The following is a 57,671-nucleotide window of genomic DNA, read 5'->3' on the forward strand; positions in this document are numbered from 1 at the left end:
CTCCTCGCCACCTACGGCAGCGAACGCGACGGCGACCGACCCCTCATGCTCGGGTCCCTCAAGTCCAACCTCGGACACGCCCAGGCCGCCGCCGGCGTCGGCGGCGTCATCAAGATGGTCATGGCCCTCCAGCACGGCGAACTGCCCGCCACCCTCAACGTGAGCAAGCCCAGCGAACTCGTCGACTGGGACTCCGGCGGCGTCCAGGTCCTCACCGAGCCGCGCCCATGGCCCGCCACCGAGGACCGCGCCCGGCGCGCCGGTGTCTCCTCCTTCGGCATCAGCGGCACCAACGCCCACGTCATCCTCGCCGAAGCCCCGACAACCGGGCCGGCGGCCGAGGACGCGACCGGGCCCGGGCGTCCCGGGGACGGGCTGCCGTGGATGGTGTCGGCGCGGTCCGCCGACGCGCTCGCCGAAGCCGCGGGCCGACTGGCCGCGTACGTACGCGCACGGCCCGAGCTCCACCCGGCCGACGTCGCGTTCTCCCTGGCCGCCCACCGGTCCGCCTTCGAGTCCCGGGCCGTTGTCTCCGGCGCCGAGGGCAGGGACGGGCTCCTCGCAGGTCTCGACGCGCTCGCCGCCCGCGAGGTCGACGGCGAGAACGGCGTGTCCTCCTCCCGTGCCGTGTTCGTGTTTCCCGGGCAGGGGTCGCAGTGGGCCGGAATGGCCGTCGAGCTCCTCGACGCCTCCCCCGTCTTCGCCCAGACCATCACCGACTGCGAGACAGCCCTCGCGCCCTACGTCGACTGGTCCCTCACCGCCGTCCTACGCGGCGAGGACAACGCCCCCGGCCTCGACCGCGTCGACGTCGTCCAACCCGCCTCCTGGGCCATGATGCTCGCCCTCGCCGCCCTCTGGCGCGCCCACGGCATCAACCCCACCGCCGTCATCGGCCACTCACAAGGCGAGATCGCCGCCGCCGTCGTCGCAGGCGGCCTCACCATCGAGGACGGCGCCCGCATCGTCGCCCTCCGCTCGCAAGCCCTCCGCGCCCTCTCCGGAGGCGGCGGCATGGCCTGGCTCAGCATCCCCGAAACCCAGGCCGAAGACATCCTCACCACCTGGAACGGACAACTCTCCGTCGCCGCCGTCAACGGCCCCTCCTCCACCGTCGTCGCCGGCCGACCCGAAGCACTCCACGAACTCCTCACCCACTGCGAAACCAACGACATCTGGGCCCGCCGCATACCCGTCGACTACGCCTCCCACTCCGCACACGTCGACGACATCCAGCACACCCTCGCCAGCGAACTCAAAGACGTCGCCCCTCGAACGGGCAAGGTCGCCTTCCACTCCACCGTCACCGGCGGCATCCTCGACACCAGCCAGCTCGACAGCGCCTACTGGTTCCGCAACCTCCGCAGCAAAGTCCGCCTTGCCGAAGTAGTGGAACAACTCGCCGCACCCGACACCGTCTTCATCGAAGTCAGCGCCCACCCCGTCCTCACCACCGGCATCACCGAAACCCTCGCCGACACCGGCGCCGCCATCGGCACCCTCCACCGCAACAACGGCAGCCTCGAACGCTTCATCCACTCCGCCGCCGAAGCCTGGACCCACGGCGCCACCATCGACTGGACGACACTCCTCCAGCCCTACCAGCCCCACACCACGGAACTCCCCACCTACCCCTTCCAACGCCAGCACTACTGGCTGGAGCCTGGGCCGGCCGCGACGGACGCCCGGGGACTCGGCCTGAACCCGGCAGGACACCCGCTGCTGGGCGCCGTGGTCGAGCTCGTCGAGGAGGACCGGCTGGTGTACACGGGGCGGCTCGGCCTCGACACCCAGCCGTGGCTCGCCGATCACGCCGTGCACGGCACGGTCCTGCTGCCCGGCACCGCGTTCCTCGAACTGTCGATGGCCGTGGGCGCCCGCATGGGCTGGCGGAGGCTCTCCGAACTCACCCTCCAGGCACCCCTGGTGCTGCCGCCCGACGAGGCCGTGCAGCTCCGGGTGACCGTCGAGCCGCCGAACGCGAACGGGCAGCGGGAGCTGGCCGTGCACTCGCGGTCGCAGGACGCCGAGGCGGGTGTTCCGTGGACGCGGCACGCCGCGGCGCTGCTCGACATCGACGATGCGACGGTGGACTTCGACCTCGCCGAGTGGCCGCCGCCGGGCGCCCACGAGATCGACGTCGAGACCCGCTACGACACGCTCTCCGAAGCGGGCTACGACTACGGTCCCGCCTTCCAGGGCCTGCGCGCCGCCTGGCGCGGCGGCCGTGACGTCTTCGCCGAGGTGAGCCTGCCCGCAGAGCTCGACGCCACCTCCTTCGGTGTCCACCCGGCCGTGCTGGACGCCGCTCTGCACGCGGTGGGTCTGCTGCGTGAGGACGGCGGTACCGTCCTGCCGTTCTCCTGGTCCGGCGTCACCCGTTACACCGAGGGCGCGGACGCCCTGCGGGTGTGGCTCAGCGCCAGGGGCGAGGACGGGGTGAGCCTGCGCGTCTCCGACGGCGCGGGCAAGCCCGTACTGTCCGCGGAGTCCGTCACCATGCGGCCGTTCAGCGCCGACCTGGCGGCGGCGCGGGGCACCGACGCGCTGTTCCGTCTGGAGTGGCAGCCGGTCCAGGCCGCCGCGACCGACGTCGACGTGTGTCCGGTCGCCGATCTGGCCGAGGTGCCGGACCCGGTGCCGCAGCTCGTCGCCGTACGATGTCCGGGCTCGACGCAGGGCTCCGACAGCACAGGGGGCGGCCTCGCCGATCAAGCGCACCGCGCGGCGGGTTGGGCACTGGCCCTGGTCCAGGACTGGCTGGCCGACCCCCGGTTCGCCGGCTCACGGCTCCTTGTCCTGACCGACGGCGCCACCGGCCCCGACGTCACGAACCCCGCCCAGGCTACCGTGTGGGGCCTGGTCAGGACCGCTCAGTCCGAACACCCCGACCGCTTCTCGCTGCTGGACACGGATGCGGACGCGACGCACGACGTCCACACCGTTCCCGGGGCCGTACTCACCGAGCCGCAGCTCGCCCTGCGGGCGGACACGCTCCTCGCCCCCCGGCTCGTCCGGCACACCGCCGTCGCCGACCCGGCCGGGGCCGCCCCGCTCGACCCGGACGGCTCCGTGCTCATCACCGGCGGAACCGGCGTCCTCGGCGCCTCGGTCGCACGACACCTGGTCACCGAGCACGGCGCCCGCCGTCTGCTCCTCGTGAGCCGCCGCGGGCCCGACGCCCCGGGCGCCGAGGAACTCGCTTCCGAACTAGCCGGGTTGGGAGCGGAGGTCACCCTCGCCGCCTGCGACACCGCCGACCGCGACGCGCTCGCACAGCTCCTGACGGGCGTACGGCTCACCGCCGTCGTCCACACCGCGGGCCTCCTCGACGACGGCGTCATCGAGTCGCTGACCCCGGACCGGCTCGCCGCGGTGCTGCGGCCCAAGGTGGACGCCGCCGCACACCTCGACGAACTCACCGCCGACCAGGACCTCGCGGCGTTCGTCCTCTTCTCCTCCGTCGCGGGCGTGCTCGGCAACCCCGGCCAGGCCAACTACGCCGCCGGCAACGTCTTCCTCGACGCACTCGCCACCCGGCGCCGGGCCTCCGGCCTCCCCGCGACCTCGCTCGCCTGGGGCCTTTGGGCCGAACAGACCGGTCTCACAGGGCACTTGGACGACAGCACCCTGTCGACGCGCGGCATCGCCCCGCTCTCCAACGAGCAGGGCCTCGAACTCCTCGACAGGGCGCTCGGCGACGGCACGGCGATGCTCGTGCCGGCCAGGCTCGACCCGGCCGCGCTGCGCTCCGACGCGTTCAACGGGACCCTGTCCCCGGTGCTGCGCTCACTGGTACGGGTCCCGCAGCGGCGCGCCGGCGACTCCGGGCTGCGCCGCAGGCTCGGCCGGCTGTCCGACGAGGAGGGCCGCCGACTGCTGGTCGACCTCGTCAACGCCCAGCTCGCCGCGGTCATCGGCCGCGACTCGGCGGACGGGATCGACCCGGACCAGCCGTTCAAGAGCTTCGGCGTCGACTCGCTGCTCGCCGTACAGCTGCGGAACCGCCTCAACTCCGCGACCGGGCTGCGTCTTCCGGCGACCCTCGTCTTCGACCACCCGACGCCCGCGGCCGTCGTCGACTTCACGCTCGCGCTCGCACGGGAGCGGGCCGAGAGTGCCGCCCCGCAGCCCGTCGCCGCCGTCGCACCGCGTACGGACGACGATCCGATCGTGATCGTCGGCATGGGCTGCCGCTTCCCGGGCGGGGTGCACTCCCCCGAGGCACTGTGGCAGGTCGTCGCCGAGCAGCGTGACGTGATCTCGGACTTCCCCACCGACCGGGGCTGGGACCTCGACGGGCTCTACCACCCGGACCCGGACCACTCCGGTACGTCGTACGTGCGACGCGGCGGGTTCCTCCACGAGGCCGGCGAGTTCGACCCCGCGTTCTTCGGGATCTCACCGCGTGAGGCGCTGGCGATGGACCCGCAGCAGCGGCTGCTCCTCGAAGTGTCGTGGGAGGCCCTGGAGCGGGCGGGAATCGCACCCGGAACGCTGCACGGCAGCGACACCGGTGTGTTCGCCGGCGTGATGTACCACGACTACGGCGGTGGCGGCCGGCTCCCGGAAGAGGCCGAGGGCCACTTCCTGACCGGCACGGCCGGCAGCGTCGCCACCGGCCGGGTGGCCTACACGCTCGGTCTGCAGGGTCAGGCGCTGACGGTGGACACGGCGTGCTCGTCGTCCCTGGTGGCCCTGCACCTGGCCGTACGGGCCCTGCGGTCCGGCGAATGCTCGCTCGCCCTCGCCGGCGGCGCGGCGGTGATGTCCACCCCCAACACGTTCATCGAGTTCTCGCGCCAGCGCGGGCTAGCGGCGGACGGCCGGATCAAGTCGTTCTCGGCGGACGCGGACGGTACGGCGTGGGCCGAGGGCGTGGGTGTCCTCGTCGTGGAGCGACTGTCGGATGCTCGTCGGCTGGGCCACGAGGTCCTTGCCGTCGTCGCCGGTACGGCCGTCAACCAGGACGGCGCGTCCAACGGACTCACCGCACCCAGTGGCCCCGCCCAGGAGCGCGTCATCCGCGCCGCCGTGGCCGACGCAGGGGTCTCCTTCTCCGGAGTCGACGCGGTCGAAGCCCACGGCACCGGCACCGTCCTCGGCGACCCCATCGAGGCACAGGCGCTCCTCGCCACCTACGGCAGCGAACGCGACGGCGGGCAGCCCCTGATGCTGGGCTCGCTGAAGTCCAACCTCGGACACGCCCAGGCCGCCGCCGGTGTCGGCGGCGTCATCAAGATGGTCATGGCGCTCCAGCACGGCGAGGTGCCCGCCTCGCTCAACGTCGGCAAGCCCACCGAACTCGTCGACTGGGAGTCCGGCGGCGTCGAGGTCCTCACCGAGGCCCGTCCGTGGCCCGCGACGGGAGGCAAGGTCCGGCGGGCCGGGGTGTCGTCCTTCGGCATCAGCGGCACCAACGCCCACGTCATCCTGGCCGAGGCTCCGGCGACGGAGCTGGTCGCCGAGGACGCGACCGAGACCGGGCGTCCCGGGGACGGGCTGCCGTGGATGGTGTCGGCGCGGTCCGCCGACGCGCTCGCCGAAGCCGCGGGCCGGCTCGCGGAGTACGTACGCGCACGGCCCGAGCTCCACCCGGCCGATGTGGCGTTCTCCCTGGCCGCGAACCGGTCCGCCTTCGAGTCCCGTGCCATGGTGCCCGGCGCCGAGGGGCGCGACGGACTCCTCGCGGGCCTTGATGCACTCGCCTCCCGCGAGGTGGACGCGGTCACCGCGGCCGTCTCCGGTGCGAAGCCCGGGCGCGCCTCCGGTGCTCCTGTCGTGTTCGTGTTCCCGGGGCAGGGGTCGCAGTGGGCCGGGATGGCCGTCGAGCTCCTCGACGCCTCCCCCGTCTTCGCCCAGACCATCACCGACTGCGAGACAGCCCTCGCACCCTACGTCGACTGGTCCCTCACCGCCGTCCTACGCGGCGAGGACAACGCCCCCGGCCTCGACCGCGTCGACGTCGTCCAACCCGCCTCCTGGGCCATGATGCTCGCCCTCGCCGCCCTCTGGCGCGCCCACGGCATCAACCCCACCGCCGTCATCGGCCACTCACAAGGCGAGATCGCCGCCGCCGTCGTCGCAGGCGGCCTCACCATCGAAGACGGCGCCCGCATCGTCGCCCTGCGCTCGCAAGCCCTCCGCGCCCTCTCCGGAGGCGGCGGCATGGCCTGGCTCAGCATCCCCGAAACCCAGGCCGAAGACATCCTCACCACCTGGAACGGACAACTCTCCGTCGCCGCCGTCAACGGCCCCTCCTCCACCGTCGTCGCCGGCCGACCCGAAGCACTCCACGAACTCCTCACCCGCTGCGAAACCAACGGCATCTGGGCCCGCCGCATACCCGTCGACTACGCCTCCCACTCCGCACACGTCGACGACATACAGCACACCCTTGCCGACCAGCTGGGGGACGTCAGGCCACAGTCCGGACACACCGCCTTCCACTCCACGGTCACGGGCGGGCTCCTCGACACCAGCGCGCTCGACGGCGCTTACTGGTTCCGCAACCTCCGCAGCAAAGTCCGCCTCGCCGAAGTAGTGGAACAACTCGCCGCACCCGACGTCGTCTTCATCGAAGTCAGCGCCCACCCCGTCCTCACCACCGGCATCACCGAAACCCTCGCCGACACCGGCGCCGCCATCGGCACCCTCCACCGCAACAACGGCAGCCTCGAACGCTTCATCCACTCCGCCGCCGAAGCCTGGACCCACGGCGCCACCATCGACTGGACGACACTCCTCCAGCCCTACCAACCCCACACCACGGAACTCCCCACCTACCCCTTCCAACGCCAGCACTACTGGCTCGCACCGGAAGCCCTCTCGGTTGCGCCCGCTGCGCCCCTTCCGGTGGTGCCCGCCGTCGAGTCGGCAAGCCTGCTGGGTGCACGACTGCCGTCGTCACCGCTCGCGCAGGCACAGTTCTCCCCGCCGCTCGACCCGTCGGCTCACCCCTGCCTCGGCGACTTCGTGGTCGGTGGGCGACCGGTGGTCAGCGCCGGTGTGTTCGTGGAGTCGCTGATCGAGGCGGTCACCGAACTCACCGGACCGGGACCGGTGTCCGTCCAGGACCTGGAGCTGCCCGTCGATCTGGCGCTCGCTCCGGCCGGTCCCCTCCCTGTGGCTCAACTCGTGCTGAACGGCGACCGTTTCAGCTACTACGCGCAGGATGCGACCGGTGGCTGGCAGCTGCACGCGCAGGCTCAGGCCCGATCGGGTGCGGCCGCCGCACCGACGGTGGCGCTCGCGGCGGGCGGGTCGGGCCGTGAGCTGACCGGCGACGAGCTGTACCGGCTGCTGTGGCAGCGCGCCCTGTACCTGGGCTCCGCCGCCCGCTGGGTGGAGCGGATCAGGCTCGGCCGCGACGAGGCCACCGCCGAGATCCGGTCCGCGCTGCCCGGCGAGTCCGAGGCGTACGTGATCCATCCCGGGCTCGTCGACGCGATGTTCCAGACCGCGCTGGCCTGCTTCCCCGCGGACGGACCGGCTCTCGTGCCCGCCGGTGTCGAACGCTTCGTCCACTACGACCGGGGCGGCCCCCGGGACGGCCTGCGATGTCACGCCGAACTGTTCGAAGGCGGTGCCCGGGCACGTATCCGGCTCGTCTCGGCGAACGGCCGGCTGGTAGCCGAGGCCGACGGCGTACGGTTCGTCCCCGCCCTGACCCGGTCGGTGGCGGTGGCGGTGGCGGAGCCCGGGGCGCTCCAGGGCGTGGAGGCCCCGGCTGTCGTCACCACGACGGCCCCGGCTGTCGTCACCACGAGGGCCCCGGCCGAAGCGGCCGAGGCGTCACCCGCCGTGGAGCCCGATGCGGCACCCGCCGTGGAGCCCGATGCGGCGCGGGCCTTCGTGATCCGGACCGTGGCACGGGCCCTCGGGACGACGGCGGCCCGGCTCGACGCCCGGCAGCCGCTGCAGGCACTCGGTCTGGACTCGCTGATCGCGATGAAGATCCGGACGTCGCTGAACAAGGAGTTCGACGTCCTGCTGCCGATGGCGGCGTTCCTCGAAGGCCGCGGCACCGAGGACATCGCCGACGACATCCTGGCCGCTCTCGGCTCCGGCACGGAGAGTCACGAGGGTGCGGAGGCGGAGGTACCGCGGCCCGACGGTGAGCCCGTCCTGGCCGAGGACGACTCCGAGCAGTACGAGCCGTTCGGTCTGACCGACCTCCAGCAGGCGTACCTGGTGGGCCGCGGCGACGCCTTCGAACTCGGCAACACCTCCACGTACTTCCAGATCGAGATCGACCTGGAGAACGTGGACCTGGACCGGCTCGGCGCGTCCTTCCGGGCGATGATCGAGCGCCACGACATGCTGCGGGCGGTCTTCACCGCCGAGGGCGAGCAGCGCATCCAGCGTGACGTCCCGGCGTATGTGATCCGGGAGACCGACGCCTCCGCCCTGGACCCGGCCGAGCGCGAGGCCGAACTGGTCGCCGTGCACGAGGAGATGCGGCACCAGGTCTTCGACACCACACGCTGGCCGCTGTTCGACGTGCGGGTGACCCGGGTCGACGAGCGGGTGATCCGGCTGCACGCCGGCTTCGACGCCCTGATCATCGACGGTTTCAGCACGTCGATCCTCTTCAAGGAGTGGGCGGCGCACTACCGCGGCGAGACGCTGCCCGAACTGCGGCTGCGCTACCGGGACTACGTCAGGGAGGCCCGCGCCCTGGAGGCCGGACCCGAGTACGACCGGGCGCTCGCCTACTGGCGTGACCGGCTCGACACCCTGCCGCCCGCGCCGCAACTGCCGCTGGCGGTCAGCCCGTCGAGCCTGGACCGGCCGGTGTTCAACCACCATGGCGCGACGCTGGCCAAGGAGGACTGGGACCGGTTCAAGCAGCACGCGGCGGCGGCCGGGGTCAGTCCGTCGGCGGCCCTGTGCACCGCGTACGCGCAGGTCATCGCGGAGTGGAGTGCCACTCCCGACTTCTCCCTGAACCTGCTCTACTTCAACCGGCTGCCGCTGCACCCGCAGGTCGGCGACGTCATCGGTCAGTTCTCCACGACCCTGTTGCTGGAGATCCGCGACGTGGCGACCGACTCGTTCGCCACTCGCGCCTCCGCGGTCCAGAGCCGGCTGTGGAGCGACATGGAGCACAGCCAGGTCAGCGGTGTGCAGGTGCTCCGGGAGCTGAACCGGGCGCGCGGCGCCTCGGTACGGGCCGCCGCGCCGGTCGTCTTCACCAGCCTGGTGAACATGGCCGGTCAGCAGGACGGCGAGCACGGCGGCGTCGTGCGGTACCTCGCCGGGATCGGTGAGAACGGCCGCCAGGTGAGCAGCTCGGTCCGCACCCCGCAGGTGTGGCTGGACCACCAGGCGGTCGAGGAGGCCGGTGAGCTCCTCCTGAACTGGGACGTGATCGAGGAGCTGTTCCCGGCGGGCTGCGTCGACGCGATGTTCGCCGCCTACCAGCGGACGCTGCGGGATCTGTCCCGTGACGCGGCGGCCTGGCAGCGGCCCAGGCCCGCCCTCGCACCCGTCGCCGACCTGGACGTACGGGCCGAGGCCAACGCCACCGACGGGCCGGTGCCCGACGGGCTGCTGCACGACGCCGTGCTCGCCCGGGCGGCGGAGACGCCCGACGCGCCCGCGGTCATCACGGGGTCGCTGACCCTGACGTACGCGGATCTCGAACGCAGGTCCCACCAGGTGGGTCACCGGCTGCGCACGCTGGGGGCCGGCCCCGGCGACCTGGTCGGCATCGTCATGGACAAGGGCTGGGAGCAGGTCGTCGCGGCCCTCGGCATCCTGCGGGCGGGTGCGGCGTACGTGCCGATCGACGCCCGGGTGCCCGCCGAGCGGCTGCGTGTGCTGCTCGACAGCGCCGGGATCAGCCGGGTGGTCACCCAGCCGTGGGTGGACGGGGCAGCCGACTGGCCGCAGGACGTGGCCAGGACCGTGGTGCGGGCCGACGAAGGGGCCGGCGGGCAGGGCGACGGCGCGGGCCGGAAGCCGGGCGACGAGCTCGAACCCCTCGGGCCGTCTGGTGCCACGCCCACCGACCTCGCCTATGTGATCTTCACGTCGGGCTCCACCGGGCTGCCCAAGGGCGTGATGATCGAGCACGGCGCGGCCCTGAACACCATCGTCGACGTCAACGAGCGGTATCGCGTCACCGCGGCGGACCGGGCCCTCGGCCTGTCCGCGATGCACTTCGACCTGTCGGTCTACGACGTCTTCGGACTGCTTTCGGCGGGCGGCGCCCTGGTGCTGCCCGAGCCGTCGGCGCACCGCGAGCCCGCCCGCTGGGCGGAGCTCGTCACCGAGCACGGGGTGACGATCTGGAACAGCGTGCCCGCGCTGATGGAGATGTTCACCGAGCACGCCCTCGCGAACCGGCTCACCGGGCTGCCGCTGCGGCTGGTCATGATGAGCGGGGACTGGATCCCGGTGACCCTGCCGGGCCGGATCCGGCTGCTCCTCGAGGACGCCGAGCTGTGGAGCATGGGCGGCGCCACCGAGGCGTCGATCTGGTCGATCCTCCACCCCATCGGGGAGGTCAACGAGGACTGCGTGAGCATCCCCTACGGCAAGGCGATGCGTAACCAGCGCTTCCACGTGCTCGACGGCGCGATGCGACCGTGCCCCGTGTGGGTGCCCGGCGACCTCTACATCGCCGGGGTCGGTCTGGCCCGCGGGTACCTGAACGACGAGGCCAAGACCAGCGCCGCCTTCCTGCGTCACCCGGTCACCGGTGAGCGGCTCTACCGCACCGGCGACCTGGGACGCTTCCTGCCGGACGGCACCATCGAGTTCCTCGGCCGCCAGGACTCGCAGGTCAAGATCCAGGGCTACCGCATCGAACTGGGCGAGGTGGAGGCCGCTCTCACCCAGTGCGAGGGCGTACGGGCCGCCGCGGTCGTCGCGGCGGGCGAGCAGCACGGGCCCAAGCGGCTGATCGCGTACGTCGTCCTCGACGACGGGCGCGACGACACCGAGCAGCGGATCACCGAGTCGCTGCGGAAGGTGGTGCCGCAGCACCTGGTGCCGCAGCGCATCCTCGTCCTGGACGAGCTGCCGCTCAGCGACAACGGCAAGGTCAACCGGGCGGCGCTGCCCGCTCCCGACGAGGTGGCCGTGGAAGGCGCCGGTTTCGTCGCCCCCCGTGACGAGGTGGAACGCCGACTCGCGGAGATCTGGGCGGAGTTCTTCGGTGTCACCGAGATCGGGGTGACCGCGAGCTTCTTCGACCTCGGCGGGGACTCGCTGCTCGCGGTGCGGCTGATGGCCAGGATCGCCCGCGGTCTGGGTCGCAGCCTGCCGCTGTCCAGCCTCTTCGCCCGGCCGACGATCGAGCTGCTGGCCCAGGCGGTACGGGAGGCCGGCAGCGTCGAGGACGGCCGCCGGGCGCTCGTGCCGGTCCGCACCACGGGCTGGCGGACTCCGCTGGTGTTCGTCCACCCGGTCGGCGGTGACGTGCTCTGCTACGCGGAACTCGCCGAACTCCTCGGCCACGACCAGCCGTTCTACGCGCTGCAGTTGCCGGACACGGAACTGCCGAGCGTCGAGGACATGGCCGCGCACTACGTCTCGGCGCTCCGCGAGGCGCTGCCCGAGGGCCCGTACCGGGTCGGCGGCTGGTCGATGGGCGGTGTGATCGCCCTGGAGATGGCGGCCCAGCTCACCGCGGCGGGGGCCGAGGTCGAGCTGCTGGCCGTGGTCGACCTGATGGAGCGGCCCGGTCCGGCCGAGGGCGCGCCGGTCTCCGACGAGGTGCTGCTGTCCTGGTTCGCCCGGGATCTGGCGGGCCTCGCCGGGGTGGAGTGGGACCTGCCGGCCGAGGCGTTCGACGGCCGTCCGCCGGTGGAGGTGCTGCACGCCGAGGCGCGTGCGGCGGGGGTGTTGTCCGAGGACATCGACCTCGACACGCTGAGTTCCATCGTCGGCCGCTTCCAGAGCAACTACCGTGCCCTGCTGCGGTACGCGCCCAGCGCCTTCGCCGGCCGCGTGCTGTCGCTGCGGGCGGCGGACGGCGGCGCGTCCGTCGACACGGCGTCCCGTTGGATGGAGTACTTCCCCGGCGACGCCGCCCTCGTCGACGTACCCGGCGACCACTACACGGTGATGCGCGGCGAGCGGCTGAGGGTCCTGGCGGACGAGCTGCGCCGGGCTCTCGACGCCAACTGAACCGACCCGGCCGGGCCGCCCCTCCGGCGGCCCGGCCGATCCATCCCGGACCGGCCCCTCGGGTTCCCGGGGTCCAGGTCCAAGAAGTGAGGACGATCGGTATGGGAATTGATCAGGCCGACCCGGTACGGCGGCAGGCCGGTGAGCGGACGAGCACGCTGCCGGCCACCGTGCCGGTCGCCGTCGTCGGAGCGGGCCAGTCCGGGCTCGCCGTCGGGTACCACCTCCGGCAGGCCGGCGTGGAGTGCGTGCTGCTCGACGCGGGCGGCGAGGTCGGCGAGACGTGGGAGCGGCGCTGGGACTCGCTGACGCTGTTCACGTCCGCGCAGTTCTCCGGGCTGCCGGGCCTGCCCTTTCCCGGCGACGGCAGGCACTACCCCGGCAAGGACGAGGTGGTGGCGTATCTGCGGGAGTACGCCGAGCGGTTCGACCTGCCGGTGCTGCCGGACCACCGGGTGCTGTCGGTACGCAGGGACGGCGACGGCTACCTGCTGAGGACGACGCACGGCGAGTGCCGGGCCGGGCAGGTCGTGATCGCGACGGGGGCGTTCGGCATACCCCGCCTTCCGGAGTTCGCCGCCGCTCTGAGTCCGGACGTGCCCACCCTGCACACCACCGAGTACCGGAGTCCCGCGCAGGTGGCGCCGGGGACCGTGGTGGTCGTCGGCGACGGCAACTCCGGCCGGCAGATCGCCGCCGAGCTGGCCGCGACCCACGACGTGGTGCTGAGCTGCAGCGAGGCCGTGTCACCGCCCCTGCCGCAGACGGTCGTCGGCCGGGACATGTTCTGGTGGATGAGCGTCCTCGGGGTGATGCGCCTGCCCGTGAGCATGCAGGCGCCCGACCCGGTCGTCGGCGACCGGGTGCCCGAGCTCGTCGCGGCGGGCGTGATCCGGACCGTGGGCCGGATCACGGCGGCCGAAGGCGCCGAGCTGCTGGCCGCGGACGGCGAGCGCGTCAAGCCGTCCACGGTGATCTGGGCGACGGGCTTCCGCACCGACTGGAACTGGCTCGACCCGGAGATGCTCGACGCCGACGGGCAGCCGCGGCACACCGAGGGCACGGGAGCCGTGCCCGGCAGCTACTACCTGGGGCTGTACCGGATGCGTACCCGCGGCTCGGCGCTGATCGGCTTCGTCGGCCGCGACGCCGAGCACGTCGCGACGGCGCTCGTCGCCACCGCCCGGGGCGAGGCCACCACGACCACTCCGCCCACGACAGGAGGCAAGGCGTCATGACCAGTGCCACGTCCACCGAACTCGACGTGCTGGGAGCGCTGTTGGCGTTCGACTTCATCGGGTTCGCCCAGAAGTCGGCCGCTCTCGACCCCACCGGACCGCGGTACGGCCAGGCGGTCGGTGTCGCCTTCGGCATCGCCGCCCGTCGGCGCTTCCCCCGGGGCGCGACGCCGCGGGAGATCAGCGAGTACGTCGCGGAGGTCCTCGGATCGCTGGACGCGGGCGCGGAGGACTTCGACCCCGCGTTCCTCGAAGGCCTGGTCGCGGCCGGACTCGACGAGGGCTCGGTGCCCGGCGGTGAGCACCCGGACCCCGAGACGACGATCCAGGCCCGGCTCGTGCTGACGCTCCGGCTGGTACGGGAGCTGGGTCTCGACGCCGACCGGCAGCGGGAGCTGCTGGCGGAGACGGCGGACCGGCTGGCGGCCTGAGGCCGTGAGCGGCGCCCCGGGCGTCCTGGTGCTCCAGGACGCCCGGGGCGCCGCTCCACCGCTCACGCCGGGGGCCGCCGCTCCACCGCTCACGCCCGGGGCGCCGCCCAGTCGTTAACTCCCCGGGGCGGCGCCCCGTCGTTCACTCCCCGGGTGCCCCGGATCCCGTGGGCGTCTGTGCGTCGGAGTCACTCGGACCCGGGAGCCAGACGTCCAGCGCCCCTTCCGCGTACAGGGTCCGCACGGCCCGCTTGTCGTACTTGCCGACGCTGGTCTTCGGCACCGCGTCCACGAACGACCACCGCTCCGGCACCCACCAGCGTGCCACCCGCCCGGCAAGGAACTCCCGCAGCTCGTCCCCGCCCACCTCGGCGCCCGCCACCAACGACACGCAGGCCAGCGGGCGTTCCTCCCAGCGCGGGTCGGGCACACCGACCACGATGGCCTCCAGGACCGCGGGGTGCTCGATGATCGCGTTCTCCAGCTCGATGGTGGAGATCCACTCTCCGCCGCTCTTGATGCCGTCCTTGAGGCGGTCGCTGACCACCACCCAGCCGCCCGGCTCGATCACGCCCAGGTCGCCGGTCCGCAGCCAGCCGTCGTGGAACTTCTCCGGGGAGTCGGGGGTGTTGTAGTACGAGCCGGTGACCCAGGGCCCACGCAGCTCCAGTTCGCCCACCGAGGCTCCGTCCCAGGGCTGTTCGGTGCCGTCCTCGGCGATCAGCCGTACGTCGACGTAGGGCATCACCCGGCCGCTCTTGGCCAGCCAGCCGACCTCCTCCTCGTCGGGCGTGCCGTACGGGGGAACCGCGAAGGTGGCGAGGGGGCTTGTCTCGGTGAGTCCCCAGCCCTGTGTGAGACGGACCCCGTAGCGGTCCTTGAGCTGCTGCAGCAGGGCGCGCGGCGGGGTCGCGCCGCCGCAGCCCGCGAGCCGTACGCTGCTCAGGTCCAGCGGGTGCTGTTCGCCGTGGTGGACCAGGCTGTTCCAGATCGTGCAGATCGCGGCCACCGCGGTGGGCCGCTCCTCGTTGATGATGCGGACCAGGTCCGGGGTGTGCAGCTGCCGGCCGTTCATGATCAGGTCGGAGCCCGCCAGCCAGGCGGAGTACGGCCAGCCCCAGGCGTTGGCGTGGAACATCGGCACGATCGGCAGGACGCGGTCGCCGTCGTGCATCGCGAAGCCGGATCCGCCCGAGACGCCGAGGGTGTGCAGGGAGATCGAGCGGTGGCTGTAGGCCACACCCTTGGGGTCCCCGGTGGTGCCGGTGGTGTAGCAGAGCGCGGCGGCCTCCCGCTCGTCCAGGTCGGGCCAGGCGTAGCCGGGGCGCTCGGCCGCGAGGAGCTCGTCCCAGCGGTGCACGGCGATGTGTCCGGGGAGCTCGACCTCCGGCGCGCCGCCGACGACGACCACGTGGCGTACGCTGCCGAGCCGGTCCCGCAGGGGGGTGAGCATGCCCTGGAGGGTCGAGTTGACCAGGAGGACGGAGTCCTCGGCGTGCTCGACGACGTAGCCCAACTGGTCGGGGTGGAGGCGGAGGTTGAGCGTGTGCAGTACGGCGCCCATGCTCGGTACGGCGAGATAGGCGACCAGGTGTTCGGGGGTGTTCCAGGCGAGCGTGGCGACGCGCTCACCGATCCGCACCCCCAACCGTGCAAGTGCGGCGGCCAGTTGCTCGGCCTGGGCGGCGATGTCGGCGAAGGTCTGTAAGGACCGTTCGTTCTGCGCGTCGGCACATCGGATCACCCGGCTGTCCGCGTAGACGCGTTGCCCGTGTGCGAGGAGGTCGCGGACGAGCAGCTCGCGGTCCTGCATCGTGCTCTTCATGGTGCGGCTCCTTGGAGGTCGCGCCGTCAGAAGGCCGGAGCCGGCCCCTGGGGCGGAGCCGGCTCCGACGCTGGGTGACGGCTCTGAAGGTGGTGGCGGATCTGAAAGTGGGCGACCCCGAGGGCGGTGGCGGACCTGAGGGCGGTGGCCCCGAGGACGCGGCGGGCGACGCCGAGAGCGGGTGACGGCAGCGCGCCGTCACCCACGCCCGCCCGGCGCGGGGCCGGTGCGTCGGGTCAGCCCAGATACTGGATGTCCCCCACCAGCGTGGCGCTGACGTGGTCGTGGTCGAGGAGGTTGACCCGGGCGTTCATCTTTCCGCTGCCGGCCACCATCGCGTAGTTGCCGGTACCGCCGGTGATCTTGAACGTGCCGGTCGGGTAGACCAGGGTGGCCGTCGACACCGGCGCGGTGAGCGCGTAGCTGAAGTTGAGCTTGTCGCCGTCGGCCTCGGTGAGCGTCAGCGTCCCCTTGATGTCGTACTTGCCGGGTATGGTCGCGAGACACACCACCTCGGTCTGGGACCAGGTGGCGCTGCCGACCGGCTTGCCGGTGGCGGTCCCCGTCCCCACCACGTTGTAGCCGTTACAGCCCACGGTGTCCGGATGCGTGGTCGCGACCACGCTGAAGTTCGAGGCGATGTCGACCGTGGGCAGCCAGGCGTCGGCGACGATGCCCGCGCGGTCCGTCTCGGTGGCGAACGTGACGCCGGCCGTTCCGCCGGTGACGAGTAACGCCGCGGCCGCCACCGCTGCGGCGCGCGCGAGCCATCGGTTCGTGAGTCTTGTCATCTTCTCCCCCGGAATGTAACAGTAGTTGCCCAACTGCGCCTATATGAAGGCCTGTTGGGGACAGCTTCCCTGATCGAAAGCCCTTCCGTCGAGGCATTCCGGCTTTTCCGTCCGGGAGGCTCGGATTCCGAAATGTGCCCTCTCCAGGTATCCGCGCGGGGCGCCCGTCAGCCGAGCTGGCGGCGTACGAGCGCGTGGAACGGACCGCTCGTGTCGGCGAGGAGTTCGGCCGGCGGTCCCTGCTGGGCGACCCGGCCGTCCGCCATGACGATCACCCGGTCGGCGTCCATGATCGTGGACAGCCGGTGGGCGATCACGACGCGCGTGGCGCGCAGCGTGCGGGTGGACTCGATGACGACGCGCTGGGCCTCGTTGTCCAGGGCACTGGTGGCCTCGTCCAGGAAGAGGACGCGCGGCTTGCGGATCAGGGCCTGGGCGATCATCAGCCGCTGGCGCTGACCGCCGGAGACCGTGCCGCCGCCGTCGGACAGCATGGTGTGCATGCCCATGGGCATGGCCTTGATGTCCTCGGCCAGACCGGCCAGGGCGGCCGCCTCCCAGGCCTCTTCCGGGGCGTACGGCTCCGCGCCGCGGATGCAGTCGAGGATCGAGCCGGAGAACGGCTGCGCGTTCTGCAGGACGACACCGCACTGCCGGCGCACCGCCGCCCGGTCGAGCGCCGCCAGGTCCTGGCCGTCGTACAGCACACTCCCCGCGGTCGGCTTGTCGAAGCCGATGAGCAGGCGGAGCAGGGTCGACTTGCCGCAGCCGCTGGCCCCGACGATCGCCACGAACTCCCCGGGCCGCATCCGGACCGACACGTCGTCCAGGACGAGCGGACCGTCCTCGGTGTACCGGTAGGACAGGTTCTTCGCCTCGACCGCACCGCTCAGCACCCCGGGCCGGGTGCTGGAGCCGCGCACCTCGGGGGTCTCCCGGAAGACCGGGCCGATCTGCTCGAACATCGGCTGCACGGCGGCGGCCGAGATGAGCGCGCCGGTGAGCTGGGTGACCGAGGACAGCAGGATCGTCACGGCCGTGCTGAAGGTCAGGAACTCGGCGGCGGACATACTGCCCCTGGCCGGTCCCGCGAGCAGCATGAACATCACCAGCATGCACAGCGGCGGGCAGACCGCGTTGAGGACGGTGATGACGTTCTTGATCCGGCCGATCCGCTGCTGGAGCTCCCGGGTGCGGGCGAACTCCCGCGCCCAGGCGGCGTAGGCGAAGCTCTCGGCGGCCGCCACGCGCAGCTTGGGCAGCCCGCGCAGGGTCTGGAACGCCTGGTTGTTGAGCCTGTTGCCGAGCGTGAGCAGCCGCCGCTGGTACCGCAGTTGCCACAGCCCGAGCCCCAGGAAGAGGGCCGCGATGACGCACAGCAGGGCGAGCGCGACCAGGGCCAGCGGAACGCTGTAGAAGAGCAGCAGGACGAGGTTCATCGTGCCGACGGTGCTCGCCTGCAGACAGACCGACCCGATGCCGGAGAGCACGCTGCGGATGGCGCTGACGCCCATGGCCGCGCTCGCCAGCTCGCCGGTGGAGCTGCCGGCGAAGAACGTCACCGGCAGCCTCAGCAGCCGGTCCCAGACGGCCGGTTGCAGGGTGGCCTCGATGCGGCCCTCCACCCGCAGGATCGCGATGTTCTGCAGCAGCATGAAGGCGGCCGAGACGACACCGGCCGCGACGAGCGCGAGCGCCGTCTGCACGATGAGGCTGTCCTCGGCGCGCGGTACGTACTCGCCGAGGATCCTGCCGGTGGCGATGGGGACGAGCGCGCCGAGGCCGACCGTGACCAGGCCGCCCACGAGGAGGCTGCGCAGGTCGCCGCCGGTCCCCCGCAGACTGAAGCGGAGCAGCCGCAGCAGGCCCGGCCTCCCGTCGGGCAGCGGGCGGTAGAACATGACGGCGGCGGGTTCGAAGGCGCCCTCGTCGGCGGCGTCCACGCGCTCCCGGGTGCCGGTGGCGGGGTCGACGGCCTCGTACCCGCCGCGCCGCCACAGCAGGGCGACCGGTGCGCCGTCCTCCTCACGCCGTCCCACCAGGGGTCCGCTGTTCTCGCGCCACCAACGGCCGTGGAGGCTGACGGTCCGGGTGCGGATCCGTGAGGCGACCGCGATGCGTTCGACGGGGTCGATCCGTCCGGCGTCGGCGCCGGTCCCGACCGGCTCCGACAGGGTGATGCCGGCCTCGCGGGCGACCAGCCGGCACACGGCGAAGGCCGCGTCGTCGCCCCCGCCGCGACCGGACGCCCAGCGCGACCGGCCACCGGGGCGGCCGATGGAGGCGAGCAGGGCCTGGTCGGCCTGGTTACGGGCGGCCTCGCCGGCCTCGATGCCGGCCGCCGTACGGTCCTCGTGGGCGCGCTCGGCCTGTTCGATCCAGTGGTCCAGGGCGTACAGGAGCCGGTACTGCTGGTCGACCATGCCCTGCCACATCGCCCCGTCGACGAGGAGCGCGGCCGCGGTGTCGTACCCGTCGTACCCCTCGTACACGGCGCCGTACCGGACGCTGCCCGGGGTGATCTGCATCCACAGGACGTCGTCGTCGGCCGCGCCCGGCCCGGCGGTGGCGCGGCTCTCGAGCGGCGCCTGGTAGAGGACGCGCAGACCGCGCCCGATACCGAGCGCGAAGGCGTTCTCCAGGGGGCTCAACGGCACCTCCGCGACGCCGTACTCCCCCTGGCCGTAATCCCCCGGTCCGTACACCCCCTGCCCGTACTCCCCCGGTCCGTACGGCTGCAGCTCGCGCAGTTCGATGCGGCGCAGCAGGCAGCCCTGCAGGGGGCGGCCGATCAGGGTGTGGCCGGGGCCCTCCGCCGGGCCGAGCAGCAGCGTGCCCGGAGCGAGGCGGCCCAGGAAGTGCCAGTGGCCCTCCTGTGCCGCGTCGATCGCGAACAGGTCGAGCTCGCCCTCGACGACGAGCCACAGCACGAGCGGCCCCTCCAGGGACAGGCTGCGCAGGCCCGTGCAGTCGAGGGGCGTGCCGAGCCCGCCCAGGGCGGCCACGACCGGGTCCACGGCGACGGGTGCGGGGTGGGGGGAGGTCACCTCAGTGCTCCTTGACCAGTTCGGCGTACGCGCCCCGCGCCGCGAGGAGCTGCTCGTGCCGCCCGCGCTCGACGACCGTGCCCCGCTCCAGGACGACGATCTCGTCGCTGTCGCGGACGGTGCTCAGCCGGTGGGCGATGACCACGCAGGCGCAGCCCCGGCGCCGCAGGTTGTCGATGACGAGACGCTCGGTCGCCGCGTCCAGGGCGCTGGTCACCTCGTCGAGGACCATGACGCTGGGACGGCGCACCAACGCCCGTGCGATCTCCAGGCGTTGGCGCTGCCCACCGGAGAAGTTGCGGCCGTCCTGCTCCACCCTGCTGTGGATGCCGCCGGGGCGGCGCGCGATCACCTCGTACACGGCGGCGTCCTCGAGGGCGGCCACGACGGCCTCGTCGGGGATGGAGGGGTCCCAGAGGGCGACGTTGTCGCGGACGGTCCCCTCGAAGAGGAAGACGTCCTGGTCGACGAAGGAGACGGAGGCGGCGAGCGCGCCGCGCGGGATGTCCTCCAGCCGCATGCCGTCGATGCGGATGGTGCCCTCCCAGGGGGCGTAGAGCCCGGAGATCAGCCGCGAGACGGTGGACTTCCCGCTGCCGGAGCCGCCGACGAGCGCGACCTGCCGCCCGGGGCCGACCGCGAGCGAGAAGTCCTTCAGGAGCGGGGCGTCCAGCGGGCTGTAGCCGAAGGTGATGCCGTCGAGCACCACATGGCCCTTGAGGCGGCGGGTGGCGGCGGGCGGCTCGCGCCGTGAGTAGACCGGGTCGACGGGGAAGTTCTCGACGTCCTTGAGCCGGGCGACGTCGGCCGCGAAGTCCTGGATGCGGCCGGCCACTCCGTTGAGGCGGGTGATCGGTGTCGTGAAGCTGGTGATGAGGGCCTGGAAGGCGACGAGCAGGCCGACCGAGAGGTGCCCCTCCACCGCGCGCAGACCGCCGATCAGCAGGATCAGCGCGCTGTTGAGCGCGGCGAGCGTCGGGGCGACGATCGCCAGCCACATGCTGGGCACACCGAGCCGCTGCTGCACGTCGAGGGTGACGGCGTGCTGGCCCGCCCAGCGGCGGAAGAAGCCGTTCTCGCCGCCGGTGGCCTTCATCGTCTCGATGAGCTGCAGACCGCTGTACGAGGTGTTGGTCAGCCGGGCGCTCTCGGCGCGGAGTTTCTGGGTGTCGGTGGCCCTCACGTGGATCACGATCCGCATGGCCACGACGTTGAGCAGGGCGATGCCGATGCCGACGACCGTCAGCTGCGGGTCGTACGTCCAGAGCAGCACCGCGTAGAGGACCACCACCACGGCGTCGACGCCGGCGGCGGCGAGGTCCCGTGCCAGTGTCTCGGCGACCGCGTCGTTGGACTGCAGGCGCTGGACCAGGTCGGCCGGGTTGCGCTGGGAGAAGAAGGCGACGGGAAGGCGGAGCAGATGCCGCAGGAAGCGGGCGCTGCCGAGCGTGGAGGAGATGATGCGGCCGCGCAGCAGGTTCGACTGCTGGAGGAGGGTGAGGACCGCCGTGAGCAGCAGGGCCGCCGCCATCGACGCGAAGAGCACGCCGAGCAGCGAGGTCTGCTCGCCGATCAGGAACATGTCGATGTACGTGCGGCTCAGCGCGGGTATCGCCGCGCCGACCACGACGAGGAGGAGGCTGGCGAGCACGGCGGCGAGCAGGGTGCCCGAGGTGCCGCGCAGGCGGGCGGGCATCGCGCTCAGGACACCGGGCTTCCGGCCGGTGCGGCGGAAGCCCTCGCCGGGCTCGAAGGTGAGCACGACGCCGGTGAAGCTGGTGTCGAACTCGTCCATGGGCACGAAGCGCCGGCCCTTGGCCGGGTCGTTGATGTGGACGCCTCGGCGGCCGAGGCGGCGGCCGATGCCCTCGTAGACGACGTAGTGGTTGAACTCCCAGAAGAGGATGGCCGGCGGCCCCACTCCGGCGAGCGCGGCCAGGTCCATCTGCATGCCCTTGGCCTTGAGGCCGTAACTGCGGGCCGCCTTGAGGAGGTTGCTGGCGCGGGATCCGTCGCGGGAGACGCCGCAGGCGATGCGGAGCTCCTCCAGGGCGACGAACCGGCCGTAGTGGCCGAGCACCATGGCGAGCGCGGCGGCGCCGCACTCCACCGCCTCCATCTGCAGCACGGTGGGGGTGCGGACGGAGCGGGGCGTACGGCCCTTCGGGACGGGTCTGCGACGCCGGGGGCTTCGGCCGGCCGGCTCCGGGCGGCGACGGCGTCCGGCGCTCTGCGGAGCGGGGCGGTGCCGCCGGTGCCCGGCGGGCGGCAGCTGCGGGGTCTGGGTCGTGTCGGACGACGCGGTCACGGGAGCAGCCAATCGAACTGGGGGGTCGTGTCGGACGACGCGGTCACAGGAGCAGCCAATCGAACTGGGGGGCCGTGTCGGGCGACGCGGTCACGGGAGCAGCCAGTCGACGGGGCGCTGTGCGGCGAGGTGGACGGTTCCGGTGACGGGCGTCGTGGAGTCGACGGGGTACGGGGGTCCGTCGGTCGAGGACCACCGGTAGCCGGACGGGGTCGCGGCCGAGCGCTCCAGCTGGACGAGGACCGCGACGGGGTTGCCGTGCCGGGCGAACTGCGCGGCGAGCCTGCTGTCGCCGAGGAAGCCGCTGATCTGCGCCGGTGTCTGGGGGGCGCGGCCGACCGCCTTGACCCGGCCGCGGAGCACGCCGAACCGCTGCTGGGGCGCGGACTGGACGCCGAGGTCGACCTGGGCGCCGACGGGGATCGCCGCGCCGCTGCCGCCGGGCACGTAGAGCATGGCCACCAGCGGGTCGTCCGGGTTCTTCACGCGTTCCACGGTCGCCACGTCGGCGCCGGTGGTGACGACGAGACCGGTCTTGGCGAGGAGGGTCGTGACCCGTCCTCCGTCGACCGCGCGGACGTCCCGGTCGCCCTGCGGCGTCCGGACGGTGAGCAGGCGCGCGTCCGGGGACACCAGCTGGCCCTCCCTGGCGTGGACGGCGGTGACCTGTCCGGCGAACGGGCTCTGCAGGAGGTAACTGCCCTCGGCCCGGGTGAGGATTCCGGGTGCGTTCAGCTTGGAGGACACGGATCCGGTGAATGCCCAGAAGGTCGCGGCGGCCATCACGGCGACGGTGACCGCGAGCACGAGCCGGCCCTGCGGGCGCGCGAACCTCACCGGCAGGTCGAGTTCTTCGGGCGATTGCAGCTTGGAAAGCGCCTTCTGACGGAACTGCACGGACTCTTCCTTCGACTGCATTCTTCACGGGCCGCCGAATTGACCGGCTGAAGCCCTCATCGCATGGGCGGGAAGGGCAGCCGTGAACCCCGGAACGGGAATGCGTTCCGGGGTTCACGGATGTGCCGCTCAGAGACCGGCGACACCGACGTTGACACCGGCGAGGCCCGTGACGACGCCCGGCAGGGCCTGCACGCCCTGGACGGTCTGGAGCGAGGTCACGGTGCCGAGGACGGTGCTGACGTCGCCGACCACGGCGCCGGCGAGACCACCGGAGATGGCGAGGCCGCCGGAGACGGCGTCCAGCTCGGCGTCGGCGATCTCACGGGTCTCGATGTCGTTACGCATGTGTGCGCACCCTTCAATTCGTGTGAATGTTTTTACCCCGGCCGGAATCAAGCACCGTTCCGACGGCGGCCGCGATGTGCAGATGTAAGCACGCGAACGGGTGGCCCGGCCAACCGGGTTGACGCGCTGCGGCACACGAATTCATCACCGAATCGAAGGGCGTTTCGATCTATTTGACAGATCGCCAGGAGATCACCACAGGTTCTCCGCAGGATCGAGTAACGAAATCGGCGCTCCGTCGCCCCGGAGGAACACAAGGGGGCATATCCCCCTCGAATGACGGGAGTACGGCCGTCACGCCGAGGAGCGGCACAAGGGGAGGGGTCCCCTCCTCTTGCACGATGTGAAGATTCGCCGGAGCGACGCTCGGTGAGGAGACCGACACCCCGGGTGCCGATCGGACTCCGAGCGCCGCTCCGGCGAAGCGGACCCGACTAGGGCACCGACGCCTTCTCGGGAGCAGGGGCGGTGGCGGCCGACGGCGTTCCCGCGGTCGGGCGCGCCGCACGCCCCCGCAGACCGAGCCCCGCGATCACCGCGACCAGGGCGAACGCCGTGGCGCCGATCCAGAAGGTGAGGGTGAAGCCGGACTCCGCCGGCAGCGGCGGGACGCCGGCCGGGAGGTGCTCGATGGTCTGCGAGGCGAGGATCGTGGTGACGACCGCGCTGCCGATCGCACTGCCCGTGGAGCGGGAGATGGAGTTGATGCCGTTGGCGATGCCGCTCTGGTGGTGCGGGACGCTCGACATGATGACGGCCGGCATGGCCGCGTAACCGAAGCTGACGGCCGCGCCGACGACGATCCCGGCCCCGATCACCGAGGCCGTCTGGCCGTGCCCGAGGGCGAGCCAGGCGAAGCCGACGGCGCCGAGGCCCGCGGCCAGGGCGAGGGCCGTGCGCGGTCCGCGGTGGCGGACCAGCTGGCCGCCGATCGGGGAGGCGAGCAGCGAGACGATCGCGCCCGGCAGCAGGAACTCCACGGAGGCCCGCAGGATGGACGCGTCGAAGCCGTAGCCGGTGAGGGCCCCGGGCATCTGGACGAGGTAGGAGACGCCCAGGAAGTTCGCGAACATGCCGAAGCCGACGAGGATGCCGGCCAGGTTGGCCATGAGGACCGGGCGGTGGACGAACATCTTCATGTCGACGAGCGGTTCGCGGACCTTCCGCTCCACGAGGACCCAGACGACCGCCATGACCGCGGCGCCGGCGAAGCTGCCGAGCGTCCGGGCCGAGGCCCAGCCCCACTCGTGGCCCTGCGAGATGGGCAGCAGGAGCAGCAGCAGCGTGATGCCGAGGGTCAGCGCGCCGAGGAAGTCGGTCCGGCCGCCGGTCTTGTGGCGGGTCGCGGGGACGAGGAACACGACCGCGAGCAGGGCGATCGCGGCGAAGCCGGTCGCCATCCAGAAGGCGCTGCGGTAGTCGGCGTCGGAGCCGGAGGTGAGCAGGCCGGTGGCGACGAGCGCGAGGCCGCTGCCGAAGGCGAGGGTGCCACTGACCAGGGACATGGCACCGGGCAGCCGCTGCGGCCTGACCTCCTCGCGGAGGACGGAGAGGGCGAGCGGGAAGATCGCGGTGGCGGCGCCCTGGAGGACGCGGCCGAGGATCAGCAGGGGCAGCGAGGTCGCGAGGGCCGCGACGACGGAGCCGACGACCATGACGCCGAGGACGGCGACGAGGGTGGGCTTCTTGCCGTGCTGGTCGCCGAAGCGGCCGAGCAGCGGGGTGAAGACGGCCGCGGAGAGCAGCGTGGCGGTGGTCACCCAGCTCACGTTGGCCGTGGAGGTGCCGAGGTCGGTGCGGATGAGGCCGAGGATCGGGACCGGCAGGGTCTGCATCATCGAGACGACCATGGCGGCGAGACTCAGGGCGAAGACGATGACCGTCTCGCGCCGGGCATCGGCGGCGGGCGGTGCGGGGGCATGACTCATGGCAGGGAGGGCCTTTTCCGGTGACACGGGGAGCTTCAGATCATCGATGTTTGATGTCATCAAGTACTTGCCCGACGGTAGACCGCGGTACTTGAGGTGGTCAAGTAAACAATTGATAATGTCAAGTGTTCTGAGTACGCTCGACCCATGAGCGCGACGACCGAGACCCCCACCAAGCTCCAGCTCATGGAGCTCCTCGCCGCCATCGGCACGGCCCAGTGGCGCGACTTCGCGGCCGCCGCGGCCCACCACGGTCTGACCTCCACCCAGGCGAAGGTCCTCGCCCAGCTCAACGGCCCCCTGCCGATGCGCGCCCTCGCCACCCTGCTCGTGTGCGACGCGTCCAACGTCACCGGCATCATCGACCGCCTGGAGGCCCGCTCCCTGGTCCGCCGCGAGCCCGACCCCTCCGACCGCCGCGTCAAGAACGTCGTGGCGACCGACGAGGGCCGGGACGTCATCCGCCGCGTCCGTGAGGAGATGCAGGCCACCAGCGGCGCCCTCGACACCCTCGACGCGGCCGAGAGCACGACCCTCCACGACCTGCTGGCCCGGCTCCGCCCGGGCATGGAGAAGAACGCCTGACGACGGGGACCGCCCGGACCCTCCGTTCTCAGCAGACCTGCCGGAAGCGATGCTCCGCGTCAGGCCCATGTCCCAGAGCAGGAGCCGCCTGTCACCGGTGACGGACGCCACGGTGCGGCCGTCGGAGGCGCCCGCGACGCCCAGGGTGCGTTCGCCCGAGTCGGGGGCCGCCGCCACGACCCGCCCGGTTCGCGCGGAGTTTCGCCGTACGTGAGCAGCCGTCAGAATCTCCCTGTGACAGTGACGCAGGAGCAAGCGACGATGCAGCAGGTGTGGGACCAGCAGAGCGTCTGGTCGCAGAGCGCGAACCGGCTCAAGAAGGCCGTCGAGACGGCCCGTTCGAGGGCTCTCGCACTGGCGGTCACCGCTGCCGTGCTGGGCACGGCGGCCTCGCAGCTGATGGAGTGGAGTGCCTGGCTCGGCACGACCCTGGCCTTCGTCGCCGCCCTGGCCGCCGGAATGTCCCCGCTGCTCGCCCACCGGGGCGGCCCCGCCCGGATGAGCGACTGGATCCGGACGCGGGCCGTGTCCGAGGCGCTCAAGGGGGAGATCTACACCTGCCTCGCCGGCGTCGGCCCCTACGCGGACCGCGCGAGCGCCCCGACGCTCCTCGCGGACCGGGCACGCCACTTCCGCAGGGACGCCGCCGACCTCGTACGGCACACGGCAGGGGTGTCCCCGGTGGCACGCCCCCTGCCGCCCGTCGCCGACATGGACACCTACGTCGACCACCGGCTGCGCCGCCAGATCGACACGTACTACCGCCCCAAGGCCGCCTGGATGCAGGGCAGGGTGGAGCGGTTCGGCAAGGTCGAGCTCACCTTCGGAGCGGTGGGCGCCCTGCTGGCAGCAGCCGGCGGCGCCTTCACCATCGGCGGGCTCGCCGCCTGGGCCGGCGTGATCGCCTCCGTGTCCATCGCGGTGACCGCACACGCGATAGCCCAGCGGTACACCTACCAGCACCTCGAATTCCTGCGTACGGCCGAGGAGTTGCAGCATCTGCTCGACCGCTGGGCGGCTGATCCGGCGGCCACCGGCGCCGGCGCCGAAGCGTTCGTGTCCCAGTGCGAGCACGTCATCTCCATCCAGAACGAGGCGTGGATGATCCGCTGGACGGTGGGCTGATGGGGGCGGTCGGGCCGGCGCGGAACGCGCTCGCGGCAGCCCTGCACGCGGCACGGCTGCGCACGGGGGCCTCGCCGTCCGCCGTCGGCGCGGTCCTCCGGCTCTCCGCCGGTTCCGTCTCGGCGTTCGAGCAGGGCAGCCGGATACCGCCACCGGACCTCCTGGGCGTGTACGCGACGGCGGTGGACCTGGCCGAGGACCACCTGAGGGGACTGCGTCGGGCCGCCGAGGCCGAGGCGGCGGACGAGGCCGAGCTCGACGCGGAGTTCGAGGACTCGTACGCCGAGTTCGTCCTGCGGAGCCTGCCGGGATCGGAGAGCCTCGGACTGAGCCGGTCGCTACCGGTGCTGGCCTCCGGCCGTGCCGGACCCGGGGGCGGCCTGGAGGAAGCCCTCTCCGAAGGAGGCCGTGCGGTGCTGCGGGGCTCCGCCGGTTCGGGCAAGACCACGTACGTCCTCGGTCTGGCCGCCGACGCGGCCCGCGCGATCCGAGGGCGGGACGACGCGTCCGCCGTCGTCCCCGTGCCGTTCCTGGTCCGTGCGGGGCACCTCGACGTGGCGCGCGAACTCCCTCGTCCGGCGGACCTCCTCCGGAGCTGGATCGGGCGACACCTTCCGCCGGCGCCGCCCACGGGGTGGCCGGAGCGCGTACTGGCCTCCGGGAGGGGCCTGCTCCTGGTCGACGGGATCGACGAGGTCGCCCCGCAGGAGCGGGAGAAAGTCGCTGCGTGGCTCCGTGAGCTGTTGTCGGCCTACCCCGCGACAGCATGCCTGGTGACCACCCGGCCGGCCGCGGTGCGCTCCGGATGGCTGGAACCGCTGGGCTTCTCGGAGTTCGTGTTCGGTCCACTGAGGACCGCCGACCTCCACCGCATCGTCGCCGCATGGCGCGAACATCGCCGAGGGAGGACAGGCGACGCTCTGCCCCCCGAGCGGTGGGACGCCCTCCTGCGCGTTCTGGAGACCGACGCCCGACTCCGGGAGCTCCTGACGAACCCGGTGATGTGCGACACCGTCTGCGCCCTCTTCCAGGGCAGCGGCGGGCGGCTCCCGCTCGACCGGATCGCGGTCTGCCAGGCCCTGCTGTCTCCTTCGCGGTGGTCGCGCCACCCGGACGGCGGCTCGCTGGACCTGCCGGAGGACAAGCAGGTGGCGGCGCTGCGGGGCGTCGCCCTGCCCATGCTGCGGAACGGGAACCGCGAACTCCCCTACCTGGAGGCCGTCGCGGGGGTCCGCCTCGCCCTCGGCACCCGTCTCATCGGCGAAGGAGCCGCCGAGTCCGTCCTGCGCACCCTGCTGAACCACAGCGGTGTCCTCACCACCTCCGCCGGCGACACCGTCGCCTTCGTCCACTCCGCCGTCACGTCCTACCTGGCGGCGCAGCTGTTCCTGGAGGAGGGGCTGTCCGAGCTGATCGACCGGGCCCACCTCGACCACTGGCGGGACACCGTGGTCTTCGCGGCCCAGCTCGCGGCACCGCCCGAGCGTGCCGAGCTGATCCGGGCGGTCGAGTTCCGTGGAGACGCCGATCGTGAGCACAGGACAAGGCTCTGGCTTCTGGCCGCCGAGGCGGCCCGGGCGTCCCCCGCACTCGACGCGGTGGTCCGCGAGGAGGTCGAGGAACGCAGGGCGCGCGTGATTCCGCCGCGGAGCGACGAGGACGTGGCGGCCCTTGCGCAGCTGGGACCGCACGTCATCCACCTGCTCCCCGGGCCGGAGGACATCCCTGCCGACGACCCGGCCGTCGCCCTTCTCCTGCGCACGGCGGAGCTGATCGGCGGCGAGATCGCGGACGCCTACCGGCTGCGCTTCACGGAGGCGGCGGGCTCACACGGCGGCGCCGACGGCGGGGAGGAGAGCCGGTACAAGCGGCCGGGCGGGCTGCGGCTGCCGCCGCTCGCCCTGGAGACCTGGAGTCACACATCGGCCCGCGGCGGGCCCCGCACCGCCCCGCGCCTCCGGCGTTCCGTCCCGGACGGGCCGTACGCACCCGAGGTGCCGGAGGGTGATGCGCGGCGGGGTGTCTGCCGTGGCGATGCCGAGATCCTTCCCGAGCTCTGGGAGCTGCCCGAGCTGCACACTCTGGCCATCGAGGACAATCCGTCGCTGACCGAGCTCGGCGGACTCGCCCACCTGCCGAAGCTGCGCACGCTCGTCATCACGGGGTGTCCCCACCTCCGGGACCTGACGGACCTGAGGCACTCCGGGGTGATGTTCCTCCAGCTCGACGACGAGCCGGCGGACGAGCTGCTCGACACGCTGGCGTCCGCGGCCCGCCTGCGCGCCCTGTACCTACGGGACGCGGGACCGGGATTCGACCCCGCCGGGATCGGCAGGAGGCTGCCCGGGGTGGCCGTACTGGGTGGGGGAATTCGCGGCTGACGGCGGTCGCACGCAGGGCAGAATGAGCGGACCTACCGGTGGCTGAGGAGGCCATGTGCTGCAGTACGAGAAGGAGTTCGACCCCGCACCGGAAGGAGGCGGCGCGCCGGACGACTCCCCGATCGAGGAGTCCGACAACGACACGGCGGCCGGATACGCGGCGGACGACGAGGTGTACGTCTTCGACGACGAGCGGGTCGTCCTCGCCGTCAACGTCGCTCTCAAGACAGGCCGTCCGCTGCTGCTCTTCGGTCCGCCGGGATCCGGCAAGTCGTCGCTGGCCCCGAACGTGGCCCGCGTCCTGGGCTGGGACTACCACGCCCATGTGGTCACGGCCAGGACCGAACCGGAGGACCTCCTCTGGCGCTTCGACGCCCTGAGGCGCCTCAACGACGCCCAGGCCCGGAAGCTCGACGACGACATCAGCGCCTACTACACCAAGGGCCCGCTGTGGCGCGCCTTCGCCCCCGAGAACGGCGTGCGCTCGGTCGTGCTGCTCGACGAGATCGACAAGGCCGACCCCGATCTCCCGAACAGCCTTCTGGGACCGCTGGGTTCGCTGTCCTTCCCCGTGCCGTGGGACGACCGCACCACCGTGTCCGCCGAGCCCGGAGAGGAGCCCTTCGTCGTCATCACCTCCAACGACGAGCGCGAGCTGCCCCGGCCGTTCCTGCGGCGCTGCGTCGTCTTCGAGTTCGGCCCGCCCTCCCGTGATCACCTCCTGCGGGTGGCCGCCTCGCACCTCGGCACGGACTACGACGAGCACCTCACCGGCCAGGTCGCCGACTACATCCTCTCGGTGCGCGGCATCGTGGCCGATCCCGCGGCCGGTCCCAGCACCGCCGAGTTCCTGGACGCGCTCAAGGCCTGCCGCCGGCTGGGGGTCACACCCGGAACCAAGGAGTGGGAGATGCTCCGGACGATCACGCTGCACAAGCGACGTGAAGGGCTGGAGCCCCTCGGATGAGCGCCCGTGGGGAGGTGTTCCTCGGCGATCTCGCCCGTGCGGTGGCGGGACTGCGGCCCGCCGACGCGGAGACCATGGCGGCGATGGCCCGTCTGCTGCACCTGGAGCCCGCCCCGTCCCCGGGGCCGGCGTACGGCGATCCGGCGCGCCCGCCGTCCGCAGCCCGTCCGTCGGCACCCGCCCCCTCCCCCATGGCCGATGAGGGCCGGCCCTCCAGCGGTCCTGAGGAGCCGGCGGGCGCCGCACCGGCGGCGCGACCGGCACGCCGCGGACAGGGGGAGGACGACGCGCGGGCCCGCCGCGGCCGCGAGCGGGTCAGAAGGCTCGGGGACCGGCCGGTGGACCTCTCCCTCACCTCGCTCGACCCGATTCCTGGAGGGGTCGAGGGACGGGCGGCCGGCGGCGGGTCCCCCGCTCCCGACCCGGAGCTCCTCCGCCGCGGAGCCGTGACCACCGGGCTGCGCCACGAGCCGCCGTGGAAGCGCGACTGGGAGCGGGGCGTGGTGTTCGCCGCCGTCGCCACCACGGCCGAGAGCACGGTCTACGACCAGCCCGCCCTGATCCGCAAGGTGGCACGCCAGGAGGTGCTGCTGTCCATCCCGCGGCGCCGCCGGCTCACCACCCGCCGCGGCGCCCAGCTGCTCCTGGACCACGGCAAGGCGATGGTCCCCTTCCAGGACGACCGTGACTGGCTGTGCGAGCTGGTCGGCAGCGTCGCCGGACGGGACCGCGTCGAGGTGCTGCGGTTCCGCGGCACGCCCGACCGAGGGGTGGTACGCGACGATCCGCGGGTCCGCGAGCCGTACCGCCCGCCCGCGCCGGGGACACCGGTGGTGCTCTTCTCCGACCTGGGCCGGATGCGTCCGCCGTTCGCCTCGGGGGCCGTCGCGGGACCGGCCGAGTGGCGTACGTTCGTCGACTCCGTGCTCCACGCCGGGTGCCCGGTCGTGTGCGTGACGCCCTATCGGCCCCTGGACTACTCCCCCGCGCTGCGCCGGGTCATCGCGTTCATCCCCCTGGACCACGGGATCTCGCTCCGCCACGCGCACGAGGCGACGTCGCGCGTGCGCCGGGCACTGGAGGGGGCGTGATGCGGGACGTCGGCACGTCGGGGATCCACGGATCCGCCCGGTCCGGGACGTTCTCGGGGGGAGACGGACACCATGCCGGTCGCCCGGGCGGCAACGAGCCGGACGGGGCTGTCCGCCCGGAGGACGGGGTGGACGCCGAGATCGCGGAGCTGGCCGGGGTACGACCCGATCTGGTCCGGCTCGCCGAGTGCCTGTGCCTCGCGGCGGGGGTCGAGCGGGCGTTCCTCCGCAGGGCGAGGATACGCTTCCTCCCCCGTACGACCGCGGGTCTCGAGGCCGAGCTGTGGTTCTCGCCGCTGGTGGAGTCGGCGGGAGACCAGATGCTGCTGCTGGACCCGGCGGTGTCCGAGGTCCTGCGTCGGCGCCTGACCGGCGGACCTCGCGAACACGCCGAGGCGGTGCGGGAGTTCACCGCCGACGCGCACCGTGAGGCGCCCCCCGTGGTCCGCTGGTTCGAGGATCTCCTCTGGGCGGGCCTGTTGCCGACCGCCGACGGCCATGAACGGGTGAAGGAGGGCCTGGCCCGGATGCTCCTCGCGGTCACCGCGGACGAGGACGAGGCTGCGGACGATCTGGGGCGGTGGGCGCTGCACTACCTGCCCCGGCTGCCCGCCGGAGTGCTGCGGCACGACGACGCCTGGCGCATTCAGGTCGCGTCCTCGGAGCGGCTGGGACTCGACCCTCCGCGCGACCCGTTCTCCCGGCCCGAGGCGATCGCCTCCGGCGCCAGGGTGCTCGTGCAGCGTGATGTCGTCATCGGGGTGTCCGCGCGTTCCGGAGGGCTCGTGCTGAGCAGCCCGGCCGCGCTGGATGCCGTGGCGATCAGCGCCTCCGGAGGACACACGGTCCGGCTGGACGTCACCGGCGCACTCGAACCGCCGCCGCGCATGGCCCCCGTCCGCGTCGAGCTGCGTGCGGACCAGAGCGTCCTGCTGCCTCTGACGGTGGTCCAGCGGCTGACCCGCTCAGGACGGCCCGAGTGGAGTCTGGCGCAGCCGCGCCGCGCCCTGGAAGTGGCCGCGGGCGGGCAGGCGTCCGCGTCGGATCCGGCGGGCCCGCACGTCGCCGTCCTGCTGGCCGACGGGACGATCGTGTTCCACGACCACGAGGGGGAGGCGGTCGCGGCGGTCCCCGCTCCTTCGGACGGTGCGCCGCGACACTCGCTCACCCTGTCCCCGCACGGCACCACCCTCGCATGGGTCGAGGACGGCGCGGTGCACCAGTGCGAGATGGTGCCGGAGCCCGGCCCCGTCCAGGTCCTGCGCGGCGAGGGCGGTGTGGTCGATGTGCGCTTCCGGCCGGACTCGCGCGACGAACTCGTCTGGGGAACGCTCTCCCAGGGCGTGCTCGTCCTCCGGGGGAAGCACTCCCTCGCCGAACCCGTCTACCTGGCCGACGACGGGGTGAGAGCCGTCTGGCCGTTCTTCGGCGTGCGGCCGGCCCTGCTCGACGAACTCGACCGACTGTGGCTCTGCAGGACCTCCGGCGAGCACCAGCTGCTCGCCGAATCCGTCGCCTCGGTCAGCGGCTCCCAGGACGGGAGGTGGCTGGTGGCGGCGCAGCGGGACGGCACCGTGCTCGCCTGGCCCCGTGGACGCTCCGGACGGCATACCCTGCTGGGCCGAGCTCCCTGGGAGCCCACCGACCTCGCCGTCGACGCCGCCGGGACGCACGTCGCGGCGGTCGGCGGGGACGGGCGTCTGGTCGTCTGGGACCTGACCGAGACTTCGCCCCCGCCCCTGGTGGTCCGGGTGGACTTCGCCGCCGACCGGATCTTCGCCGATCCCTCCGGGGGATGGACGGTGGCGGGATCCGGCGGCCCCGCCGGGCTGCGCACCGAGGACGGCCGGCGGTACCTCGTCTCCCCGGACCACGAGCCCGACCTCCGCCCGGACGACGTCCCCGCCTGGATCCTCGGCTGCGTCCTCGCCGAGGTCGAGACGTCGGTCCTGTGGGGCGCTCGGGCCGCTGCTCCCTCCGAGGTCATGAAGGACCTCTCCGAGACGGGTGCGCGGTGCGTTCTCGCGGGTCCGCTCGTCCCGCCGCCACTCGCCGACCCGGCACGCCCGAACGCCGGCGGCCGGGACGGGGGCGCGGCGTTCGACGGCCTCGACGGCAGCGCCCCCCTGATCGAGGCCGCGAAGCGGCACGGGGTGCGCTTCGTCGTCGATCTCGATCTGACCGGGGACGAGTTCGGGCGGATGGGGGCGGTGGCCAGGGCGAGGATCTACGACGGGGTGCGCCGGTGGCTCGACCGCGGCGCCGACGGGGTGCGGATCACCGGGGGCGCCGCCATCGGGCGACGCTTCCTGCGCGACCTGCGCCATCTGCTTCAGGGGTACGACGACCGGGTCCTCATCGAGAACCGTCCCTGGGAGCTCTACGCCGACGCGCATGACGCCCCGGTGACGGCGGGCGGCCTCTCCGACGCCAGTCACGTGGCGAACCTGCCACTGTCACCGGACACGACCCTCGCCCTGGCGCTGCGGATCCGGTCCGGCACCCTGGGTTCGGACCATTCGGACGCGTACGCGGCGCGGCTGGCGCAGGCGGAGCAAGCCCTGGAGGCGGCACGCCGGGGTGCCCAGTGGGGCCACACGCTGCCCGAGCAGCTTCTCCTGCCCGAGCACCAGGCGCTCGCGGCAGCCGTGCTGCTCAGCCTGCCCGGGTGCCCCACCCTGCCCCTGGGGCTGCTCGGCGAACCGAGGACGGCAGCGCTGCTGCGGTTGCGGCAGGCCCATCTCGCGCTCTCCAAAGGAACCCTCCAACTGCATCACTTCGGCGGGCCCGAGGTGCTGGCCGTCCTGCGGACGCACGGTTCCGAGACGATCCTGTGCCTGGCGAACTCGGCGCAGCAGCGCAGAACGGTCTCCCTGCCCTCCTCCTTCCCGGCGGGAGCGGTCCGTCTCCTGGACCTGCTGGACGGCCGTGAGGTCGAGCACGACGGCCCCGTGCCCCTGGACCTGTCGGTCGGCGGCCTGGACGTCCGCTGGCTGATGGTGATGCCCCTCCGGTCCGATCTCGGTCCCCGGGGGTAGTGCCGGTGCTGCGTCGTCCTCGGATCTTCCTCAGCCACAGCTCGTCCCGGTGCTCCGCCGAGACCGGCTGCGAGTGCCGGCGGTATCTGGAGGCGCTGGAGCGGCTGGTCGGGGAGCACGACTGCGAACCCGTGGTGGACAAGCGGTTCCTGAACGGCGGCGACGAGTGGGACGAGGAGGTCCTGAAGGAGATCAAGACCTCCCACGGAATGGTCGTCCTGATCTCACCGCACGCGCTGACCTCGCACTACGTGATGAAGGAGGCGATCGTGGCCCTCGCCGAGAAGGTGGGGAGCGACGGCGCCTTCCTGATACTTCCGGTCCTCCTGCCCGGCGTACGCCGCAGCCAGCTCAAGGACAGCGTGCTGGAGAAGCTGAACCTCGGCCGCTTCGACATGGTCGACTGGTCCTCCGCGGCCGGCCCGGGTACACCGCCGGAGAAGATCGCCGCGAGCCTGCGGCCCCTGGTGGAGCGCCTCGGCGGGGTCCCGTATCCCGAGGTCACCGCGTTCGTCGCCGGCCGGATGTCCGACGTCCCCGCCGCGGTCCTCGAACGGGCCGCCACGGACCTCGGCGTCCCCACGCTCGCGCACGCCACCGACCACTCCCGCCACCGGGTCGCCCAGGGGCTCCTCGCCGAGCGCCCGGTGCGGGGGCCGGGGGACGCCTGCGCACTGCGGTCCGCGCTCAAGAGCGTCCTTCCGCAGGTCAGGCTGTCGGAGCACCGGGCGGACATCGTCGATGTGGTCGTGCCCTACGCCCGGGTGCCGAAGGCCGACGCGGAGCGGCTGCGTGCCGTGGCGTTCGGGGCCGGGGAGCGCGTGGCCCTGCTCCCCGCCGAGCACGGTGAGACCCCCGACATGTACGTGCGGAGGGCGAGCGAGACTCCGGAGCCCTGGTCGGTGTGCAGGCCCGGGCCTCGCCCGGACGTGACGGGTTACGCCGAGGGACTCGTCGCGGAGATCCGCGGGTTGCTGGTCGAGGAGATCGCCTGGGGGTTCCCGTGCGACGACGACGAGCTGCGGGACCTCCTGGCACGGCACGAGAAGGAATCGGGTCCGGTCACCGTCGTTCTCAGGCAGCCGCCCGACCCCCGGCTGCTCGACGCGCTCCTCGCGCACTTCCCCCGTCTGCTGTTCCTCTTCGCGCACCGTCAGGCGGTGGCCTCGCCAGGGGCGGCCGGCCAGGTCCGGCTGGAGGGGATGACGCCGGGGCAGGAGCAGGACATGATCCGGACGCACCGGCAGTTCACGACCCGGTCGGCGGGCGGCGGCTGCCGCTGACGCGCGCGGTGGGCGGTGAGGTCGCCTCGCTGTCCTCAGGGGCTCGTCGCCGAGACCGCGTACACCCGGGGGAACGCCGGCTCGGTGAGGTCGACCGTCAGGTCGGTCGCCGGGCGGGGTTCCTCGCGCTTCACCGTCGTGCCGGCCCAGTTGACGCCCTCGACGAAGTTCCAGCCCGCGATGTCCGCGTCACGGTCGCCGACCGTGATCCGGCCCGGGGTGAGGGCGGCGCGGCTGGTGCCGGACTCGGCGAGGAAGGCGTCCAGGCCGGCGGCGGTCGTCGTGAACTGCACGTACAGCCGGCTGGTCTTCCAGTTGCTCGTCTCGTAGTAGGCGACCCCCCACGCCCCGGCGGGGATCGGGACCTCGAAGATCCGGCGCTTCATCAGCGAGGGCCAGTTGTCCTGGAGGCCCGCCGCCGAGGACTCGCGCTCCTTGTCGCGGCCGCTGTCGCGGCTCTGGCCCGCGGAGATGACGAGGTAGCCGGCCGGGATGCCCACGAGCAGGACGATGATGACGGCGGTGAGCCAGCGGCGGCGGATCATGTGCCGGTGGTCTTCGGGGAGCTTGCCCCCGGTGTCGCGCGGCGGGGTGGACTGGTGGGGCAGGGTCATGAAGGCGGGTCCTCGGGGAAACGGGCGGCCCGGCCCGAGGTCCCGCTGCGCAGGGCCTGGGCGTAGCGCTCGTACCGCTCCACCCGGCGCCGGTTGGCGCGGCGGAAGCGGCGGGCGACGAGCCGGGCGAGGTCGGCGGCGCCGACCATGCCCGCCTCGGGGCCGAGCTGGGCGCGGGTGATACGGGCCTCGGGACGGTAGCCGCGGCCGGTGAGGTGGCGGCGGAAGGAGTCCCTGGCGGGTCCGATGAGCAGGTCGTCGGCGGCCGAGACGCCACCGCCGATGACGAAGCAGGAGGGGTCGAGAGCGGCGGCGAGGTTGGCGATGCCGACGCCGAGCCACTGCCCGATGTCCTGGAACAGCTCCACGCACATGGCGTCGCCCTCGCGGGCGAGCTCGGTGATGAGCGGTCCGGTGATCTCGGGGACGTTCCCCTTGACCCGTTCGATGATCCCGTACGCGACCGGGGAGTCGGCGGCGGCCAGCTCGCGGGCCTCGCGGACCAGGGCGTTGCCGGAGCTGTACTGCTCCCAGCAGCCGCGGTTGCCGCAGGGGCAGCGGTGGCCGCCGGGGACGACCTGCATGTGGCCGAACTCGCCGGCCACCCCGAACTTGCCGCGCTTGACCTGGCCGTCCTCCAGGATGGCGCCGCCGATGCCGGTGCCGAGCGTGATCATGACGAGGTGGTCCTCGCCGCGGCCGGCGCCGAAGCGCCACTCGGCCCAGGCAGCGGTGTTGGCGTCGTTGTCCACCATGACGGGGACGGCGAGGCGGCTCTGGAGGGCGTCCTTGAGGGGCTCGTTGCGCCAGGCGAGGTGCGGGGCGAAGAGCACGGTGGCGCGCTCGGCGTCGACCCAGCCGGCCGCGCCGATGCCGACGGCGTGCACGTCGTGCCGGTCGGAGAGGTCCAGGACCAGCTCGACGATGGTGTCCTCGACGACCTTGGCGCTCTTGGACTTGTCCGGGGTCTCCGTGCGGAGCTTCTCCAGGATGTTGCCGTCGGCGTCCACGACGCCGGCCATCACCTTCGTACCGCCGATGTCGATGCCGACGGTCGGCACCCGCGGCGCCGTCAGATGGGAGCGCCGCTCCCGGGTGCCGACGGTCCGCAGCACGGTGCCCCGGGCCGATCCCCGGTGGGCGAGGTCACGGTAGGTACTCATCGGCTCCGATTCTGCCAGGTGGGGTGTCAAGGGGCCGTTCGATCGCGGCCGCGTCCGTCAGGTGCCGGACGGCCGCTCCAGTTCGTGCCGCAGGTCCTCCAGCTCGGTGCCGCCGGCCATCTGCCGGGTCAACTCGTCGAGCGTGACGGAGCCCTTGGTGTGGCTGCCGGCCATGACGCCCCGCTTGAGCAGCACGAAACGGTCGCCGACCAGGTACGCGTGGTGCGGGTTGTGGGTGATGAGAACCACGCCGAGACCCTGGTCGCGGGCGGCGGCCACGTACTTCAGGACGACGCCGGACTGCTTGACGCCGAGCGCGGCGGTCGGCTCGTCGAGGACGAGGACCTTCGCGCCGAAGTGGACGGCCCGGGCGATGGCCACGCACTGCCGCTCGCCGCCGGAGAGGGTGCCGATGGGCTGGTCGACGTCGCGCAGGTCGATGCCCATGCGGAGCAGCGCCTCGCGGGTGGTGGTCCGCATCAGGCCGACGTCGAGCCGCTTGAAGGGGCCGGAGCCCTTGGTGGGCTCGGAGCCGAGGTAGAAGTTCCGCCAGACCGGCATGAGCGGGACGACGGCGAGGTCCTGGTAGACGGTGGCGATGCCCCGGTCGAGGGCGTCGCGCGGGTTGGCGAGGGTGACCTCCTCGCCCTCGATGCGGAAGGTCCCCGTGTCGTGCTGGTGGAGGCCGGCGACGATCTTGATGAGGGTGGACTTGCCGGCGCCGTTGTCGCCGAGGACGCAGGAGATCTCGCCGGAGCGGACCTCCAGGGAGACCCCTTCGAGGGCGCGGATGTTGCCGTAGTACTTGCTGACGTCGTCGAGTTCGACGAGCGGAGCGGACTCGGTCTTCGTGGCCGTCGTCACTTGGTGGCCTCCACGCGCTTGCGGATCCAGGCGTTCAGCAGGGTCGCCAGGAGGAGCATCGCTCCCAGGAAGAACTTGAACCAGTCCGGGTTCCACTCGGCGTACACGATGCCCTTGCTCGTCATGCCGAAGATCAGGGCGCCGATCGCCGAGCCGATGGCGGAGCCGTATCCGCCGGTGATCAGGCAGCCGCCGATGACGGCCGCGATGATGAAGATCAGCTCGTTGCCGACGCCCTCGCCCGACTGGACGACGTCGAAGGAGAAGAGCAGGTGCTGGCCGGAGATCCAGGCGCAGAACGCCACGCCCAGGTAGAGGCCGATCTTCGTCCGGTAGACCGGGACGCCGACGGCGCGGGCCGCGTCGGCGCCGCCGCCGACCGCGAAGATCCAGTTGCCGAAGCGGGTGCGGAGCAGGATCCAGGTGGCGAGCGCGACCAGGCCGAACCACCACAGGATGGTGACCTTGAACTCGACGCCGCCGATGGTCAGCTGCGAGGCGAAGAGCTTGCGGGCGGAGGAGAAGCCCTCCATGTCGGCGATGGTCTTGGTGGAGACGGTGCCGCTGATCAGCTTGGTGAGGCCGAGGTTCAGGCCCGTCAGCATGAGGAAGGTGCCGAGCGTGATGATGAAGCTGGGCAGCTTCGTACGGGTCAGCATGACGCCGTTGAACGCGCCGATGGCCAGGGTGACGAGCAGCGAGACGCCGACGCCGACCCAGACGTTCGCCGTCATCTGGTAGCTGAACATCGACGAGACCAGGGCCGAGCTGGTGACCAGGACGCCGGCGGACAGGTCGAACTCGCCGCCGATCATGAGCAGCGCGACGGGGACCGCCATGATGCCGAGCGTGGAGGCGGCGTAGAGCACGGTGCCGAGGCTCGACGGGTTCAGAAAGCTGTCGGCGGCCACGGAGAAGAAGACGAAGACGGCGATCGCGCCGACGACGGAGCCGAGCTCGGGGCGGGCGAGCAGCTTCTTCAGGCGGGTGGTGCGCAGCAGCCGTTCGTCGACGTGGTCGAGCCCGTCGGACGGTGGGGCGGTGGAGCTCATCGGGTGCCCCGCTCGGCGTACTCGACGAGCTTCGCGGCGTCGTCCTCGGTGATGATCTGCGGACCGGTGAGGACCGGCTTGCCGCCGCCGAGGACGTTGGCGTTGTAGCGGTAGAGCCACAGCAGGTCGACGGCCTCGTAGCCCTGGAGGTAGGGCTGTTGGTCGACGGCGAAGCCGAGGGTGCCGGCCTGGAGGGAGGTGGCGACCTTGGCGTTGAGGTCGAAGGTGTCGATCTCGGCCTTGCTCCCGGCGCTCTTGGCGGCCTGGACGGCGGCGTCGGCGAACGGGGCGCCGAGGGTGACGACGGCGTCGACGTCCTTGTCGGACTGGAGCTTGGCCTCGATGGAGGCCTTGACGTCCGGCATGTTGGTGCCGTCGACGTAGAGGTTGACCAGCTCGCCGTCGAAGGTCTTCTTCGTGCCGGCGCAGCGCTGCTCGTGACCGACGTTGCCCTGTTCGTGCAGGACGCAGAGGGCCTTCTTCCTGCCCCGCTTGTCGAGCTCCTCGCCGACGGCCTCGCCGGCGACGGTCTCGTCCTGGCCGATGTGGGTGAGCGCTCCGTACGCCTTGGACTGCTCGGCGCCCGAGTTCACGGTGATCACCGGGATGCCGGCCTTGACGGCCTTGTCGACGGCGGCCTTCATGGCATCGGGCTTCGCGAGCGTGACGATCAGACCGTCGACGCCCTTGGCGACGTACGAGTCGATCAGCTGGGCCTGCTGCTGGGCCTCGTCGCTGTGGGCGTAGAGGAAGTTGATGTTGTCCTTGGCGGCGGCCTGCTTGGCGCCCTTCTGGACGATGTCCCAGAAGGTGTCGCCGTCACCCGAGTGGGTCACCATGGCGAAGGTCCAGCGGGGGGTGTCGACGGCCGCCCTGCCCTGGGCCTCGGCGGCCTTGCGGGCGTCCTCCGCCCGCTTTCCGCCGGTGCTGCTGCACCCGGCGAGCGCCCCGGTGAGCGCGAGCGCGAGCACGGCGCCGACTGCGGCGCGTACCCCTCCTGTCCGAAGCCTGGTCACGAGGCCGTGCCCTCCTTTGTGTCCTTTGCGTGCATTGCAGTCGTGCATTGCAGTATCGGTCATGCGGGTCGTGGCGCTCGCCAGGGGGCCGGTGTCCGGCTCTCGGGCCGGTGGGGTACGGCCTATGGACGGACCATCAGCTGGAACTCGAAGGAGTAGCGGTCGGCCCGGTAGAGATGGGAGCCGTACTCGACGGCGCGGCCGGTGTCGTCGAAGGTGACGCGCTCCATCGTGAGCAGCGGTGCGCCCTCCCGTTCGTCGAGCAGGGCGGCCTCGGCGGCGGTCGCGGCGCGGGCGCCGACGGCCTGGCGCGCGCTGTGCAGGGTGAGCGCGGCGGAGCGGAGCATCCGGTAGAGGCCGGTGGCCTCCAGGCGCGCGGTGTCCGGCTCGCCGGGGCCGAGGAGCCCGGCGGGGAGGTGGTTGCGCAGGTACGCCATGGGGGTGCCGTGCGCGGTGCGGAGCCGTTCGAGGTAGACGACCTCGCTGCCCTCGGGTACGCGGAGGGCCGCGGCGACCGGGCCGGGCGCGGGCTCGAGGCGGTTGACCAGGACCCGGGTGGCGGGGAGCTGACCTGCGGCGTCCAGGTCGTCGTACAGGCTGCTCAGCTCCAGCGGGCGGCGGACCGTGCTGTGCACGACCTGGGTGCCGACCCCCCGGCGGCGGACCAGGAGGCCCTTGTCCACGAGGGTCTGGATGGCCTGGCGGACGGTGGGGCGGGAGAGGCCGAGGCGGGTGGCGAGGTCGATCTCGTTGCCGAGGAGGGTGCCCGGGGTCAGCGTGCCGTTCTCCACGGCGCTCTCCAGTTGCCTGGCCAGCTGGAAGTAGAGCGGGACCGGGCTGGTGCGGTCCACGGAGAGCGGGGGCAGGGCGGAGCCTGACTGCTTGGACACGGGGGGAGCGTAGCCCGGGGCGTTGATGACGGGAAGTCGTGACGTCCGGTTGTCCTGACAAATCCTTGACACCGGGGACGGACGGCTCCACGGTGGGGCCATGCGCATCGGACTCATCGGTACGGGCCGGATCGGGAGCTTCCACGCGGGTGTGCTGGCCCGCCACCCGGAGGTCGAGTCGCTGGTCGTGGCGGACGCGGACGCCTCGCGGGCGGCCGGGGTCGCGGGGGCGCTCGGCGCGGAGGCCGCGCCGGACGTCACGGCGCTGTTCGCGCACGCCCTGGACGCCGTGGTGATCGCCTCGGCGACGGCGGCGCACGCGGAGCTGATCGCCCGCGCGGCGGGCGCCGGGCTCCCGGCCTTCTGCGAGAAGCCGATCGCCCTGGACGTGGCGGGGACGGCGACCGCGCTCTCGGCGGTGGCCGAGGCGGGCACCGAGCTCCAGCTCGGCTTCATGCGGCGCTTCGACGCGGGGTACCGGGCGGCGCGCGAGGCGGTGCGGTCGGGGCGGCTCGGCCGGCTGCACACCGTACGGGCCGCGACCTCGGACCCGGCGCCGCCGCCGGCCGCGTATCTCCCCCTCTCCGGCGGTCTCTTCCGTGACTGCCTGGTGCACGACTTCGACATCGTGCGCTGGGTGACCGGTCGGGAGGTCGTGGAGGTGTACGCGACGGGCTCGGACGCCGGTCCCGCGATGTTCCGGGACACCGGGGACGTGTCCACGGCCGCCGCGCTGCTCACCCTGGACGACGGCACGCTCGTCACGGCGACGGCGACCCGCCGCAACGGCGCCGGGTACGACGTCCGCATGGAGCTGGCGGGCGAGCTGGACCAGATCGCGGTGGGCCTGGACGACCGCACCCCCCTCACCTCGGTGGAACCCTGGGCGTCGGCACCGCCGGGCAAGCCGTGGAGCGGCTTCCTGGAGCGGTTCGCCCCCGCGTACGAGGCGGAGCTCGACGCCTTCGTACGGCTGGTCCGCGGCGAGGCGCCCAACCCGTGCGACGGCCGGGAGGCGCTGGCGGCGCTGCGGGTCGCCGAGGCGTGCGAGCGCTCGCGGCGGGAGCGGCGGCCGGTACGGGTGGACGCCATCGGCTAGTGGCCCCTCGACGCCACCGCCGGACCGGCCGGCGCCGGCGCCCGGCCAGGAGGCGTCACCACCGGACCGGCCGGCCTCACGATCGGACCGGCAGGTGCCGGCGCCGGACCGATCGGCGTCACCACCGGACCGGAAGGTGCCGGACTCCGCGCATCAGGAGGCCGGGGATCCACTCCCAGGGCTCGCCCTCGGGGTCGAGTTCCAGGTCCGGGAAGCGGTCGAGGAGGGTCCGGATCGCGATCCGGCCCTCCAGCCGGGCGAGCGGCGCGCCCAGGCAGTAGTGGATGCCGTGCCCGAACGCCAGATGGCCCCGGGTGTCCCGGCGGATGTCGAAGCGGTCGGGTTCGGGGAAGCGGGCCGGGTCGCGGTCGAGCGCCCCGATGGCGACCAGGACGTACTGGGCCGCCGGGATCTCGGTGCCGCCGAAGGTGACGGGCTCACGGCTGAAACGGAAGGTGCTCGTCTCCACCGGCCCGTCGTACCGCAGGGACTCCTCGATCGTCCCGTCCAGGAGGCTCGGGTCGGCGCGCAGGGCGGCGAGCTGATCGGGGTGGGTGAGCAGGTTGCGGACGGTGTTGCCGATCAGGTTGACGGTGGTCTCGTGGCCCGCGATGAGCAGCAGATACGCCATCGCCCGGAGTTCGGGCCCGGAGAGCCGGTCGCCGTCCTCGGCACGGGAGGCGATCAGACCGGAGAGCAGGTCGTCGGCCGGGCCTACGGCCCGCTTGTCCTCGATGAGCTCGTCGAGGTAGGCGCCGAAGTCCACCATGCTCCGGCTGAAGACCTCCTCGCCGGTGGGGGTGACCAGCTCCGTCGACCAGCGGCGGAAGGTGTCGCGGTCCGCCGCGGGGACCCCGAGGAGCTCGCAGATGACGGTGATCGGCAGCGGGTACGCGAAGGCGTCGACGAGGTCCGCCCGGCCGGCCGGTTCCATCGCGTCGACGAGGTCCGCGGTGAGCCGCTCGATGCGGGGTCGCAGCGCCTCCACCCGGCGGCCGGTGAACTCGCCCGTGACCAGGCGGCGCAGCCGGGTGTGGTCGGGCGCGTCGGCCGAGAGGAGGTGGACGCCGATGATGTCCTCCTCCGGCGACCGTACGCCGATCACGTGCGGGGACTTGGCGAGCCGGGGGTCGGCGAGCGCCGCGCGGCCCTCCTCGTGCCCGACGACCAGCCAGAACCGGAAGCCGTCGGGCATCCGCACCTCGTGGACGGGGCCGGATTCGCGGAGCTTCGCGTAGTAGGGGTACGGGTGCGCGGTGAAGTCCGCGCCGTACTCCCCCAGTTCGATGACGGACATCGACGCAGACTATCCGAAGGCGACGGAGCCGAAACGATCAGTTCTGGCCGTCCTCGTCCCCTCCGGTGGACAGGAGGCCCGCGTCGTGGACGAGGAGGGCGATCTGGACGCGGTTGTTGAGGCCGAGTTTGGCGAGGACCCGCGAGACATGGGTCTTGACCGTGGGCACGCTCATGTACAGCTCGGCGGCGATCTCCGCGTTGGACAGGCCGCGGCCGACGGCGACGGCCACCTCCCGCTCGCGGTCGGCGAGTTCGCTGAGGCGTCCGGCGGCCGCGCTGCGCGGTGACTGCTCCGGCTGTCCGGCGACATGGCTCATGAGCTGGCGGGTGACGGCCGGGGACAGCACCGGGTCACCGGCGGCGACCCGGCGGACGGCGGCGACGATCTCGGCGGGCGGCGTGTCCTTGAGGACGAAGCCGGCCGCGCCGGCCCGCAGGGCGCGCAGCACCTGCTCGTCGGCGTGGAAGGTGGTGAGGACGACGACCTCGGGGGCGCCGGGCTCGGCGCGCAGCCGCTCGGTGGCGGTGAGCCCGTCCACGTGCGGCATGCGGATGTCCATGAGGACGACGTCGGGGGCGTACCGGGCGACGAGTTCGGGGACCTCGCGGCCGTCGGCGCCCTCGCCGACGATCTCCAGGTCCTCGGCGCCGCCGAGCATCAGGGTGAGGCCCGCGCGGACCAGGGGGTCGTCGTCGACGATGAGCAGCCGGATGGTCATGGGGGCCACGGTAGCCAGGCGTGGAGGGAGAACCCGCCGTCGGGGGCGGGACCGTGCTCCATCCGGCCACCGGCGAGTGCGGCGCGTTCGGTGAGCCCGATCAGGCCCTGGCCGGAACCGGGGACGGGCGGGACCGGTCCGGCGGGTGCCGGGTTGTGGACGTCGACGGTGAGGCCCTCGCCGGGGCGGCCGCGCACGGTGACGGTGACCGTGGTGCCGGGGGCGTGCTTGCGGGCGTTGGTGAGGCCCTCCTGGGCGATGCGGTAGACCGTGCGGCCGGTGGCGGCGGGCACGGTGGCCGGTTCGTCCACGGTGGTGTCGAGGACGACGTCCGCCCCGGCCTCGCGGGACTCGTCGATCAGCGCGTCGAGGGTGGCGAGGGTGGGCTGCGGCCGGTCGCCCCCGTCGCCGTTCTCGCCGGGGGCGCGCAGCACGCCGATGATCTCGCGGAGGTCCTGGAGGGCCTCGTGGGCGCTGTCGCGGATGACGCCTGCGGCGCGGGCGACCTGCTCGGGCGGGGCATCGGGCCGGAACTCCAGGGCTCCGGCGTGCACGCTGAGCAGGGTGAGCCGGTGGGCGAGGACGTCGTGCATCTCGCGGGCGATCGCCTCGCGGGCGAGCCGCTGGGCCTGGGCGGCGCGCAGCTCGGCCTCGGCCTCGGCGCGGCGGGCGCGCTCCCTGAGGGCCTCGACGAGCTGGCGGCGGGAGCGGACGAGCATGCCCCAGGCGGTGACGAGCAGGACGAGGGTGAAGCCGAGGGCGATGGAGAGCCCGGTGTTGGTGGTGGGGTCGGGCCGGATGAAGGCCTGCGCGGTGGAGGTGGCGACGGCGAGCGCGCCGATCGCGGCGACCTCGCGGAAGGGTTTGCGTACGGCGACGCTGAAGAGGCTCGCGAGGAGGGCGCCGGCGGCGACCGGCGCCACGAAGTTGAGCAGCGAGAGGCCGATCGCGAGCCCGGCGGGCCAGCGGCGGCGCAGCCAGAGCGCGCAGCAGGCGGCGGCGCCCAGGAGCTGGTCGACGAGGGTGACGGCCTCGCTCGTGTACTGCGCGCTGGTGTCGGCGGCGATGAGGCCGACGAAGGCGGCGAGGAGGAAGAGCGAGGTGTCCACGATCCAGTCGCGGACGGTACGGCGGGGCCGGGCCTCCCCGTTCCCACCGGGTTCGACCAGGTGGGAGGGGAGCAGCCAGCGCTGCCGGTCCGTGCGAGTCATATCGGCAATGTACGCAGCCGGGGGTGGCGTGCGGGGCATCGGCGGCCGGGCCGCTACCGAAGTCGCGGAGGTCGATACTTCGGTCGCGGTGCCCATGGACCGGCGGCGGACGCGGCCGGTCTCCCGGCCGCGCCATGATCACTTCATGAAGAGGTTTCTTGAGGTCACCGGTTTCCTGCTCGCTCTCTTCGGTGTGGCCGGGGTGGTGCGCGAGCTGACGGACGGCTGGTTCCGTCTGTTCGGCGTGACCCGGTTCCTCACGGAGAACGTGTGGTTCCTGGAGGGCCGTGAGCTGTTCGCCGACATCGTGATCGCGGTGCTCGGCCTGGTCCTCATGATCGTGTCGGACCGGGTGGCGAAGTCGTCCTCGTGATCGTGTCGGATCGGGTGGAGTCCTGAGGAGTCGGCCGCCCGGGGCTCAGGTGCTCGCCGTGTCGAGCCGGGTCACCTCGGCGAGGTGCTCGGCCATCCGGTGCGAGACGGAGCCGCTCGTGTAGAGGGCGCCGCCGACCACGGCGAAGGGGACGGAACCACCGAGGAGGGCGAGCATGCCGGGCCAGTCCCGGCTCTCGACGCACTCCCTGTCGTGGACGTAGTCGCTGGTGAGCAGGGCGGGGCAGGGGCTGCCGCCGCCGTCGGCGTCCTCGTAGGGGGTGAGCAGCAGGACACCGAACCAGACCCAGAGCAGAGCGGCGATCGTGAAGAGGCCGAGGCCCCAGCCCTGGGTGCGCCGGGCCTTGGCGCGGAACTCGTTGTCGTACACCAGTGAACGCATGATCGAAGAACCTACCGGGCGCCGTCGTCGGCGGCTCGGCGGCCCCAACTGGTGCCCGCCAGCACGAGGATGGCGCCCGCGAGGCCGAGGACGCCGGGTCGGTCGCCGGCGAGGGCGATGCCCGCGGCGGCGGCCCAGAGCGGTTCCGTGCCGAGGAGGAGGCTGACCCGGGACGGGGAGGTGCGGCGGACCGCCCACATCTGTACGAAGAACGCGAAGAGCGTGCAGAAGACGGAGAGGAAGACCAGCCCGGCCCACTCGCGCGGGCCGAAGTCGAGCGCGACCGCCCAGGGCGAGGCGCCGGTGCCGGGGAAGACCGCGATGACGGCGAAGACGGCGACGGCGGAGCCCAGCTGAACGGTGGTGAGGGAGAGCGAGTCGGCCGACCGGACGGCCTTGATCCGGGACATCGCCAGGACGTGGACGGTCCGGGCGAGGGCGGCGAGCAGCATGAGCAGGTCGCCGAGGGAGGGGGTGGTGAAGCCCCCGCCCTGGGTGAGGAGGACGACGCCGATGACGGAGAGCGCGGCGGCGCCGAGGAAGGCGCGGGGCGGTCGGACCCGGGTGACGACGGCCTCGGCGAGCGGGGTGAAGATCATGGTGAGGCTGATGATCAGACCCGCGTTGGTGGCGGAGGTGTGGACGACACCGTAGGTCTCCAGGAGGAAGATCCCGCCGAGGATCAGACCGAGCGTCCCCGCCCCGCGCCACTGGGCGGCACTCAGGGCCCGGAGTCTGGCCCACGCGGCGACGACCAGGACGGGCAGCACCACCGCGAACCGCAGCACGAGGACCGCGATGACGGTGTGGGTGGTGGTGATGCCCTTGGCCGCGAGATAGCTGGTGCCCCAGACGACGGCGACGAGCAGAACGGGCAGGTCGGTGAGCCAGGCACGGCGCGGGGCGCCGAGGGGCACGGGGGCGGCGATCGACGACGAAGCGGACATTGCGGCCGTTTCTCCAACTCTCGGGGCGGGGTGGAGACTTCGACGGCTCGCACGCAGACTCGATCACCGTACCGGGGAGGGCCCGTGGTGGCTACACCTTTCAGGTCTCCCGCCGGTCCGTCCACGGGAGCCGGTGACGGGCCTGGCGGACGGAGTACGGGGGCACGGGGTACGGGGGCACGGGGGCACGGGGCAACCCGGCACCGGTCAGGCGTAACTGCCGTACTCGGGGCGGCCCACGCGCGCGTACGTGGTGAGGGTGACGCCGGCACCGGTCGTGCGCGCGTCGGTCAGCCGGAAGGCGGTGGGGCGCACTCCGTCGGCGAAGAGGCGGCGGCCGGTGCCGAGGACCACCGGAAAGACGAGCAGGTGCAGGGTGTCGATCAGATCGTGGTCGAGCAGGGTCCGGGCGAGACCGCCGCTGCCGTGCATCTGGATCTCCCCGTCAATGCGCTCCTTGAGCGCCCTGACCTCCTCGACGACGTCCCCGCGGAGCACGGTGGTCCCGGCCCAGTCGGCGGATTCGAGGGTGGTGGTGGCGACGTACTTGGGGAGCACGTTCAGCTTCGTGGCGATCGGGTCGGCGGGGTCCGTCTGCTTCGGCCAGTACCCGGCGAAGATCTCGTACGTGCGGCGGCCGAGGAGGAAGGCGGTCGGCCGGGTGAAGACCCCGTCCATGAACCGTCCGAAGTCCTCGTCCCCGAACGGCACGGACCAGCCGCCGTGCGTGAAGCCGTCGCTGGGGTCCTCCTCCGGGCCGCCGGGGGCCTGGTGCACGCCGTCGAGGGTCAGGAACTGGGTGAGGCTGAGCGTGGCCATGGTGGTGCCCTTTCGTCTCCGGTCCATCGTGTCTCGGCAGTTCAGACCGTGCCGTCCGGCGGAACTCATCGGTGACCGGGTCGGCGTCCGATTCATGCCAGCGTCGGGACGCCCCCGCGACTTTCATTGAACCCGCAACCACTTATGGCTTCTTCTCACGGAGGTTCGGGATGTCCACGATGAACGGCACGGCGGTTCTGGTGACGGGCGGCAGCCGCGGGATCGGCGCGGCCACGGCCGTACGGCTCGCGCAGGAGGGCGCCGACGTCGCCTTCACCTACGTCAAGGACGAGGCGCGTGCCAAGGAGGTGGCGGCACGCATCGAGGCGGCCGGACGGAAGGCACTGCCCCTGCGGGCCGACGCGGCCGACGCCGGGGACGCGGCGGGCGCGGTGGACTGGGCGGCTGACGCCCTGGGCCGGCTCGACGTCCTGGTGAACAACGCCGGTGTCGGCGTCCTCGGCCCGCTGGAGTCCCTGGCCCTCACGGACGTGGACCGGGTCCTCGCCGTGAACGTCCGGGCGGCCTTCCTCGCCTCGCAGGCGGCGGCCGGGCGGCTGCCGGAGGGCGGCAGGATCATCACCATCGGCAGCTGCATGACCCGGCGGGTGCCGGGTCCCGGCGGGGTGCTGTACGCGCTGAGCAAGACGGCGCTGATCGGCCTGACGAAGGGCCTCGCGCGGGAGCTGGGCGGACGCGGCGTCACGGCGAACCTCGTCCACCCGGGCCCCGTCGACACCGACATGAACCCGGCGGACGGCCCGTACGCGGACGGCCAGGCGGCGATGACGGCACTGGGCCGCTTCGGCACCCCGGACGAGGTGGCCGCGATGGTGGCGTTCCTGGCGGGACCGGAGGGGCGGTACGTGACGGGCGCGGAGTTCTCGGTGGACGGCGGGCACGCGGCGTGACCCCACGCCGGCGGACCCTCGCCCGGGGAGGCCGGGCCCCTGCCCGCCTCCGCGGGGCCGGGGCATGGGGGCGCGCCGGGGGAACAGGCGCGATCGCCCCGGAGGCGAACCCGAGCCTGAGGGGAAAGGGGAGTTTCGCGAGGGCGCACCGGTGCTGTCATGCCGGTGCGCCCTCGCGGGCCGGGCGGGGTGTCGTACCCGCCCAGTTCACGGGGCGGGCCGGGGACGTGCCCCGGCCCGCCTGTTCGTACGGGTCCGGGGTCAGCCGCCCAGTTCCTGGTGGCGGGCCGTCAGGCGCGCCGTACCGGCGTCCGTGAGGGAGCCGAACAGGCGGAGGCGGGAGATGCCGCCGTCCGGGTAGATGTCGATCCGGACGCGGGAGCCGACCGCCGGGGTGTCGAGCACGAAGCGGTGGTTGGTGTCGGGCTGGAGGCGGGTCCGGGGCAGGATCTCGGTCCACTCCTCGGAGCCCTCGGCCGCGACCGACAGCGCGGCCCAGCCGGCGCTGTTGCCCTTGAGGTACGCGGTGTCGATCTCGACGGCGCGGATCTCGGACTCGGCGACGAGCTGGTAGCGGATCCAGTCGTTGCCCTTGTCGCGGCGGCGGCGGGTCTCCCAGCCGTCGTCCATCTTGCGTGAGCGGCCGGGCTGGATGGTGTTGGTGGCCGGGGAGTAGAAGCGGTCGGAGGCGTCCTCGACCTGGCCGCCGTTCTCCAGGGCCGCGAGGTCGAAGGTGCCGAGCACGCCGAGCCACTTCGGGTCGGGGGCGACCTCGCCGTAGACGCGGAGGCGGGCGATGCCGCCGTCGGGGTGCTGGTTGACGCGGAGGTGGGTGAAGCGCTGCTCGACGTCGACGGCGAAGCCGTTGGCGGCGTGGCCGCCGACGGCGGTGCGCGGGACGAGCGTCGTCCACTTCACGTCGTCGGCGAGGAGTTCCTCGGGCGAGGGCGAACCGGGGACGGAGGCGGCCTCGACGGAGACGGCCTGCGGGTAGTTGCCGCGGAAGTGGGCGGTGTCGAGGACGATGCCGCGGACGACGCCGGGCGCGCCGAGCCGTACGAGGGCCCAGTCGTGGTCGTCCTCGGTGGGGTGCGGCTGCTGGGCGGAGATGCCGCGGCGGCGGCGGGTCTCCCAGCCGTCCATGATCTTGCCCTTGTGGCCGAAGTGCTCGGGGTCGAACTCGGCGGCCTCGGGCTTGAGCAGGTTCTCCCGCTCGGCGAAGAACTCGTCGTTGGCGGCGATCACGCCCGCGCCGAGGCGCCGGTCGGCGAGGTCGGCGTACTGGGTGAAGGGGAAGTCGGCCGTCCGGTAGTCGGCGTAGGGGTCGCCACCGCCGTAAGGGCTGGCGTCGCCGGTGAAGGAGGGTATGCCGGTGCTCACGGGTCAGTTGTTCCTTTCGAGGAGGCGGCCGGAGGGCTCGGCGAGGGTGCCGTGGTCGGCGATCCGCTCTCCGCGCAGCCAGGTGGAGGTGACGACGCCGTTGAGGGTCTTGCCCGCGTAGGCGGTGATCCGGTTGCGGTGCTGGAGCTCGGCCGGATCGACGGTGAAGGTGGCCTCCGGGTCGAGGACGGCGAAGTCGGCGTCGCGGCCGGCCTCGATGGCGCCCTTGCGGGTGAGGCCGGCGAGCCGGGCGGGGCCCTCGGACATCCAGCGGACGACGTCCGTCAGGTCGAAGCCGCGGCGGCGGGCCTCGGTCCAGATGGCGGGGAGGCCGAGCTGGAGGGAGGAGATGCCGCCCCAGGCGGACGCGAAGTCGGGCGTCTTGAGGTCGGTCGTGGACGGGGAGTGGTCGGAGACGATGCAGTCGATCGTGCCGTCCGCGAGCCCCTGCCACAGCGCGTCCTGGTTGACGGCCTCGCGGATGGGCGGGCAGCACTTGAACTCGGTGGCACCGTCCGGGATCTCCTCGGCGGTGAGCGTGAGGAAGTGCGGGCAGGACTCGACGGTGACCTTGACGCCCTCGGCCTTGGCGGCGGCGAGGACCGGCAGCGCGTCCGAGGAGGAGAGGTGCAGGACGTGGACGCGGGCGTTGAGCCGGCGGGCCTGGTTGACCAGGTTCTCGATCGCCGTGTTCTCCGCGTCGCGGGGACGCGAGGCGAGGAAGTCGGCGTACGCGCCGCCGGCGCGCTGGGGCGCGGCGGCGAGGTGGTGGGGGTCCTCGGCGTGCACGATCATCAGGCCGTCGAAGCCGGAGATCTCGGCGAGCGAGGTCGCGAGCTGCTCCTGGTCGAGCTCGGGGAACTCCTCCACGCCGGAGGGCGACAGGAAGCACTTGAAGCCGTAGACACCGGCGTCGTGGAGCGGGCGCAGGTCCTTGACGTTGTCGGGCAGGGCACCGCCCCAGAAGCCGACGTCGACGTGGGCCTTGGTGCGGGCGACCTCCTGCTTGACGCGCAGGTTCTTCACGGTGGTGGTGGGCGGCAGCGAGTTGAGGGGCATGTCGAGGAGGGTGGTGATGCCGCCGGCGGCGGCCGCGCGGGTGGCGGTCCAGAAGCCCTCCCACTCGGTGCGGCCGGGGTCGTTCACGTGCACGTGGGTGTCGACGAGTCCGGGCAGGACGACGTCGTCGCCGACGTCCTCGAACCGGGCACCGGCGGGTACCTCGGCGTCGTACGGCAGCACGGCCGCGATCGTCCCTCCGGAGACGGCGATCGACGCCGGGCGTGTCCCCTCGGGGGTGATGACACGCGTCGAGCGCAGGACCAGGTTGACGTCCACCCGTACCCCTCTTCCAGTGCTTCAGGGAAAGAATTCAACGAACTGTTGAAGGAGTCTTCACTTCCGGACGACATGTCGTCAAGGGCACACTTCCAGCATCGCCGCGGACGCCGGGCGCCGCCGCACGCCACTTGGATGTTTCCACCAAGTGGAATGCAAATTCCGTACAGTAGAACGTAGCTCCGTACAGCCGGGGCCGACCCGGACGGCTCCGGACCGTCACCGACACCGGACAAACACGTCCTGACCGGCGCGGACGCCGACACCAGGACCATGTACCCCGGCCGATGGGCCGGTAGGCTGCTGCCTTGCCCGCCTGCCCCGAAAGGACCGTTGACGTGCCGACGTCCAGCGCCAGCACCACCGACGCCGCCAAGCCCGCCGCAAGCGGAGGCGTCCAGTCCCTTGAGCGTGCCTTCGACCTCCTCGAGCGGATGGCCGACGCCGGGGGCGAGGTCGGGCTGAGCGAGCTCTCCGCAAGCAGCGGACTCCCGCTCCCCACCATCCACCGCCTGATGCGCACCCTGGTCGCCTGCGGGTACGTGCGCCAGCAGCCCAACCGGCGGTACGCGCTCGGCCCCCGACTCATCCGGCTCGGCGAGTCCGCCTCCCGCCTCCTCGGCACCTGGGCCCGCCCGTACCTGGCGCGGCTCGTCGAGGAGACCGGCGAGACGGCGAACATGGCGCTGCTCGACGGCGACGAGATCGTGTACGTGGCCCAGGTGCCGTCCAAGCACTCGATGCGCATGTTCACCGAGGTCGGCCGGCGGGTGCTGCCGCACTCGACGGGCGTCGGCAAGGCACTGCTCGCGCACACCCCGGCCGAGGAGGTCCGCGCGCTGCTCGCCCGCACCGGCATGCCGGCGGCGACCGAGAAGACCATCACGACGCCGGACGGCTTCCTCGACGCGCTCGTCGCGGTCCGCGAGACGGGGTACGCGGTCGACGACAACGAGCAGGAGATAGGGGTCCGCTGCCTCGCCGTCTCGGTCCCGGACTCCCCCACGGCCGCGGCGATCTCGATCTCGGGCCCGGCGGGGCGGGTGACGGAGGCGGCCACGGAGAAGATCGTCCCGATCCTGCAGGAAGTGGCGCGGGAACTGTCCGCGGCGCTGGCGAACACGACGGCGAACGGGGGCGCGTAGCTCCCCGGGCTTCGCCCACCCCCGCCCACCTCCGTGTGGGCAATCGTCCCGCAGGGCGGGACGGGTGGGCACACGGGACGGCGCGCTTGGCGGCGCCTCCGCCCCCTGTGCCGGACCCGCACCCCTGACTCGGTGCACACGAGGTGCGGGTCAGGGCGCGGAAGCCTAGGCCCGGCAAAGGGCACCGTCCGTTGTGCCCACCCGTTCCGCCCCAGCGGAACAGTTGCCCACAACGGAGGGGCGGCGGCGGGCGCGTCGCCCAGGCCGGTGGCGGCCCGCGTTGGGGCTGGGCCGTGGTTCACGGCGCGGCGCGCAGCAGGGCTCCGCTCAGGGCGCGCCGCGCGGCAGGGCTCAACTCACGGCGCGGGCTCGGCGCGCGGAGGGGTCAGAGGCGCGCCGGTTCCGAGACGTGGCCGTCCTTGACCTCCACCACCCGATCCGCCCGCCCCGCGTGCCCCCGGTCGTGCGTCACCAGCACCGTCGCCGTCCCCCTCGCCACCGTCAGCCCCGCGAGCAGCTCCATCACCGCCGCCCCCCGTTCATGATCCAGCGCGCTCGTCGGCTCGTCGACGAGCAGCACCGCCGGCTCGTTCATCAGGGCTCGCGCGATGTTGACCCGCTGCCGCTGTCCCCCGGACAGCTGGTGCGGCCGGCGCCCGGCCAGGTCCGCGAGGCCGACCGCGTCGAGGAGTTCCAGGGCCCTGCCGCGCGCCGCCTTCGCCGGCCGCCCCGAGACGTGCGCCATCACCTGGAGCTGTTCCGCCGCCGTGAGCGAGGGCAGCAGGTTCGGCTGCTGGAACACGATCCCGATCCGTTCCCGCCGCAGCGCCGCCCGCCCGGCCGCGTCCAGTTCCCCCGTCTCCGTACCGTCGACGACGACCCGCCCCCGGTCCGGTGTCACCAGCGTCGCGGCGACCGCGAGGAGGCTCGACTTGCCGGAGCCGGAGGGTCCGACGACGGCCGTGAGGGAGCCGGCGGAGACGGTGAGGGAGACCTCGTCGAGCGCGGTCAGCCGGCCGTCGCCGTCCGGGTAGGTGAGGGTGACGGCATCGAGGACGAGACTCATCGGGCACTCCCGAGCGCGGTGAGGGGATCGACGGCGGTGATCCGCCGGATGGACAGCGCCGCCCCGAGGACTCCGAGTACGACGATCACGGCGGCCGGCGCGAGGACGGTGAGCGGTTCGAGGACGAACGGCACGTTCCCGCCGCTGACCAGCGCCCCGACGCCGACGGCGAGCCCGGTCCCGAGCAGGGTGCCCGCCGTGAGCATGAGGACCGCCTGCCCGAGGGCGTCCTTGAGGAGGTACGGGGTGGAGGCGCCGAGGGCCTTCAGGACGGCTACGTCGCCGCTCCGCTGGATGGTCCAGACGGTGAAGAAGGCTCCTATGACGAGGGCCGAGATGACGAAGAGGAAGCCGCGCATGAGCTGCAGCGAGCCGTTCTCGGCCTGGTAGGACCCTATGGCGGTGAGGGCCTCGTCGACGGTCCGCGCCTCGGTGCCGACGCCCTTGTCGCCGGCGCCCCAGTCGGTCCCCGCTGCGCCGCGGAGTGCGACGACGGTGGCCTGCGCCTCCGCGGTGGCGCCGCTGTGGCCGAGCCGCTGCCAGTCGTCGAGGGTCGTCCACACGACCGGCGTGTGGCTGTACGAGGCATCGCCCGCGACCGCCGCGACGGTCAGCTCCAGGGGGCCGAGGCGGACGGGGTCGCCGACGGCGACGCCCAGCTCCTCGGCGGCCGACTCGGAGAGCACGGCCCTGGCCGGGGCGGGCGCCACGGGTGCGAGCCCGCCCTCCGGCTCCGTACCGAAGGCGGACACGGCGGCGGTGCGGTCCCCGGCGGCGCCGTTGAGCGTACGGATGCCGAGGGGCGAGGCCGCCGTCACCCCGGGCCGTCCGGCCCACGCGCCCCACTGCTTCTCCGTCACCGTCGAGTTGGTGAAGGAGACCGACTGCCCCGAGGGCGGCGCCGCGAAGGCGAGCCGGTCGGCGGGCAGGCCGGTGATCGCGGAGATGTTCTCCCGCGCGAGGCCGGCGGTCAGTCCGGACAGCAGGCCCACGAGCAGGGTGATCAGCACGATCACGGTGCCCATGAGCGCGAACCGCCCCTTGGCGAATCCGAGGTCTCTCCATGCGACGAACATGCTGACCAGAGTGGTCGGCGCGGTGCCCCGGGGCATCGCGCCACGGATGGCTCCGTCATCAAACTTTCGGTTGAGCCCGGATTCTCTGCCGCTGTCTACGCTGGAGGGAACATGGATCCCCACTCCTCCCTCCACCCCGCGCCCCACTCCTCGCTCCACCCCGCCCAGCGGCCCCTCACACCCGTCCTGCGCGCGCTGCGCCTCTGTCTGCACCTGCTGATGGCGGGCCTGCTCGTCCTCGCGGCGGTACGCGCCCACTCGGCCACCGGGACGGTGCTCGCGGTGGTGACGGGCGCGGTCTACGCCGCCGGGTCGTCTCTGCCGTCCGTACGGGACTCGCAGCGGGCCGCCGCGGTGTGGCTGGCTGTCCTGGGCGCGTGCTGGCTCGCGATGCTGTGGCTGACCCCGGAGGCGCTCTGGGTGGCCTTCCCGCTCTACTTCCTCCAGCTGCATCTGCTGCCCGCGCCCTGGTCGCTGCCGGCGGTCGCGCTGACGGCGGTCGCGGCGATCCTCTCGTACGTGGGGCACGGCGCCGCGCTCAATCCCGGGGTCTTCATCGGGCCGCTGCTCGGTGCGGCGGTCGCGGTGGCGACGGTCCTCGGCTACCACGCGCTGTACCGGGAGAGCGAGCGGCGGCGGCGGCTCATCGAGGAGCTGATCGAGACGCGGGCGGAACTGGCGGCGGCGGAGCGGCACGCGGGGACGCTCGCCGAGCGGGAGCGGCTCGCCCGCGAGATCCACGACACGCTCGCGCAGGGCCTGTCCTCGATCCAGCTGCTGCTGCGCGCGGCCGAGCGGGCGCTGCCGCCGGGGTCCCCGGCCGCGGACCACATCGACCGGGCCCGGCAGGAGGCCCAGGACAACCTGGCGGAGGCCAGGCGGTTCGTCCGGGCGCTGTCGCCGCCGGACCTGGAGCACGGTTCCCTGGCGGCCGCCCTGGTGCGCCTGTGCGAGCCGGGGGCCGGGCCGCGGGTCCGCTTCTCCGTCAGCGGTACGCCGGTCGAGCTGCCGACCCCCTACGAGGTGGCGCTGCTGCGGATCGCCCAGTCGGCGGTCGCGAACACGGTGCGGCACGCGGGCGCGTCGCGCGCGGAGATCACCCTGTCGTTCATGGACGCATCGGTGACCCTGGACGTGGTCGACGACGGCGAGGGTTTTGAACCGGGCGCGGTGCGGCCCTCCTCCGACGGCGGTTTCGGGCTACCTGCGATGCGTTCGCGCGCGGAGTCGCTGGGCGGCACGTTCACCGTCGAGTCCGCCCCCGGCCAGGGCACGGCCGTCGCCGTGTCCCTCCCCCTCCCCGCTGGAGCGTGAAGAGCATGACCATCCGTCTTCTGCTGGCCGACGACCACCCGGTCGTACGGGCGGGCCTGCGCGCGGTCCTGGACACGGAGCCGGACTTCGCCGTCGTCGCGGAGGCGGCGACCGCCGAGCGTGCGGTGGAGCTGGCCGCGGCCGGGGGTGCGGACGTGGTCCTGATGGACCTGCAGTTCGGCTCCGGGATGCACGGTTCGGAGGCGACGGCGGCGATCACCGCTGTGCCCGGCGGGCCGAAGGTGCTGGTCCTGACGACGTACGACACGGACGCGGACATCCTGGCGGCGGTGGAGGCGGGCGCCTCCGGCTACCTCCTGAAGGACGCGCCGCCGGAGGAGCTGGCGGCGGCGGTCCGTACGGCGGCGGCCGGGCAGTCGGCCCTCGCCCCGGCGGTGGCGCACCGGCTGATGGACCGGATGCGGACCCCGGCGGAGGCGCTGACCAAGCGCGAGCTGGAGGTGCTCCAGCTGGTGGGCGAGGGCCTGTCGAACCAGCAGATCAGCAAGGTGCTGTTCCTGAGCCAGGCGACGGTGAAGTCGCATCTGGTGCATGTCTTCGCGAAGCTGGGCGTGGAGTCCCGCACGGCGGCGGTGGCGACGGCGACGGCCCGCCGCCTGATCAGGCGCTAGGGGTGCCTTGTCGGTCAGGCCGCGAGCCCGGCCTGGTCGGCAAGTCACCCACCCCCAGCCCCCGGTCGCCGCGCCCGTCCCGCCACGGCTGCCCTCGGACTCCCGCCGTACCACAGCCGCCATCGCGGACCTGTCGCGCCACGGCCGCCCCCGCGCGCCCGTCAGTCGACCGGTCCCCGGGGCGTCGGCGGCCCGAAGAGTTCCACCGCACGGCGGACGCCGGCGAGCCCTTCCGCGAGCGCGCTGACGGACCCGACCGATCCCGCGACGAGCAGCAGCGAGCGGCGCAGCCGCCGTACCTCGGGGGCGCCGCTCAGCGCCATCGCGTCGAGCGCGGCGAGTTCGTCCTCGGCGATGCCCCGGTCGGCGAACTCGACCCGGTGGGCGGCCAGTTCACGTCGGAGCCGGGACACGGCGGACCGCAGTTCGGCCACCCTCGGGTCCACGCCCTCGCCGGTCACTCGCCTCTGCCCCACGCTTCGCAACATGGTTCTCCCCCTCGCACGACACTGTGCGCAGAACTCCCTACTCCGCACACCCGGAGCAGCGCTCCGAGCCGACCCCGGGCGGTGGTCGGGCGCCGTGAGTTGCGGGTCAGTTAACTCCTTCGCCACCCCACCGCGCCACCCTTCGCCCGGGTAATTCAGGCGACCGTGTGATTCCGCCTGATGAGGTATGCAGTCCCCATGACAACAGCGCATGACCGAACGGATGTCCACACGCCACTCGTCGCCGGACTGCTGCTCGCCGCGGGGGGCGGGCGGCGGCTCGGGGGGCGGCCCAAGGCGCTGCTCACGCATCGGGGGCGGCCCCTCGTCGAGTACGCCGTGGGGGTGCTGCGCGCGGCCGGGTGCGAGGTGGTGCACGTGGTCCTCGGCGCGTCGGCCGAGGTCGTACGGGAGCGGGCGGAGCTGCCC

The 57,671-nt window shown here is 72.8% G+C and carries 41 protein-coding genes (1 of these 41 running past the window's edge); 17 read left to right on the forward strand and 24 right to left on the reverse strand.

The features are described from left to right. From ACIP84_RS35705 to ACIP84_RS35715, 3 genes are all read left to right on the forward strand, one after another. A partial coding sequence (locus tag ACIP84_RS35705; protein ID WP_401803917.1) for an amino acid adenylation domain-containing protein occupies nucleotides 1-12,141 on the forward strand: 12,141 nt, incomplete at its 5' end. A 101-nt stretch (nucleotides 12,142-12,242) separates the two neighbouring features. Then, the gene (locus ACIP84_RS35710) at nucleotides 12,243-13,379 is read left to right on the forward strand and encodes a flavin-containing monooxygenase (RefSeq protein ID WP_401803919.1); all 1,137 of its coding nucleotides are present in this window, start codon (nucleotides 12,243-12,245) and stop codon (nucleotides 13,377-13,379) included. Continuing rightward, nucleotides 13,376-13,810 (forward strand): hypothetical protein, encoded by a 435-nt coding sequence (locus tag ACIP84_RS35715; RefSeq protein WP_401803921.1) that lies wholly within the window; start codon nucleotides 13,376-13,378, stop codon nucleotides 13,808-13,810. Before ACIP84_RS35710 ends, ACIP84_RS35715 begins: the two co-directional genes overlap by 4 nt. Nucleotides 13,811-13,952: 142 nt before the next feature. On the opposite strand, the gene ACIP84_RS35720 is transcribed toward ACIP84_RS35715, so the two are convergent. The 7 genes from ACIP84_RS35720 to ACIP84_RS35750 all read right to left on the reverse strand — a co-directional run bounded on the left by ACIP84_RS35720 (nucleotide 13,953) and on the right by ACIP84_RS35750 (nucleotide 24,954). After that, entirely contained in the window at nucleotides 13,953-15,635 is a 1,683-nt protein-coding gene (locus ACIP84_RS35720) for a long-chain-fatty-acid--CoA ligase (RefSeq protein WP_401803924.1), read from the reverse strand. A 236-nt stretch (nucleotides 15,636-15,871) separates the two neighbouring features. After that, nucleotides 15,872-16,426 carry a hypothetical protein gene (locus ACIP84_RS35725; RefSeq protein ID WP_401803925.1) on the reverse strand — a complete coding sequence of 185 codons (555 nt, stop codon included), beginning with the start codon at nucleotides 16,424-16,426 and terminating at the stop codon, nucleotides 15,872-15,874. Between the two features lie 167 nt (nucleotides 16,427-16,593). Further along, the gene (locus ACIP84_RS35730) at nucleotides 16,594-19,473 is read right to left on the reverse strand and encodes an NHLP bacteriocin export ABC transporter permease/ATPase subunit (RefSeq protein WP_401803928.1); all 2,880 of its coding nucleotides are present in this window, start codon (nucleotides 19,471-19,473) and stop codon (nucleotides 16,594-16,596) included. Between the two features lies 1 nt (nucleotide 19,474). Beyond that, nucleotides 19,475-21,592 carry an NHLP family bacteriocin export ABC transporter peptidase/permease/ATPase subunit gene (locus ACIP84_RS35735; protein WP_401804148.1) on the reverse strand — a complete coding sequence of 706 codons (2,118 nt, stop codon included), beginning with the start codon at nucleotides 21,590-21,592 and terminating at the stop codon, nucleotides 19,475-19,477. A gap of 279 nt (nucleotides 21,593-21,871) precedes the next feature. Further along, on the reverse strand, nucleotides 21,872-22,678 hold the full coding sequence (locus tag ACIP84_RS35740; protein WP_401803930.1) for a hypothetical protein: 807 nt from the start codon (nucleotides 22,676-22,678) through the stop codon (nucleotides 21,872-21,874). A 129-nt stretch (nucleotides 22,679-22,807) separates the two neighbouring features. Beyond that, on the reverse strand, nucleotides 22,808-23,026 hold the full coding sequence (locus tag ACIP84_RS35745) for a hypothetical protein (RefSeq protein WP_055600716.1): 219 nt from the start codon (nucleotides 23,024-23,026) through the stop codon (nucleotides 22,808-22,810). A gap of 434 nt (nucleotides 23,027-23,460) precedes the next feature. Next, on the reverse strand, nucleotides 23,461-24,954 hold the full coding sequence (locus ACIP84_RS35750; protein WP_401803934.1) for an MFS transporter: 1,494 nt from the start codon (nucleotides 24,952-24,954) through the stop codon (nucleotides 23,461-23,463). A 147-nt stretch (nucleotides 24,955-25,101) separates the two neighbouring features. On the opposite strand from ACIP84_RS35750, the gene ACIP84_RS35755 reads away from it, so the two are divergent. The 7 genes from ACIP84_RS35755 (at nucleotide 25,102) to ACIP84_RS35785 (ending at nucleotide 35,424) form a co-directional block, all read left to right on the forward strand. Further along, the gene (locus ACIP84_RS35755) at nucleotides 25,102-25,539 is read left to right on the forward strand and encodes a MarR family winged helix-turn-helix transcriptional regulator (RefSeq protein ID WP_401803937.1); all 438 of its coding nucleotides are present in this window, start codon (nucleotides 25,102-25,104) and stop codon (nucleotides 25,537-25,539) included. 234 nt (nucleotides 25,540-25,773) lie between these two features. After that, the gene (locus ACIP84_RS35760; RefSeq protein ID WP_401803939.1) at nucleotides 25,774-26,664 is read left to right on the forward strand and encodes a DUF4231 domain-containing protein; all 891 of its coding nucleotides are present in this window, start codon (nucleotides 25,774-25,776) and stop codon (nucleotides 26,662-26,664) included. Then, nucleotides 26,637-29,045, forward strand: coding sequence for an NACHT domain-containing protein (locus ACIP84_RS35765; protein ID WP_401803941.1), 2,409 nt, complete (start codon nucleotides 26,637-26,639; stop codon nucleotides 29,043-29,045). Before ACIP84_RS35760 ends, ACIP84_RS35765 begins: the two co-directional genes overlap by 28 nt. Before the next feature lie 55 nt (nucleotides 29,046-29,100). Next, nucleotides 29,101-30,012, forward strand: a complete 912-nt coding sequence (locus tag ACIP84_RS35770; protein WP_401803944.1) for an AAA family ATPase — start codon at nucleotides 29,101-29,103, stop codon at nucleotides 30,010-30,012. Next, nucleotides 30,009-31,103: a hypothetical protein gene (locus ACIP84_RS35775; protein WP_401803945.1), complete on the forward strand. Its 1,095-nt coding sequence runs from the start codon at nucleotides 30,009-30,011 to the stop codon at nucleotides 31,101-31,103. Before ACIP84_RS35770 ends, ACIP84_RS35775 begins: the two co-directional genes overlap by 4 nt. A 128-nt stretch (nucleotides 31,104-31,231) precedes the next feature. Beyond that, complete coding sequence (locus ACIP84_RS35780) at nucleotides 31,232-34,141, forward strand: hypothetical protein (protein WP_401803947.1); 2,910 nt, start codon at nucleotides 31,232-31,234, stop codon at nucleotides 34,139-34,141. 5 nt (nucleotides 34,142-34,146) lie between these two features. Next, nucleotides 34,147-35,424: a toll/interleukin-1 receptor domain-containing protein gene (locus ACIP84_RS35785; RefSeq protein WP_355960324.1), complete on the forward strand. Its 1,278-nt coding sequence runs from the start codon at nucleotides 34,147-34,149 to the stop codon at nucleotides 35,422-35,424. A gap of 35 nt (nucleotides 35,425-35,459) precedes the next feature. Here ACIP84_RS35785 and ACIP84_RS35790 read toward each other — a convergent pair whose 3' ends face one another. The 6 genes from ACIP84_RS35790 to ACIP84_RS35815 form a co-directional block, all read right to left on the reverse strand. Further along, nucleotides 35,460-36,038, reverse strand: a complete 579-nt coding sequence (locus ACIP84_RS35790) for a hypothetical protein (RefSeq protein ID WP_355960322.1) — start codon at nucleotides 36,036-36,038, stop codon at nucleotides 35,460-35,462. Next, a complete protein-coding gene (locus ACIP84_RS35795; protein ID WP_401803951.1) occupies nucleotides 36,035-37,201 on the reverse strand; it encodes an ROK family glucokinase in 1,167 nt (388 codons plus the stop codon). Before ACIP84_RS35795 ends, ACIP84_RS35790 begins: the two co-directional genes overlap by 4 nt. Nucleotides 37,202-37,258: 57 nt before the next feature. After that, entirely contained in the window at nucleotides 37,259-38,065 is an 807-nt protein-coding gene (locus ACIP84_RS35800; RefSeq protein WP_355960318.1) for an ATP-binding cassette domain-containing protein, read from the reverse strand. After that, nucleotides 38,062-39,117: an ABC transporter permease gene (locus tag ACIP84_RS35805; protein WP_355960316.1), complete on the reverse strand. Its 1,056-nt coding sequence runs from the start codon at nucleotides 39,115-39,117 to the stop codon at nucleotides 38,062-38,064. Before ACIP84_RS35805 ends, ACIP84_RS35800 begins: the two co-directional genes overlap by 4 nt. Then, the gene (locus ACIP84_RS35810) at nucleotides 39,114-40,133 is read right to left on the reverse strand and encodes a sugar ABC transporter substrate-binding protein (protein WP_401803955.1); all 1,020 of its coding nucleotides are present in this window, start codon (nucleotides 40,131-40,133) and stop codon (nucleotides 39,114-39,116) included. The genes ACIP84_RS35805 and ACIP84_RS35810 overlap by 4 nt, the downstream gene beginning before the upstream one ends. Nucleotides 40,134-40,255: 122 nt before the next feature. Beyond that, the gene (locus tag ACIP84_RS35815; RefSeq protein ID WP_401804149.1) at nucleotides 40,256-40,984 is read right to left on the reverse strand and encodes a GntR family transcriptional regulator; all 729 of its coding nucleotides are present in this window, start codon (nucleotides 40,982-40,984) and stop codon (nucleotides 40,256-40,258) included. Between the two features lie 139 nt (nucleotides 40,985-41,123). Between ACIP84_RS35815 and ACIP84_RS35820 the strand changes: the two genes are divergently transcribed. Continuing rightward, the gene (locus tag ACIP84_RS35820; protein WP_355960309.1) at nucleotides 41,124-42,122 is read left to right on the forward strand and encodes a Gfo/Idh/MocA family oxidoreductase; all 999 of its coding nucleotides are present in this window, start codon (nucleotides 41,124-41,126) and stop codon (nucleotides 42,120-42,122) included. Between the two features lie 118 nt (nucleotides 42,123-42,240). On the opposite strand, the gene ACIP84_RS35825 is transcribed toward ACIP84_RS35820, so the two are convergent. From ACIP84_RS35825 to ACIP84_RS35835, 3 genes are read right to left on the reverse strand one after another with little or no spacing between them, the layout of a single operon-like run. Beyond that, nucleotides 42,241-43,419, reverse strand: coding sequence for a cytochrome P450 (locus tag ACIP84_RS35825; protein WP_401803957.1), 1,179 nt, complete (start codon nucleotides 43,417-43,419; stop codon nucleotides 42,241-42,243). A gap of 37 nt (nucleotides 43,420-43,456) precedes the next feature. Further along, a complete protein-coding gene (locus tag ACIP84_RS35830) occupies nucleotides 43,457-44,140 on the reverse strand; it encodes a response regulator (protein ID WP_401803959.1) in 684 nt (227 codons plus the stop codon). Beyond that, a complete protein-coding gene (locus ACIP84_RS35835; RefSeq protein ID WP_401803962.1) occupies nucleotides 44,137-45,351 on the reverse strand; it encodes a sensor histidine kinase in 1,215 nt (404 codons plus the stop codon). Before ACIP84_RS35835 ends, ACIP84_RS35830 begins: the two co-directional genes overlap by 4 nt. 145 nt (nucleotides 45,352-45,496) lie before the next feature. Between ACIP84_RS35835 and ACIP84_RS35840 the strand changes: the two genes are divergently transcribed. Further along, nucleotides 45,497-45,724 (forward strand): hypothetical protein, encoded by a 228-nt coding sequence (locus ACIP84_RS35840; RefSeq protein ID WP_401803965.1) that lies wholly within the window; start codon nucleotides 45,497-45,499, stop codon nucleotides 45,722-45,724. A gap of 45 nt (nucleotides 45,725-45,769) precedes the next feature. Here ACIP84_RS35840 and ACIP84_RS35845 read toward each other — a convergent pair whose 3' ends face one another. The 3 genes from ACIP84_RS35845 to ACIP84_RS35855 all read right to left on the reverse strand — a co-directional run bounded on the left by ACIP84_RS35845 (nucleotide 45,770) and on the right by ACIP84_RS35855 (nucleotide 47,892). Next, nucleotides 45,770-46,126, reverse strand: a complete 357-nt coding sequence (locus ACIP84_RS35845; RefSeq protein ID WP_355960297.1) for a hypothetical protein — start codon at nucleotides 46,124-46,126, stop codon at nucleotides 45,770-45,772. Between the two features lie 11 nt (nucleotides 46,127-46,137). After that, nucleotides 46,138-47,073 carry a DMT family transporter gene (locus tag ACIP84_RS35850; RefSeq protein WP_401803968.1) on the reverse strand — a complete coding sequence of 312 codons (936 nt, stop codon included), beginning with the start codon at nucleotides 47,071-47,073 and terminating at the stop codon, nucleotides 46,138-46,140. Between the two features lie 207 nt (nucleotides 47,074-47,280). Next, nucleotides 47,281-47,892 carry a dihydrofolate reductase family protein gene (locus ACIP84_RS35855; protein WP_401803969.1) on the reverse strand — a complete coding sequence of 204 codons (612 nt, stop codon included), beginning with the start codon at nucleotides 47,890-47,892 and terminating at the stop codon, nucleotides 47,281-47,283. 170 nt (nucleotides 47,893-48,062) lie between these two features. Between ACIP84_RS35855 and ACIP84_RS35860 the strand changes: the two genes are divergently transcribed. After that, nucleotides 48,063-48,803: an SDR family NAD(P)-dependent oxidoreductase gene (locus tag ACIP84_RS35860; RefSeq protein WP_401803972.1), complete on the forward strand. Its 741-nt coding sequence runs from the start codon at nucleotides 48,063-48,065 to the stop codon at nucleotides 48,801-48,803. Between the two features lie 261 nt (nucleotides 48,804-49,064). Here the strand turns inward: ACIP84_RS35860 and alc are convergent, their stop codons facing one another. Next, nucleotides 49,065-50,183, reverse strand: a complete 1,119-nt coding sequence (gene alc, locus ACIP84_RS35865; RefSeq protein WP_355960287.1) for an allantoicase — start codon at nucleotides 50,181-50,183, stop codon at nucleotides 49,065-49,067. A 3-nt stretch (nucleotides 50,184-50,186) separates the two neighbouring features. Beyond that, complete coding sequence (gene allB, locus ACIP84_RS35870) at nucleotides 50,187-51,521, reverse strand: allantoinase AllB (protein WP_401803974.1); 1,335 nt, start codon at nucleotides 51,519-51,521, stop codon at nucleotides 50,187-50,189. A 338-nt stretch (nucleotides 51,522-51,859) separates the two neighbouring features. Between allB and ACIP84_RS35875 the strand changes: the two genes are divergently transcribed. Continuing rightward, nucleotides 51,860-52,666, forward strand: a complete 807-nt coding sequence (locus tag ACIP84_RS35875; RefSeq protein WP_030323875.1) for an IclR family transcriptional regulator — start codon at nucleotides 51,860-51,862, stop codon at nucleotides 52,664-52,666. Between the two features lie 385 nt (nucleotides 52,667-53,051). On the opposite strand, the gene ACIP84_RS35880 is transcribed toward ACIP84_RS35875, so the two are convergent. Next, nucleotides 53,052-53,732, reverse strand: coding sequence for an ABC transporter ATP-binding protein (locus tag ACIP84_RS35880; RefSeq protein WP_401803977.1), 681 nt, complete (start codon nucleotides 53,730-53,732; stop codon nucleotides 53,052-53,054). Beyond that, nucleotides 53,729-54,808, reverse strand: a complete 1,080-nt coding sequence (locus ACIP84_RS35885; RefSeq protein ID WP_401803980.1) for an ABC transporter permease — start codon at nucleotides 54,806-54,808, stop codon at nucleotides 53,729-53,731. The genes ACIP84_RS35880 and ACIP84_RS35885 overlap by 4 nt, the downstream gene beginning before the upstream one ends. Before the next feature lie 111 nt (nucleotides 54,809-54,919). On the opposite strand from ACIP84_RS35885, the gene ACIP84_RS35890 reads away from it, so the two are divergent. Further along, entirely contained in the window at nucleotides 54,920-56,122 is a 1,203-nt protein-coding gene (locus ACIP84_RS35890) for a histidine kinase (protein WP_401803982.1), read from the forward strand. Nucleotides 56,123-56,127: 5 nt separating this feature from the next. Then, complete coding sequence (locus ACIP84_RS35895) at nucleotides 56,128-56,754, forward strand: response regulator transcription factor (protein WP_355960275.1); 627 nt, start codon at nucleotides 56,128-56,130, stop codon at nucleotides 56,752-56,754. A gap of 161 nt (nucleotides 56,755-56,915) precedes the next feature. Here ACIP84_RS35895 and ACIP84_RS35900 read toward each other — a convergent pair whose 3' ends face one another. Next, complete coding sequence (locus tag ACIP84_RS35900; protein ID WP_229314796.1) at nucleotides 56,916-57,242, reverse strand: DUF5955 family protein; 327 nt, start codon at nucleotides 57,240-57,242, stop codon at nucleotides 56,916-56,918. Nucleotides 57,243-57,440: 198 nt separating this feature from the next. Here ACIP84_RS35900 and ACIP84_RS35905 point away from each other — a divergent pair, with 198 nt between their 5' ends. Further along, on the forward strand, nucleotides 57,441-57,671 hold the 5' end (the start) of the coding sequence (locus tag ACIP84_RS35905; RefSeq protein WP_401803986.1) for an NTP transferase domain-containing protein. The gene runs 396 nt beyond the window's last position; the window shows 231 of its 627 coding nt (coding positions 1-231); its start codon is at nucleotides 57,441-57,443; its stop codon lies off the right edge, out of view.

The organism is Streptomyces sp. NPDC088707, assembly GCF_044752725.1.
Lineage (GTDB): Bacteria > Actinomycetota > Actinomycetes > Streptomycetales > Streptomycetaceae > Streptomyces.

What these genes read in the sequence shown, in the direction of transcription:
- ACIP84_RS35715 (WP_401803921.1), top strand. Translation starts at nt 13,376, where the DNA reads ATGACCAGTGCCACGTCCACCGAACTCGACGTGCTGGGAGCGCTGTTG.
- ACIP84_RS35735 (WP_401804148.1), bottom strand. Translation starts at nt 21,592, where the DNA reads ATGGAGGCGGTGGAGTGCGGCGCCGCCGCGCTCGCCATGGTGCTCGGC.
- ACIP84_RS35750 (WP_401803934.1), bottom strand. Translation starts at nt 24,954, where the DNA reads ATGAGTCATGCCCCCGCACCGCCCGCCGCCGATGCCCGGCGCGAGACG.
- ACIP84_RS35720 (WP_401803924.1), bottom strand. Translation starts at nt 15,635, where the DNA reads ATGAAGAGCACGATGCAGGACCGCGAGCTGCTCGTCCGCGACCTCCTC.
- ACIP84_RS35825 (WP_401803957.1), bottom strand. Translation starts at nt 43,419, where the DNA reads ATGTCCGTCATCGAACTGGGGGAGTACGGCGCGGACTTCACCGCGCAC.
- ACIP84_RS35725 (WP_401803925.1), bottom strand. Translation starts at nt 16,426, where the DNA reads ATGACAAGACTCACGAACCGATGGCTCGCGCGCGCCGCAGCGGTGGCG.
- ACIP84_RS35795 (WP_401803951.1), bottom strand. Translation starts at nt 37,201, where the DNA reads ATGAGTACCTACCGTGACCTCGCCCACCGGGGATCGGCCCGGGGCACC.
- ACIP84_RS35860 (WP_401803972.1), top strand. Translation starts at nt 48,063, where the DNA reads ATGTCCACGATGAACGGCACGGCGGTTCTGGTGACGGGCGGCAGCCGC.
- ACIP84_RS35900 (WP_229314796.1), bottom strand. Translation starts at nt 57,242, where the DNA reads ATGTTGCGAAGCGTGGGGCAGAGGCGAGTGACCGGCGAGGGCGTGGAC.
- ACIP84_RS35885 (WP_401803980.1), bottom strand. Translation starts at nt 54,808, where the DNA reads ATGTTCGTCGCATGGAGAGACCTCGGATTCGCCAAGGGGCGGTTCGCG.
- ACIP84_RS35830 (WP_401803959.1), bottom strand. Translation starts at nt 44,140, where the DNA reads ATGACCATCCGGCTGCTCATCGTCGACGACGACCCCCTGGTCCGCGCG.
- ACIP84_RS35755 (WP_401803937.1), top strand. Translation starts at nt 25,102, where the DNA reads ATGAGCGCGACGACCGAGACCCCCACCAAGCTCCAGCTCATGGAGCTC.
- ACIP84_RS35820 (WP_355960309.1), top strand. Translation starts at nt 41,124, where the DNA reads ATGCGCATCGGACTCATCGGTACGGGCCGGATCGGGAGCTTCCACGCG.
- ACIP84_RS35850 (WP_401803968.1), bottom strand. Translation starts at nt 47,073, where the DNA reads ATGTCCGCTTCGTCGTCGATCGCCGCCCCCGTGCCCCTCGGCGCCCCG.
- ACIP84_RS35710 (WP_401803919.1), top strand. Translation starts at nt 12,243, where the DNA reads ATGGGAATTGATCAGGCCGACCCGGTACGGCGGCAGGCCGGTGAGCGG.
- ACIP84_RS35855 (WP_401803969.1), bottom strand. Translation starts at nt 47,892, where the DNA reads ATGGCCACGCTCAGCCTCACCCAGTTCCTGACCCTCGACGGCGTGCAC.
- ACIP84_RS35840 (WP_401803965.1), top strand. Translation starts at nt 45,497, where the DNA reads ATGAAGAGGTTTCTTGAGGTCACCGGTTTCCTGCTCGCTCTCTTCGGT.
- ACIP84_RS35845 (WP_355960297.1), bottom strand. Translation starts at nt 46,126, where the DNA reads ATGCGTTCACTGGTGTACGACAACGAGTTCCGCGCCAAGGCCCGGCGC.
- ACIP84_RS35895 (WP_355960275.1), top strand. Translation starts at nt 56,128, where the DNA reads ATGACCATCCGTCTTCTGCTGGCCGACGACCACCCGGTCGTACGGGCG.
- ACIP84_RS35880 (WP_401803977.1), bottom strand. Translation starts at nt 53,732, where the DNA reads ATGAGTCTCGTCCTCGATGCCGTCACCCTCACCTACCCGGACGGCGAC.
- ACIP84_RS35775 (WP_401803945.1), top strand. Translation starts at nt 30,009, where the DNA reads ATGAGCGCCCGTGGGGAGGTGTTCCTCGGCGATCTCGCCCGTGCGGTG.
- ACIP84_RS35805 (WP_355960316.1), bottom strand. Translation starts at nt 39,117, where the DNA reads ATGAGCTCCACCGCCCCACCGTCCGACGGGCTCGACCACGTCGACGAA.
- ACIP84_RS35835 (WP_401803962.1), bottom strand. Translation starts at nt 45,351, where the DNA reads ATGACTCGCACGGACCGGCAGCGCTGGCTGCTCCCCTCCCACCTGGTC.
- ACIP84_RS35745 (WP_055600716.1), bottom strand. Translation starts at nt 23,026, where the DNA reads ATGCGTAACGACATCGAGACCCGTGAGATCGCCGACGCCGAGCTGGAC.
- ACIP84_RS35890 (WP_401803982.1), top strand. Translation starts at nt 54,920, where the DNA reads ATGGATCCCCACTCCTCCCTCCACCCCGCGCCCCACTCCTCGCTCCAC.
- ACIP84_RS35790 (WP_355960322.1), bottom strand. Translation starts at nt 36,038, where the DNA reads ATGACCCTGCCCCACCAGTCCACCCCGCCGCGCGACACCGGGGGCAAG.